This is a genomic window from Rhodococcus sp. 21391, from assembly GCF_016772255.1.
Lineage (GTDB): Bacteria > Actinomycetota > Actinomycetes > Mycobacteriales > Mycobacteriaceae > Rhodococcus_F > Rhodococcus_F opacus.
In genome coordinates, this window is sequence record NZ_CP063781.1 from 1,602,084 (window position 1) to 1,658,689 (window position 56,606).

General features: G+C 68.2%; 55 protein-coding genes and 1 pseudogene (2 of these 56 cut by a window edge). 26 read left to right on the forward strand and 30 right to left on the reverse strand.

Annotation, left to right across the window (positions count from 1 at the left end):
• The 5 genes in view from GO592_RS07540 to iolC are tightly spaced (at most 34 nt apart) and all read right to left on the reverse strand, a layout consistent with a single transcriptional unit that may run on beyond the window.
• Positions 1-428: the 5' portion of a sugar phosphate isomerase/epimerase family protein gene (locus GO592_RS07540; protein WP_005261336.1), read on the reverse strand. Its footprint begins 478 nt before the window's first position; only the first 428 of its 906 coding nucleotides appear in the window; it begins with the start codon at positions 426-428; its stop codon lies off the left edge, out of view.
• Between the two features lie 34 nt (positions 429-462).
• Positions 463-2,421 (reverse strand): 3D-(3,5/4)-trihydroxycyclohexane-1,2-dione acylhydrolase (decyclizing), encoded by a 1,959-nt coding sequence (gene iolD, locus GO592_RS07545; protein ID WP_082324993.1) that lies wholly within the window; start codon positions 2,419-2,421, stop codon positions 463-465.
• On the reverse strand, positions 2,418-3,314 hold the full coding sequence (gene iolB / locus GO592_RS07550; protein ID WP_007299437.1) for a 5-deoxy-glucuronate isomerase: 897 nt from the start codon (positions 3,312-3,314) through the stop codon (positions 2,418-2,420). The genes iolD and iolB overlap by 4 nt, the downstream gene beginning before the upstream one ends.
• Positions 3,315-3,335: 21 nt before the next feature.
• On the reverse strand, positions 3,336-4,235 hold the full coding sequence (locus GO592_RS07555) for a Cgl0159 family (beta/alpha)8-fold protein (RefSeq protein ID WP_007299438.1): 900 nt from the start codon (positions 4,233-4,235) through the stop codon (positions 3,336-3,338).
• Positions 4,228-5,217, reverse strand: a complete 990-nt coding sequence (gene iolC, locus GO592_RS07560; RefSeq protein ID WP_007299439.1) for a 5-dehydro-2-deoxygluconokinase — start codon at positions 5,215-5,217, stop codon at positions 4,228-4,230. Before iolC ends, GO592_RS07555 begins: the two co-directional genes overlap by 8 nt.
• A gap of 202 nt (positions 5,218-5,419) precedes the next feature.
• Here iolC and GO592_RS07565 point away from each other — a divergent pair, with 202 nt between their 5' ends.
• The 5 genes from GO592_RS07565 to GO592_RS07585 all read left to right on the forward strand — a co-directional run bounded on the left by GO592_RS07565 (position 5,420) and on the right by GO592_RS07585 (position 10,758).
• Complete coding sequence (locus GO592_RS07565) at positions 5,420-6,157, forward strand: GntR family transcriptional regulator (protein WP_007299440.1); 738 nt, start codon at positions 5,420-5,422, stop codon at positions 6,155-6,157.
• Between the two features lie 31 nt (positions 6,158-6,188).
• On the forward strand, positions 6,189-7,550 hold the full coding sequence (locus tag GO592_RS07570; RefSeq protein WP_007299441.1) for an MFS transporter: 1,362 nt from the start codon (positions 6,189-6,191) through the stop codon (positions 7,548-7,550).
• Positions 7,551-7,735: 185 nt separating this feature from the next.
• Positions 7,736-8,734: a substrate-binding domain-containing protein gene (locus GO592_RS07575; protein WP_007299442.1), complete on the forward strand. Its 999-nt coding sequence runs from the start codon at positions 7,736-7,738 to the stop codon at positions 8,732-8,734.
• Positions 8,735-8,879: 145 nt separating this feature from the next.
• Entirely contained in the window at positions 8,880-9,938 is a 1,059-nt protein-coding gene (locus GO592_RS07580) for an ABC transporter permease (protein ID WP_007299443.1), read from the forward strand.
• Between the two features lie 4 nt (positions 9,939-9,942).
• Positions 9,943-10,758 carry an ATP-binding cassette domain-containing protein gene (locus GO592_RS07585; protein ID WP_005261327.1) on the forward strand — a complete coding sequence of 272 codons (816 nt, stop codon included), beginning with the start codon at positions 9,943-9,945 and terminating at the stop codon, positions 10,756-10,758.
• A 59-nt stretch (positions 10,759-10,817) separates the two neighbouring features.
• On the opposite strand, the gene GO592_RS07590 is transcribed toward GO592_RS07585, so the two are convergent.
• Both GO592_RS07590 and GO592_RS07595 read right to left on the reverse strand, forming a co-directional pair.
• Positions 10,818-12,218: an MFS transporter gene (locus GO592_RS07590; RefSeq protein ID WP_005562847.1), complete on the reverse strand. Its 1,401-nt coding sequence runs from the start codon at positions 12,216-12,218 to the stop codon at positions 10,818-10,820.
• A 122-nt stretch (positions 12,219-12,340) separates the two neighbouring features.
• Positions 12,341-13,018 carry a TetR family transcriptional regulator gene (locus tag GO592_RS07595; protein WP_005261325.1) on the reverse strand — a complete coding sequence of 226 codons (678 nt, stop codon included), beginning with the start codon at positions 13,016-13,018 and terminating at the stop codon, positions 12,341-12,343.
• A 110-nt stretch (positions 13,019-13,128) separates the two neighbouring features.
• Here GO592_RS07595 and GO592_RS07600 point away from each other — a divergent pair, with 110 nt between their 5' ends.
• Positions 13,129-14,043, forward strand: a complete 915-nt coding sequence (locus tag GO592_RS07600; protein ID WP_005562852.1) for a shikimate dehydrogenase — start codon at positions 13,129-13,131, stop codon at positions 14,041-14,043.
• 92 nt (positions 14,044-14,135) lie between these two features.
• Positions 14,136-14,627, forward strand: a complete 492-nt coding sequence (locus GO592_RS07605) for a metallophosphoesterase family protein (protein WP_007299444.1) — start codon at positions 14,136-14,138, stop codon at positions 14,625-14,627.
• 107 nt (positions 14,628-14,734) lie between these two features.
• On the opposite strand, the gene GO592_RS07610 is transcribed toward GO592_RS07605, so the two are convergent.
• The 6 genes from GO592_RS07610 to pcaH are packed head-to-tail and all read right to left on the reverse strand — an operon-like array spanning position 14,735 to position 20,726.
• On the reverse strand, positions 14,735-15,946 hold the full coding sequence (locus GO592_RS07610; protein WP_007299445.1) for an acetyl-CoA C-acetyltransferase: 1,212 nt from the start codon (positions 15,944-15,946) through the stop codon (positions 14,735-14,737).
• A gap of 36 nt (positions 15,947-15,982) precedes the next feature.
• Entirely contained in the window at positions 15,983-16,780 is a 798-nt protein-coding gene (locus tag GO592_RS07615) for an IclR family transcriptional regulator (RefSeq protein ID WP_005261320.1), read from the reverse strand.
• Positions 16,777-17,979 carry a bifunctional 3-oxoadipate enol-lactonase/4-carboxymuconolactone decarboxylase PcaDC gene (gene pcaDC / locus GO592_RS07620; protein ID WP_005261319.1) on the reverse strand — a complete coding sequence of 401 codons (1,203 nt, stop codon included), beginning with the start codon at positions 17,977-17,979 and terminating at the stop codon, positions 16,777-16,779. Before pcaDC ends, GO592_RS07615 begins: the two co-directional genes overlap by 4 nt.
• Positions 17,976-19,328: a 3-carboxy-cis,cis-muconate cycloisomerase gene (gene pcaB, locus GO592_RS07625; protein WP_007299446.1), complete on the reverse strand. Its 1,353-nt coding sequence runs from the start codon at positions 19,326-19,328 to the stop codon at positions 17,976-17,978. The genes pcaDC and pcaB overlap by 4 nt, the downstream gene beginning before the upstream one ends.
• A gap of 28 nt (positions 19,329-19,356) precedes the next feature.
• Positions 19,357-19,998, reverse strand: a complete 642-nt coding sequence (gene pcaG, locus GO592_RS07630; protein ID WP_005261317.1) for a protocatechuate 3,4-dioxygenase subunit alpha — start codon at positions 19,996-19,998, stop codon at positions 19,357-19,359.
• Positions 19,998-20,726 carry a protocatechuate 3,4-dioxygenase subunit beta gene (pcaH, locus tag GO592_RS07635; RefSeq protein ID WP_007299447.1) on the reverse strand — a complete coding sequence of 243 codons (729 nt, stop codon included), beginning with the start codon at positions 20,724-20,726 and terminating at the stop codon, positions 19,998-20,000. The genes pcaG and pcaH overlap by 1 nt, the downstream gene beginning before the upstream one ends.
• A gap of 152 nt (positions 20,727-20,878) precedes the next feature.
• Between pcaH and GO592_RS07640 the strand changes: the two genes are divergently transcribed.
• On the forward strand, positions 20,879-21,628 hold the full coding sequence (locus GO592_RS07640) for a CoA transferase subunit A (protein ID WP_005248111.1): 750 nt from the start codon (positions 20,879-20,881) through the stop codon (positions 21,626-21,628).
• The gene (locus tag GO592_RS07645) at positions 21,625-22,266 is read left to right on the forward strand and encodes a 3-oxoacid CoA-transferase subunit B (protein WP_005570063.1); all 642 of its coding nucleotides are present in this window, start codon (positions 21,625-21,627) and stop codon (positions 22,264-22,266) included. The genes GO592_RS07640 and GO592_RS07645 overlap by 4 nt, the downstream gene beginning before the upstream one ends.
• Positions 22,267-22,273: 7 nt before the next feature.
• Here GO592_RS07645 and GO592_RS07650 read toward each other — a convergent pair.
• A pseudogene (locus GO592_RS07650) lies at positions 22,274-22,453 on the reverse strand (formate dehydrogenase accessory sulfurtransferase FdhD); the annotation flags it as partial.
• A gap of 21 nt (positions 22,454-22,474) precedes the next feature.
• Between GO592_RS07650 and GO592_RS07655 the strand changes: the two are divergent.
• The 3 genes from GO592_RS07655 to GO592_RS07665 are packed head-to-tail and all read left to right on the forward strand — an operon-like array spanning position 22,475 to position 26,263.
• A complete protein-coding gene (locus GO592_RS07655; protein WP_007299449.1) occupies positions 22,475-23,101 on the forward strand; it encodes a GNAT family N-acetyltransferase in 627 nt (208 codons plus the stop codon).
• Positions 23,102-23,158: 57 nt separating this feature from the next.
• Positions 23,159-24,166, forward strand: a complete 1,008-nt coding sequence (locus GO592_RS07660) for an iron-siderophore ABC transporter substrate-binding protein (protein ID WP_007299450.1) — start codon at positions 23,159-23,161, stop codon at positions 24,164-24,166.
• A gap of 48 nt (positions 24,167-24,214) precedes the next feature.
• On the forward strand, positions 24,215-26,263 hold the full coding sequence (locus GO592_RS07665) for a S9 family peptidase (RefSeq protein ID WP_007299451.1): 2,049 nt from the start codon (positions 24,215-24,217) through the stop codon (positions 26,261-26,263).
• Between the two features lie 30 nt (positions 26,264-26,293).
• Here GO592_RS07665 and GO592_RS07670 read toward each other — a convergent pair whose 3' ends face one another.
• From GO592_RS07670 to GO592_RS07680, 3 genes are all read right to left on the reverse strand, one after another.
• Positions 26,294-26,554, reverse strand: a complete 261-nt coding sequence (locus tag GO592_RS07670; protein ID WP_005567603.1) for a WhiB family transcriptional regulator — start codon at positions 26,552-26,554, stop codon at positions 26,294-26,296.
• Between the two features lie 63 nt (positions 26,555-26,617).
• Positions 26,618-27,169 (reverse strand): HNH endonuclease, encoded by a 552-nt coding sequence (locus GO592_RS07675; protein ID WP_007299452.1) that lies wholly within the window; start codon positions 27,167-27,169, stop codon positions 26,618-26,620.
• A 63-nt stretch (positions 27,170-27,232) separates the two neighbouring features.
• Entirely contained in the window at positions 27,233-27,370 is a 138-nt protein-coding gene (locus GO592_RS07680; protein WP_157234308.1) for a hypothetical protein, read from the reverse strand.
• A gap of 214 nt (positions 27,371-27,584) precedes the next feature.
• On the opposite strand from GO592_RS07680, the gene mihF reads away from it, so the two are divergent.
• Both mihF and GO592_RS07690 read left to right on the forward strand, forming a co-directional pair.
• On the forward strand, positions 27,585-27,896 hold the full coding sequence (mihF, locus tag GO592_RS07685) for an integration host factor, actinobacterial type (RefSeq protein ID WP_005248100.1): 312 nt from the start codon (positions 27,585-27,587) through the stop codon (positions 27,894-27,896).
• A 154-nt stretch (positions 27,897-28,050) separates the two neighbouring features.
• A complete protein-coding gene (locus GO592_RS07690) occupies positions 28,051-28,512 on the forward strand; it encodes an SRPBCC family protein (RefSeq protein WP_039952350.1) in 462 nt (153 codons plus the stop codon).
• 112 nt (positions 28,513-28,624) lie between these two features.
• On the opposite strand, the gene GO592_RS07695 is transcribed toward GO592_RS07690, so the two are convergent.
• The 4 genes from GO592_RS07695 to GO592_RS07710 are packed head-to-tail and all read right to left on the reverse strand — an operon-like array spanning position 28,625 to position 31,872.
• The gene (locus GO592_RS07695; protein ID WP_007299454.1) at positions 28,625-29,902 is read right to left on the reverse strand and encodes a D-amino acid dehydrogenase; all 1,278 of its coding nucleotides are present in this window, start codon (positions 29,900-29,902) and stop codon (positions 28,625-28,627) included.
• Positions 29,899-30,309 carry a RidA family protein gene (locus GO592_RS07700; protein ID WP_007299455.1) on the reverse strand — a complete coding sequence of 137 codons (411 nt, stop codon included), beginning with the start codon at positions 30,307-30,309 and terminating at the stop codon, positions 29,899-29,901. Before GO592_RS07700 ends, GO592_RS07695 begins: the two co-directional genes overlap by 4 nt.
• Positions 30,302-30,451, reverse strand: coding sequence for a hypothetical protein (locus tag GO592_RS07705; RefSeq protein ID WP_005567593.1), 150 nt, complete (start codon positions 30,449-30,451; stop codon positions 30,302-30,304). Before GO592_RS07705 ends, GO592_RS07700 begins: the two co-directional genes overlap by 8 nt.
• On the reverse strand, positions 30,448-31,872 hold the full coding sequence (locus GO592_RS07710; RefSeq protein WP_007299456.1) for a sodium:solute symporter family protein: 1,425 nt from the start codon (positions 31,870-31,872) through the stop codon (positions 30,448-30,450). Before GO592_RS07710 ends, GO592_RS07705 begins: the two co-directional genes overlap by 4 nt.
• Positions 31,873-32,013: 141 nt before the next feature.
• On the opposite strand from GO592_RS07710, the gene GO592_RS07715 reads away from it, so the two are divergent.
• The 11 genes from GO592_RS07715 (at position 32,014) to proB (ending at position 45,869) form a co-directional block, all read left to right on the forward strand.
• Positions 32,014-33,174: a CdaR family transcriptional regulator gene (locus GO592_RS07715; RefSeq protein ID WP_193385496.1), complete on the forward strand. Its 1,161-nt coding sequence runs from the start codon at positions 32,014-32,016 to the stop codon at positions 33,172-33,174.
• Between the two features lie 138 nt (positions 33,175-33,312).
• Entirely contained in the window at positions 33,313-33,465 is a 153-nt protein-coding gene (locus GO592_RS44125; RefSeq protein WP_231137662.1) for a hypothetical protein, read from the forward strand.
• A gap of 55 nt (positions 33,466-33,520) precedes the next feature.
• Entirely contained in the window at positions 33,521-36,229 is a 2,709-nt protein-coding gene (locus GO592_RS07725) for a valine--tRNA ligase (RefSeq protein ID WP_007299458.1), read from the forward strand.
• Complete coding sequence (gene folC, locus GO592_RS07730) at positions 36,226-37,653, forward strand: bifunctional tetrahydrofolate synthase/dihydrofolate synthase (protein ID WP_005261300.1); 1,428 nt, start codon at positions 36,226-36,228, stop codon at positions 37,651-37,653. Before GO592_RS07725 ends, folC begins: the two co-directional genes overlap by 4 nt.
• On the forward strand, positions 37,650-38,060 hold the full coding sequence (locus tag GO592_RS07735) for a DUF4233 domain-containing protein (RefSeq protein WP_005248087.1): 411 nt from the start codon (positions 37,650-37,652) through the stop codon (positions 38,058-38,060). The genes folC and GO592_RS07735 overlap by 4 nt, the downstream gene beginning before the upstream one ends.
• An 18-nt stretch (positions 38,061-38,078) precedes the next feature.
• Positions 38,079-38,498: a nucleoside-diphosphate kinase gene (gene ndk / locus GO592_RS07740; RefSeq protein ID WP_005248085.1), complete on the forward strand. Its 420-nt coding sequence runs from the start codon at positions 38,079-38,081 to the stop codon at positions 38,496-38,498.
• Positions 38,499-38,955: 457 nt separating this feature from the next.
• Positions 38,956-42,345 (forward strand): translation initiation factor IF-2 N-terminal domain-containing protein, encoded by a 3,390-nt coding sequence (locus tag GO592_RS07745; protein WP_007299459.1) that lies wholly within the window; start codon positions 38,956-38,958, stop codon positions 42,343-42,345.
• A 206-nt stretch (positions 42,346-42,551) separates the two neighbouring features.
• Positions 42,552-42,863 (forward strand): 50S ribosomal protein L21, encoded by a 312-nt coding sequence (gene rplU, locus GO592_RS07750; protein ID WP_005248081.1) that lies wholly within the window; start codon positions 42,552-42,554, stop codon positions 42,861-42,863.
• Positions 42,864-42,905: 42 nt separating this feature from the next.
• Positions 42,906-43,169, forward strand: coding sequence for a 50S ribosomal protein L27 (gene rpmA / locus GO592_RS07755; RefSeq protein WP_005248077.1), 264 nt, complete (start codon positions 42,906-42,908; stop codon positions 43,167-43,169).
• A 142-nt stretch (positions 43,170-43,311) separates the two neighbouring features.
• Entirely contained in the window at positions 43,312-44,772 is a 1,461-nt protein-coding gene (gene obgE / locus GO592_RS07760) for a GTPase ObgE (protein ID WP_005572497.1), read from the forward strand.
• Positions 44,769-45,869 carry a glutamate 5-kinase gene (proB, locus tag GO592_RS07765; protein WP_007299460.1) on the forward strand — a complete coding sequence of 367 codons (1,101 nt, stop codon included), beginning with the start codon at positions 44,769-44,771 and terminating at the stop codon, positions 45,867-45,869. Before obgE ends, proB begins: the two co-directional genes overlap by 4 nt.
• Positions 45,870-45,872: 3 nt before the next feature.
• Here the strand turns inward: proB and GO592_RS07770 are convergent, their stop codons facing one another.
• The 9 genes from GO592_RS07770 to GO592_RS07810 all read right to left on the reverse strand — a co-directional run bounded on the left by GO592_RS07770 (position 45,873) and on the right by GO592_RS07810 (position 55,885).
• The gene (locus GO592_RS07770) at positions 45,873-46,700 is read right to left on the reverse strand and encodes an NAD-dependent protein deacetylase (RefSeq protein ID WP_005261296.1); all 828 of its coding nucleotides are present in this window, start codon (positions 46,698-46,700) and stop codon (positions 45,873-45,875) included.
• A gap of 21 nt (positions 46,701-46,721) precedes the next feature.
• A complete protein-coding gene (locus GO592_RS07775) occupies positions 46,722-47,657 on the reverse strand; it encodes a D-isomer specific 2-hydroxyacid dehydrogenase family protein (protein WP_039952346.1) in 936 nt (311 codons plus the stop codon).
• A gap of 10 nt (positions 47,658-47,667) precedes the next feature.
• Entirely contained in the window at positions 47,668-48,066 is a 399-nt protein-coding gene (locus GO592_RS07780) for an ectoine synthase (RefSeq protein ID WP_005248060.1), read from the reverse strand.
• Between the two features lie 19 nt (positions 48,067-48,085).
• Positions 48,086-49,348: a diaminobutyrate--2-oxoglutarate transaminase gene (ectB, locus tag GO592_RS07785; RefSeq protein WP_007299462.1), complete on the reverse strand. Its 1,263-nt coding sequence runs from the start codon at positions 49,346-49,348 to the stop codon at positions 48,086-48,088.
• Positions 49,349-49,375: 27 nt separating this feature from the next.
• A complete protein-coding gene (gene ectA, locus GO592_RS07790; protein ID WP_039952348.1) occupies positions 49,376-49,888 on the reverse strand; it encodes a diaminobutyrate acetyltransferase in 513 nt (170 codons plus the stop codon).
• Positions 49,889-50,039: 151 nt separating this feature from the next.
• Complete coding sequence (locus tag GO592_RS07795; RefSeq protein WP_007299464.1) at positions 50,040-52,139, reverse strand: RecQ family ATP-dependent DNA helicase; 2,100 nt, start codon at positions 52,137-52,139, stop codon at positions 50,040-50,042.
• Between the two features lie 56 nt (positions 52,140-52,195).
• Complete coding sequence (locus GO592_RS07800; RefSeq protein WP_007299465.1) at positions 52,196-53,062, reverse strand: ribokinase; 867 nt, start codon at positions 53,060-53,062, stop codon at positions 52,196-52,198.
• Positions 53,063-53,071: 9 nt separating this feature from the next.
• Positions 53,072-54,541 (reverse strand): MFS transporter, encoded by a 1,470-nt coding sequence (locus GO592_RS07805; RefSeq protein ID WP_007299466.1) that lies wholly within the window; start codon positions 54,539-54,541, stop codon positions 53,072-53,074.
• 243 nt (positions 54,542-54,784) lie between these two features.
• A complete protein-coding gene (locus GO592_RS07810) occupies positions 54,785-55,885 on the reverse strand; it encodes an NADH:flavin oxidoreductase/NADH oxidase (RefSeq protein WP_007299467.1) in 1,101 nt (366 codons plus the stop codon).
• A 114-nt stretch (positions 55,886-55,999) separates the two neighbouring features.
• On the opposite strand from GO592_RS07810, the gene GO592_RS07815 reads away from it, so the two are divergent.
• Positions 56,000-56,606 carry the beginning of a glutamate-5-semialdehyde dehydrogenase gene (locus GO592_RS07815; protein ID WP_005261287.1) on the forward strand. 674 nt of this gene lie beyond the right edge of the window, so the window shows 607 of its 1,281 coding nt (coding positions 1-607); it begins with the start codon at positions 56,000-56,002; its stop codon lies off the right edge, out of view.

Here is a 56,606-nt window from a genome sequence, read left to right on the forward strand (position 1 = left end):
TTCTTGCCCAGCTCGTTCATGCCGCCGGTCTTCTTCTTCCACTGCTCTGCAGTGAGATTGCGGTCCTCGAGCACCTCGCCGCTGCTCGGGTCGCGCCACATCTCCGGGATCACGACCACATGCTTGCCGCCGGCGGCCGCGGTCAGCTTCGCGACGTCCTCGATCTGGGTCCACACGGCATCCCAGGAGTCATCCTGATGCAGGTGCTCGAACACGGTGCCGGCCGACAGCTTCAGATTGTGGGCCGCGAGTTCGTCACGGAGTTGCTGCGGGTCGGTGGGCAGGTAGCCGTACGGCCCCAGCTCGATCCACTCGTAACCGGATGCGGAGACCTCGTCGAGGAACCGACCGTACGGGGTCTGCTGGGGGTCTTCGGGGAACCAGACGCCCCAGGAGTCGGGGGCGGATCCGACGCGAATGACGCTCATCGGGAATTCCTTTCGAGAAAGTGTGTCGGAGGGGTCAGTTGCCGGACGGGCGGAGGAACGGACGCTGGATCTTCTTCCACTGCGCGTACGTCTCGTAGGCGGCCCGGGTGGAGTCGAGCGTGCTGGTCGCGCTGACCGGCACGTCCCACCAGGATTCGCTGTCCGGGGCCGCGATGCGGGGGTCCGTCTCGACGTGGATGACGGTGGTGTTGTCACTGGCCTTCGCCAGCTTGACGGCGTCGGCGAACTCGGAGGCCGTGTTCGCGCGGATCACGTCGGCGCCGAGGCTGGCGGCGTTGGCCGCCAGATCGACGGGCAGGATGTCGCCGTCGAGCCGGCCGGAGTCGCCGCGGTAGCGGTAGTCGGTGCCGAACCGCTGAGAGCCCAGCGACTCCGACAGCGACCCGATGGACGCGAACCCGTGATTCTGCACGAGGACCACGATGACCTTCACGTTCTCCTGCACGGCCGTGACGAGTTCGGTGGCCATCATCAGGTACGAGCCGTCGCCGACCATGATGAACACGTCGCGGTCGGGGCAGGCCATCTTGGCGCCGATGCCGCCGGCAATCTCGTAGCCCATGCACGAGAAGCCGTACTCGACGTGGTAGCCCTTGGGGTCGCGGGTACGCCACAGCTTGTGCAGGTCGCCGGGCATGGAGCCGGCGGCGCACACGACGACGTCCCGCGGATCCGACAGCGTGTTGGCGAGACCGATGACCTGGTTCTGGTTCAAGCCGAGCGAGTCGTCGTCGATCTTGTAGACCGCGTCGACCGTGGACTCCCAGTGGTCCGCGAGTTCGGTTGTACGCGAGCGGTACTCGCCGGAAACCTGGTAGTCGCGCAGCGCCACGGCGAGTGCCTCGAGCGCCTCGCGGGCGTCTGCGACGACGCTGACGCCGCCCTGCTTCACCGAGTCGATCGACGCGACGTTGATGTTGACGAACCGCACGTCGGGGTTGTTGAACGCGGTCCGCGACGCCGTGGTGAAGTCGCTGTAACGGGTGCCGATGCCGATGATCACATCGGCCTCGGTGGCGAGCGCGTTGGCCGCCGTGGTGCCGGTCGAGCCGATCGCGCCGACCGACTGCGGGTGGTCGTAGGGCAGTGAACCCTTGCCGGCCTGACTCTGACCGACCGGAATTCCGGTCGCCTCTGCGAACGAGGCCAGTGTCTCGGTGGCGCCCGAGTAGATCAGGCCACCGCCCGCGACGATCAGCGGCTTCTTCGCCGTCCGGATCACGTCCGCGGCCCGCTCGATCACCGACTTCTCGGGGAGCGGCCGGGCCAGGTGCCACGTGCGCTCCGCGAACAGCGACTCCGGCCAGTCGAACGCCTCGGCCTGCACGTCCTGCGGAATGGCGACGGTGGCCGCACCCGTCTCGACGGGGTCGGTCAGCACGCGCATCGCGCCGAGCAGCGCCGAAGGTAACTGCTCCGGCCGCCACACGCGGTCGAAGTACCGCGACAGCGGTTTGAACGCGTCGTTGACGGTGACGTCACCGCTCGACGGCAGTTCGAGTTCCTGCAGCACCGGTGCGCTCGCGCGGGTGGCGAACGTGTCGGCGGGCAGGAGCAGGACGGGCAGCCGGTTGATGGTGGCGAGCGCCGCGCCGGTCAGCATGTTGGTCGAGCCGGGGCCGACGCTGGCCGACACCGCCCACGTCTGCAGGCGATCCTTCTGGCGTGCGTACGCGACCGCGCTGTGCACCATCGCCTGCTCGTTACGCCCGAGGACGTACGGCAGTTCGGATTCGGTCCCGGCTTCGACCGCGTCGATCTCGGCCTGTAGCAGTGCCTGACCGAGTCCTGCGACGTTGCCGTGGCCGAAGATGCCGAAGCAGCCGGCGAAGAACTTGGTGCGTTCGCCGTCCCGCTCGACGTACTGGTTGGCGAGGAATCGGATGGTCGCCTGAGCCACCGTGAGGTGGACGGTGCCCTCGGCGTTGGGGTTCTTGCTCGCCGACATCGGCGCGGTGGACACCACGGTCATGCTCCTTCGGACGGTGCGTGGAGGGGGAGGCGGGGATCGATGGTCTGGTGTTCCCAGCTGCCGCGCAGCCAGGTGTGGGCCGGGTCGTCGCAGATGTTCCAGGCGCGGTCTTGGCCGGGCCCGGCCATGACGTTCAGGTAGTACATGTGATGTCCGGGGGCGGCGATCGACGGTCCGTGATAGCCGTGCGGCACGAGCACCACATCACCGGAGCGCACCTCCTCGAGCACCTCGATGGGCCGCTCGGGAGTGCCGTACACGCGATGGTAGCCGAATCCGGTTTCGCCGAAATCTACTGCGGTGGAATTGGCTTCGGCGATTTCGAAGTAGTAGATCTCCTCGAGCTGCGACTCGACGTCGCTGTTCTCGTCGTGCTTGTGGCTCGGGTACGACGACCAGTTGCCACCGGGAGTGACGACCTCGCACGCGATGATCGAATCGGCCTCGAAGCGATCGGCGGTGCCGAAGTTGTGCACCTGGCGGCTGCAGTTGCCCGCGCCGCGCAGTTCGACGGAGATGTCGGCTGCCGGGACGTACCGGAACGGGAACTTCTGCCGCGCGCGGGCCCCGCACAGGGCGAATCGTCCACCGGTCGCGCTCGTCACCGTGTAGGCCGAATCCCGGCCCACGTAGGCGAAGTCGCTCGGTCCGTCGAACACGGATCGCCGCCCGGTGAGGGCGAACTCGGTGCCCTCGCTCGACACCGCCGCGGACCCGGCCAGTGGCACGACGATGATTTCGTCGTCACCGGACGCGAGTTCGGCCGAGCCACCGGGGGCCAGGGTGAGCACCCGCAGACTCGATTCGGTCCAGCCCGCCGATTCGGGGGTGACCTCGAGGTCGAACGGCCCGGTGGCCGCGGAACCGACCGGCACGTAGTACTTGCTGTTCATCGTGGGCCTCTCCGGTGTGCGTCAGTGAACGAGGGATACGGCGGTGTCGACCGCGGCGGCGACGTCCTCGTCCCGCGGGTACAGCAGGGTGCGTCCGACGATCAGGCCGCGGACCGACGGCAGCGCGAGGGCCTTGGCCCAGCTCGCGAACGTTTCCTCGGGGGCTGTCTGCGGGTCTCCGCCGAGCAGCAGCGTCGGAAGCGTCGTCGCGTCCATGACGCGTTCCATCTCGTCGACCACCGGAAGCTTCATCCAGGTGTACGCGGACGTGGAGCCCAGGCCCTGGCTGATGTGGATCGACTTGATCACGGCGTCGGCGCTGAGATCGTTCTTGACCTTGCCGTCGACCCGTCGCGACAGGAACGGTTCCACCATGGCCATCAGTCCGGCCTCGGCCAGCGCATCGACCGCCTCGGCACACGCAGTGAGGGTGGAGAGAGTGCCGGGATCATCGAGATCGATGCGGCACAGCATCTTTCCGCCGTTCATGCCGGCCTTCGCGGTGCCGGCCGCGGTGTAGCCGGTCATCCGGTCGTCGAGTTCGAAACTGGCGCCGGCCAGGCCGCCGCGGTTCATCGACGAGATGACCACCTTGTCGTCGAGTGCGCCGAGCAGCACCAGGTCGTCGAGGATGTCGGCGGTGGCGAGCACGCCGTCCACGCCGGGGTTGCGCAGGGCGGTGCGGAGGCGGTCGAGGAGGTCGGTGCGACTGTTCATCGCGGTGGGACGGTCGCCGACCGAGAGTGCACCGCGGGCGGGGTGGTCGGCGGCGACGATCATGAGCCGGCCGTTACCGCGCATCGTGGGCCGGGTGATCCGGGTCGCCCAGGCGCGGTTTATGGCGCCCGGGTCGTTCGCGCGTACGTCGGTGACGTCGGCGTAGGACGTGCAGACTGCGCGGTGAGCGAGAGTTTCAGACATTGACAGCCTCCGAAGTGGTGGAATCGGCGAGCGCCCGGACCTCGTCGGCCGTCGGCATCGCGGTGGAGCATTCGAGGCGGGAGGCGACGATCGCCCCCGCGGCGTTGGCGTAGCGCAGGATCTTCTCGAGCGGCCACCCCGCGAGCAGGCCGTGGCACAGCGTGCCGCCGAAGCTGTCGCCGGCACCGAGCCCGTTGACCACCTGGACGTCGTTCGGGGGCATCGTGATGCTCTGGGTGCGTGTCTTCCCGAGGACACCCTTGGGGCCCTGCTTGACGATGGCCAGTTCGACGCCGAGATCGAGCAGCGCGTCCGCGGCCTTGTGCGCATTTGTCTCGCCGACCGCGATCTCGCACTCCTCACGGTTGCCGACCGCGACGGTGACGTGCTGGAGGGCGCGCTGCACCTGAGCGGTGGCCTCGGCGGGGGAGGACCAGAACATCGGGCGGTAGTCGAGATCGAGGACGGTGTGGGTGCGGCGTCCGCGGGCTTCCCAGGCCGCGAAATGCGCACTGCGGCTGGGCTCTTCGGACAGTCCGGTGACCGTCGACCAGTACAGCTTCGCGTCGCGGACCGCGTCGACGTCGATGTCCGCCGGCGTCACCTGCAGGTCCGGGGCGACGGGTTTGCGGTAGAAGTACAGCGGAAAGTCGTCCGGCGGGAAGATCTCGCAGAACGTGACGGGTGTCGGGTGGTCGGTGTCGATGCCGACGTAACGGTTGTCGACGCCGAGGTCGGTGAGTGCCGTGCGGACGAAGCGCCCGAACGGATCGTTGCCGACGCCCGAGATGAGCGCGCTGCGGCAGCCGAGGCGGGCGGCGGCGACGGTGACGTTGGCCGCGCTTCCGCCGAGGAACTTGCCGAACGTCTCGACGTGTTCGAGTCCGACTCCGGTCTGCAATGGGTAGATGTCCACACCGCAGCGCCCGATGGCGAGGACGTCCAATCCGTTCCGGTTGGTGTGCGTCTGGATGGTGGTCAAGGCTGACTCCCGAATAGGTCGTTGTGGGTGGTCTGCGCAGGGCGCCGAGGTCTGATTGAAACTGTGCTCCACCTCACCGACTCCTGTCAAGACTTTGTCCTGACATTATTACTTGAAGTCAATCTGGTGTTAGTGTTCGCATACACTGCCGGAAAGATCGGCGACGGCGACGTCGCCCCGCGCACGAGGATCGGAGTTGTCCGTGGGTGCACCACTCGCAGTCGAGCTCGACAGGTCGAGCCCGGTTCCGCTGTATTTCCAGCTCGCGCAGACGATCGAGAACGCGATCATCGGCGGGGAACTCGCCCCCGGTGACCGCTTCGAGAACGAACTGGCGCTCGCCAAGCGGCTGAACCTGTCGCGCCCCACCACGCGCCGCGCCATCCAGGAGCTCGTCGACAAGGGGCTGCTCGTCCGCAAACGCGGGGTCGGCACCCAGGTGGTGCAGAGCGCGGTGCACCGGCCGGTCGAACTCACCAGCCTCTTCGACGACCTCGCGCGGGCGGGGCAGAGCCCGACCACCAAACTCCTCGACTACCAGGTGGCCGTGCCGGCCGAAGACGTCGCCGCCGAACTCAACCTGCAGCCCGACGCCGAGGTCGCGTCCATCCGGCGCCTCCGCAGCACCAACGGCGAACCGCTGGCGCTGATGACCAACCACATCCCGGTGGACCTCGCGCCGGATCCCGAGGAACTGGAGGCGCACGGCCTCTACCACGCACTCCGGGCCCGCGGCGTGCACATCCGGCTCGCACGGCAGCGCATCGGCGCGAAAGCGGCGAGCAAGGCGGAGGCGTCGCTGCTCGACGAGAAGACCGGGGCGCCGCTGCTGACGATGAACCGGACCGCGTTCGACGACTCGGGAAGCGCCGTCGAGTTCGGCAGTCACTGCTACCGCGCGTCGCGGTACTACTTCGACACGACCGTTGTCGATCGCTAGAACCGCGCGCGCGACGTCGTTCCCCCGCGGAATGGCCCTGCTGGTGGCAGGTGCCCTGTTCATGGAAATTCTTGACGCCACCATCATCGCGCCCGCCGTCCCGCTGATCGCCGAGTCCTTCGGTGTCGACGCAGTCGACGTCAACATCGCGATCTCCGCCTACCTTGTGACGGTCGCCGTCCTCATTCCCGCGAGCGGGTGGGTGGCCGACCGGTTCGGGACGCGCCGGGTGTTCGTGGCCGCCATCGCCGTGTTCACGCTGGCGTCCATCGGGTGCGCGGCGAGTGTGTCACTGCCGATGCTCGTCGCGATGCGGGTGCTGCAAGGAGTCGGCGGCGCGATGATGGTGCCGGTCGGGCGGCTCGCGGTGCTGCGGTCGAGCACGAAGAGCGACCTCGTCCGCGCGATAGCCCTGCTCACGTGGCCCGCGCTGGCGGCGCCCGTCATCGCGCCCCTGCTCGGCGGTGCGATCGCCACCGTCGGCTCGTGGCGATGGATCTTCGTCATCAACATTCCCATCGGCATTCTCGGAATCCTGCTGTCCCTGAAGCTGGTTCACGGGGCGGGCTCGCGGTCGACGAGCAGGCTGGACTGGCGGGGCCTCCTCGGGGTCGGAACAGGGATCGCGGCAGCCCTGATCGCGCTGGAGAGCATCCGCGTGACGGGCACGGACTGGCGGCGGGTCACGATCGGGGGAGTGGTCGCGGTCGTTCTGCTGGCGGCCTCGGTGCGCCATCTCGCCCGCACACCCCACCCGCTCGTCGACTTCCGCGTGCTGCGCGTCCGGACGCTGCGCACCACCGTCACCGGGGGTTCGCTCTACCGCCTGATCGTCACCGCGGTGCCGTTCCTGCTGCCGCTGCAGTTCCAACTCGGCTTCGGCTGGACCCCGTTCCTCGCGGGTCTGCTCGTCGCGGCGCTGTTCGCCGGCAACATTGCCGTCAAACCCTGTACGACGCCGCTGATGCGGCGCTTCGGGATCAGGCCGATCCTGCTGGTCAATGCCCTGTTGTCCGTCGGCTGCTTCGGGTTGCTCGCCGCCCTGAGCTCGTCGACCCCGATGCCGGTCATCGCGGGGGTCCTGTTCGTGAGCGGAGCCCTGCGTTCGGTCGGATTCACCGCGTACAACAGTCTCGCGTTCTCCGACGTCGATCGTGCCGACCTCACGCACGCGAACACCCTCAACGCCGCCGTGCAGGAACTGGCGGCCGGTCTCGGGATCGCGGTCGCAGCGCTCGCCCTCACCGCGTTCACGCCGTTGGCGACGTCGTCCGAGCACGGGTTCGGGTCCGAATATTCCTGGACCTTCGTCCTTTTGGGGCTGCTGATGTTGTGCACGGTGGTCGACACGCTGCGTCTGCCGCGCGACGCGGGGGCAGCGGTCACGCGCTGAGTGCGCCTGTATCCGTCCATCCCTCTGCTCGATTTCCGGGCCGACTGCGGAACACCCATGTCCGCCTTTGATATGTGGTCCTAATGTCCAGACAAACTATTGACTTTCGGGTGTGGCGCGTATTACATCTAAGGCACACGGCCGAGACGTCACCGGGCCGTTCGTCCCCCCGAGAGGAAAAGTAGATGAACTTCCCCAACCGGCGTCGCGTGGCGGTCTTGGCCTGCGCGAGTGCCCTGGTGATGAGCCTCGCGGCGTGCTCGAGCACCGGAGGCAAGCCGGACAGCAGCGGGTCCGGGATCGGCGCGGGCACCGCCGACACCCCGCGCATCACGATCGCAATGGTCACGCACGCGGCACCGGGCGACACGTTCTGGGACCTGATCCGCACGGGCGCGCAGGACGCCGCCGACAAGGACAACGTGGAACTGAAGTACTCCGCCGATCCGCAGGCCCCCAACCAGGCCAACCTCGTGCAGACGGCAATCGATTCCAGGGTCGACGGACTCGCGCTCACCCTCGCCACCCCCGAGGCGATGGCTCCCGCCGTCAAGAGCGCGCAGGAGGCAGGCATCCCGATCTCCGCGTTCAACGCCGGATACGGAGCCTGGAAGGACATGGGGGCGACCCAGTACTTCGGGCAGGACGAGACCATCGCCGGCCAGGCCGCGGGGAACCGGCTCAACGAGGACGGCGCCAAGCACGTCATCTGCGTCATCCAGCAGCAGGGCCAGATTCAGCTCGAATCCCGTTGCGCCGGCGCCAAGCAGACCTTCCGCGGCACGTTCGAGACACTCAACGTGAACGGGGAGGACATGCCGTCGGTGAACTCGACGATCGCCGCCAAGCTCCAGCAGGACCCGTCCATCGACGGTGTGCTCGCGCTCGGCGCCCCGATCGCCCTGACCGCCGTGCAATCGGTCGGTAACGCGGGCAGTCCGGCCAAGGTCTACACGTTCGACACCAACGCGGCACTCGTCGACGCCATCTCCGACGGCAGCGTGCAGTGGGCCATCGACCAGCAGCCGTACCTCCAGGGCTACCTGGCCATCGATTCGCTGTGGCTATACCTGAACAACGGCAACGTCATCGGCGGCGGCGGGCCCACACTGACCGGGCCGTCGTTCATCGACAAGTCCAACATCGACAAGGTCGCCGAGTACGCCAAGGCCGGCACCCGCTGATCGGCGGCCGATCACATGTCAGGGAACACGATCCGGACCCCGGTGGGTCCATCTCATGCACACACCATCACCGTCACCATCGACCCGGCCGCACGGCCGGCCGGCACTGCACAACGCTGAGATCCACCGGCGCGGAGAGGAAATCATGTCCACACAGCAAGATCTGGACCTTGCCAGTCACAAGGTCGTCCACGACGAGCGGGTGAAAGAACTAAAACGCCTTCAGCGTCTGCTGGTCCGCCCCGAGATCGGTTCCCTGTTCGGCGCGATTGCCATCTTCGTCTTCTTCATGGTCGTCGCACCCCCGTTCCGCAGCCCCGAAGCGTTGGCCACGGTGCTCTACGCCTCGTCGACGATCGGGATCATGGCGTGCGCGGTCGCACTGCTGATGATCGGCGGGGAATTCGACCTCTCCGCCGGCGTCGCCGTCACCACCAGCTCCCTCGCGGCGTCGATGATCGCCTACAACCTGCACCTGAACCTGTGGGCCGGCGCCGCCCTCGCCCTGGTCGTCTCGCTGGCGGTCGGGTTCTTCAACGGGTACCTGGTGATGAAGACGAAGATCCCCAGCTTCCTGATCACGCTGAGCTCGTTCTTGATGCTCACCGGCATCAACCTGGCGGTCACCAAACTCGTCACCGGCCAGGTCGCCACCCCCAGCGTGTCCGACATGCAGGGTTTCGACTCGGCGAAGAAGGTGTTCGCGTCCTCGTTCGAGATCGGCGGGGTGTCGGTGCGGATCACCGTGGTGTGGTGGCTGCTGTTCACCGCGATCGCCACCTGGGTGCTGTTCAAGACCCGGATCGGGAACTGGATCTTCGCCGTCGGCGGCAACCAGGACTCAGCCCGCGCGATCGGCGTCCCGGTCACCAAGGTCAAGATCGGGTTGTTCATGACCGTCGGGTTCGCCGCCTGGTTCGTCGGGATGCACCTGCTGTTCTCGTTCAACACCGTCCAGTCCGGGCAGGGTATCGGCAACGAGTTCCTCTACATCATCGCCGCGGTCATCGGCGGCTGCCTGCTCACCGGCGGGTACGGCACCGCGATCGGCGCCGCGATCGGCGCGTTCATCTTCGGCATGACGAACCAGGGCATCGTCTACGCCGGCTGGAACCCGGACTGGTTCAAGTTCTTCCTCGGCGCGATGCTGCTGTTCGCGGTCATCGCCAACAATGCCTTCCGCAACTACGCCGCCAAGAGGTGACCGCATGAGTACCATCGAACAGATGCCCGTCGATACCGAACCCGGTGGTGGCGACAAGATCCCGCTGATCGAGCTCAAACACGTCGGCAAGCGGTACGGCAACATCATCGCCCTGCAGGACATCAACCTGCGGGTGCGGGCCGGGGAGGTCACCGGTGTCCTCGGCGACAACGGAGCCGGCAAATCCACCCTGATCAAGATCATCGCCGGCCTGCACCAGCAGAGTGAGGGTGAGTTGCTCGTCGACGGCGAGGCCATCACCTTCGGCTCACCGAAGGAAGCGCTCTCCAAGGGCATCGCCACGGTCTACCAGGACCTGGCGGTGGTGTCGCTGATGCCGGTGTGGCGCAACTTCTTCCTCGGCCAGGAACTGCGGAAGGGACCGCTGAGGTCCCTCGACGCGAACGGGATGCGTGCCACCACGATGTCCGAGTTGTCGAAGATGGGCATCGAGTTGCCCGACGTCGACGCCCCCATCGGCTCGCTGTCCGGCGGCCAACGCCAGTGCGTCGCGATCGCCCGGGCGATCTTCTTCGGCGCCCGCGTCCTGATCCTCGACGAGCCCACCGCCGCCCTCGGCGTCAAGCAGTCCGGGATGGTGCTGCGCTACATCTCCGCCGCCAAGGAACAGGGCTTCGGAGTCGTGTTCATCACCCACAACCCGCACCACGCCTACATGGTCGGCGACCACTTCGTCCTCCTCAACCGCGGCCGCCAGAAACTGGACTGCACGTTCGACGAGATCAGCCTCGAAGAACTCACCCAGCAGATGGCCGGCGGCGACGAACTCGAAGCACTCACCCACGAACTGCGGCGTTAGGCACCGACACGACGATGCGCCCGGCACACGTGCCGGGCGCATCGTTCGTTTCGAGTGGATCAGACCTTCGCGTTCGCTTTCGCCTTCGTGAGCGCGACATCCTCCTTGTCGAGGTCGATCAGCGGAGTGCGGGAGTTCTCCTTGGCGGTGGAGGCAGAAGCCGCGGCGATGAGCGCGCAGACGGCGGTGAAGATCGCCACCGGCACCCAGTTCTTCGGGTCGGCGCCGCGCAATGCCTGGGCGATGGTCGGAGCGAATCCGGCGAGAGCGAAACCGAGCTGCGTGCCGATCGCCATACCGGAGTAGCGAACCCGCGACGAGAACATCTCGGCGTAGAACGCCGGCCAGATGGCGTTGGTCCCGGCGTAGACGCCACCCATCAGCAGGATGCCGGCGAGGAAGATCATCGCCACGTTGCCGGTGCCGATCGCGGCGAAGTACAGGAAGATTCCGGCGGCCGAACCGATCGCGCCACCGATGAACACCGGCTTGCGGCCGATCCGGTCGGACAGCATGCCGAGCAGCGGCTGCGAGACGAGGGCCACCGCGTTGGCGGCGATCGCGACCCACAGCATGGTCGTGCGGCTCATCCCGATCTCGGGGGTGGTGGCGTAGGCGAGGCCGAACACGGAGAACACGGTGCTGACGACGGCGATGAACGCGCAGAAGACCACACGGAGAACGTCACGCCAGTGCGTGCGGAAGAGGTCGACGACGGGCAGCGGGGCGGGCGTCTCGTCCAGTGCTTCCTTGTTGGCGATGAAGATCTCGGGCTCTTCGAGCTTGCGACGCACGATGTAGGCGACGACGAGGACGAGGAGGCTGCACCAGAACGGGACGCGCCAGCCCCAGCTGTAGAGGGTCTCGTCGGGCAGCGCCGCGACGGGGATGAACGCGAGGCTCGCGACGATGAAGCCGGCCTGGGTACCGGTGAGCGTCCAGCTGCAGAAGAAGCCGCGACGGTGGGCGGGGGAGTGCTCGAGGGTGAGTGAGCCCGCACCCGACTGTTCGCCGGCCGCGGAGACGCCCTGGCAGATGCGCAGGAGCACCAGCAGCACCGGGCCGACCATTCCGGCCTGCTCGGACGACGGCAGACAGCCGATCAGGAACGTGACGACGCCCATGAGAACCAGGCAGAACATCATCACCTTCTTGCGTCCGGCCCGGTCGCCGAAGTGTCCGACGAACACGGCGCCGATCGGACGCGCGATGTAGGAGATGCCGAAGGTGGCCAGCGACAGCAGCAGCGGATTCTTCGATCCCTCGAAGAACACGTGCGGGAAGACCAGCGCAGCAGCCGAGGCGAAGATGTAGAAGTCGTAGTACTCGAGCAGGCTGCCGAAGAAGGCGGCCTTCGCGGCCTTCTTCGCGTTGGTGGGATCAGCGTTGGGATCGACGGAGGAGCGGCCTTTGCCGTCACCGTTTCGACCGGAGACGCCGGTGCCGTAGTCGATGGTCATCGATACTCCTGGGGAGCGAGGAAAGTGAACACGGGCGGCTCGGAAGAGCAGGTGTTCGTAGGTCGTAGAAGCAAGGTAACCCCGGTCACAGCCTCGAGTCAATAATGGTCGAAATGGTTAGTTCATACTTTCCCGGGCTGCTGCAGGTACGCCAGGACGACGTCGCCGATCATTGCGCGCAGGTGGGGGCGGTTCTCCGCGCCGGTGAGATCCCAGTCGAACAGCGCCTTGAACGTGTACCGATTCGCCACCCGGAAGACGCAGTACGAGCTGATGAGCATGTGGATGTCGAGCGCCGTCGTGTCGGTGCGGAAGATGCCCGCCTCCTGTCCTCGCTGGAGGATCCGCTCGAGCGTGCGAATCGCCGGAGCCTGCGTCTCGGGGAGCCCCTCGGCCTGGACGAGGTTGGCGCCGCGATTCGTGTTCTCGATCGCGACGAGACGGATGAAGTCCGGGTGGGCCTCGTGATGGTCGAACGTCAGCTCGGCGAGCGCGCGGATCGCCTCGGTCGGTTCGAGGTGGTCGACGTCGAGCTGGGACTCCTCGTAGCGGATCTCCTCGTAGGCCCGCTGCAGCACTGCCCGGTACAGCCCCTCCTTGTCGCCGAAGTAGTAGTAGAGCATCCGCTTCGTGGTGGCGGTCTTCGCCGCGATCTCGTCGATGCGGGCCCCGGTCAGGCCCTTGTCGGCGAATTCCGTCATTGCCACCCGCAGGATGTTCTCCCGGGTCTTCTCGGGGTTACGGGTCCGTTTGACCGTTTCCTTCTCGGAGGTCGCGCCCGTCGTCTCGCTTCGTGTCATCGGTGAAACTCCTGCCTGTGCTGTCTTCCGCGCGGTATGGAGGTATGCTACCGTGACATAACTCACTAGATAGTTAATTAGCTCCCAGCCCTCTCCCGGAAGTGATCGCCATGACCTCTCGTGACCTCGATGCCCCCACCGCTCGCCCGTCGTACCTGTGCGGTCTGATCGGCACCGGGATCTCGAAATCGCTGACCCCGCCGCTCCACGAGGCCGAGGGTCGCGTGCAGGGCGTCGGGTACGTCTACCGGATCCTCGACCTCGACACGTTGGGCGTGGGCGTCGAGGGACTGCCGCAGCTCCTCTCGGCCGCCAAGCTCCTCGGGTTCAACGGGCTCAACATCACGCACCCGTGCAAGCAGGCCGTCATTCCGCTGCTCGACGACCTCTCCGACGACGCCCGCAAGCTCGGCGCGGTCAACACGGTCCACATCGACGGCGGGCGCCTGATCGGCCACAACACCGACTGGTCCGGATTCGCGCGCAACATGGACGAGGGTCTCGAAGGCGCGCCCATGAACCGCGTCGTGCAACTCGGGGCCGGTGGGGCCGGCGCGGCCGTCGCCTATGCCGCGCTGACCCGGGGTGTCGGACACTTCACGATCATCGACGCCGACGCCGCGCGCTCGAAGGATCTGCGCGATTCGCTCGCCGAACTGTTCCCGGACCGGGAAATCGCTGCCGGCGACCTCTCCGCCGTTCCCGCCGCCGTCGGTGCGGCCCAGGGCCTCATCCACGCGACGCCGATCGGCATGGCGGCCCACCCCGGCATGGCACTCGACGCCGCGCTGCTGCGCCCCGACCTGTGGGTCGCGGACGTCGTCTACCGTCCCGCCGAAACCGAACTCCTCCGCCGCGCCCGCGAGATCGGCGCCCGGACTCTCAGCGGAATCGGCATGACCATCGGTCAGGCCGTCGACTCCTTCCGGATCTTCACCGGCCTCGAGCCGGACGCCCAGCGGATGCGTGAGCACATGGGTCTGCTGTTGCAGGCAGAGGACGCCGCCGCGCTCGCCGGCGCGTAAAGCACCTGCACCCCATTTCTGCACCCGCACCGCTTTTCGCGAAAACGGGTGCGGATGCAGAGAAAGGGTGCGGATTCGCGCAGACTGTGACCGTGAGGTTATTGCTGCTGGCCGACACCCATGTCCCGAAGCGGGCACGAGACCTGCCCGCCCGGGTGTGGGACGAGGTCGACCGCGCCGACGTGGTGATCCACGCCGGCGACTGGGTCGATCTCCCCACTTTCGAGGCCTTGCAGGCGCGATCGGCGCGGCTCGTGGCGTGCTGGGGCAACAACGACGGCGACGAACTGCGCGCCCTGATGCCCGAGCGGGCGGACGTGAGCCTGGCCGGGGTGCGCATCACCGTCGTGCACGAGACCGGGGCCTCCGCCGGCAGGGAGAAACGGATGTCGGCCGCCTACCCGGACACCGACGTCCTGATCTTCGGGCACAGCCACATTCCCTGGGACACCACCACGGAAACCGGACTGCGACTGCTGAACCCGGGATCACCGACGGATCGGCGACGGCAGCCGCACTGCACGTACATGACCGCCACCGTCCGCGACGGTGAACTCGTCGACGTCGAATTACACCGGCTGTGAGAGCCCGACTGCTCCGTGGCAGCCGTGGACGTCCATCCTCGGCCCCGAATGGGCATCGGCGGGCAGGCACGAGCCTGCCCGCCGATGCGTGCATTCGAGGCGCTGGATCAGACCCGCTCGAACACCGCGGCCAGTCCCTGGCCGCCGCCGATGCACATGGTCTCGAGCCCGTAGCGGGATTCGCGACGGTCCATCTCCCGCAGGAGGGTGGCGAGAATGCGGCCGCCGGTGGCGCCGACGGGGTGTCCGAGGGAGATGCCGGATCCGTTGGGGTTGAGGCGTCCGTCGGTGGGGGCGAGGTCCCAGCTGCGCAGGACGGCGAGGGTCTGTGCGGCGAAGGCCTCGTTCAGTTCGATGACCCCCATGTCGGACAGCGACAGTCCGAGCTGACCGAGGGCCTTCTCCGTAGCGGGCACCGGGCCGATGCCCATGGTGCGCGGCGGGACGCCGGCCACGGCCCAGGACGCCATGCGGGCGAGGGGCTTCAGTCCGAGTTCCTTCGCCTTTTCGGCGGTCGTCACGATGCACACGGCGGCACCGTCGTTCTGCCCGCTGGCGTTGCCTGCGGTGACGGTGGAGGCGGAGTCGATTTTGGAGCGGATGGCGCGGAGCTTCGACAGCGACTCCACCGTGGTGTCGGCGCGGGGGTGCTCGTCCTTGTCGACGACGAGCGGGTCCGACTTGCGTTGCGGCACCGTCACTCCGACGATCTCCTCGGCGAAGCGTCCCGATTCCTGTGCGGCGACGGCACGCTGGTGCGACTGCACGGCGAGCGCGTCCTGGTCCTCACGGCTGATGTCGAACTCGGCGCGCAGGTTCTCGGCGGTCTCGATCATGCCGCCGGGCACGGGGAAGTTCGCACCGCCGGCGGTGACCCGGGCGCGGGCGAGCCGGTCCGCGAGTTGCACCCCTTCGCCCTTGACGCCCCAGCGGATGTTCGGGTTGGTGTAGAACTCGGCCTGGCTCATGGATTCGGCGCCACCGGCGAGGACGAGGTCGTTGCCGCCGGACGCCACCTGAAGCACTGCGGTGATGACGGCTTGCAGACCGGATCCGCAGCGGCGATCCACCTGCATGCCGGGGACGTCGATGCCGAGTCCGGCGTCGAGGGCCGCGATCCGGCCGATGGCCGGGGCTTCCCCGCCCGGGGACGCCTGGCCCAGGATGACGTCGTCGATCTGGCTGCCCTCGATGCCGGTGCGTTCGACGAGCGCCGTGATGACGGTGGCCGCGAGGCTCTGGGGGGTGATGTCCTTGAACACTCCGCCGAAGCGCCCGACCGGCGTTCGCAGGGGCTCGCAGATGACGACGTCACGCATGGAAAGACCTTTCATGAAGTTTCCTCGGGCACTGCGTCAGCGATTGACGGTGGCGAGGTCCTGTTCGATGTCGGTTGCGGTGACCCGCAGCGACGGGATGAGATCGGAATGCAGATCCTCGAGGCTGTATCGCGCGGCCGGAGTGGAGATGTTCACCGCGGCGACGGTCAGCCCGGAGGCGTTGCGGATCGGGGCGGCCATCGACCGCAGGCCTGCCTCGAGTTCCTGGTCGAGAACGCAGATACCGTCCGCGCGGACCGCGAGAATCGCAGCCTTCAGGTCGTCGCGGGCCGTGATCGTGCGTTCGGTGAGCCGCTGGATGTCGAGCTTCTCGAGGTAGGCGTCGAGTTCGTCGTCGGGCAGTCCCGCCAGCAGGACCCGGCCCATCGAGGTGGCGTACGCGGGGAGCCGGGTACCGATGGTGATGCCCACCGTCATGATCCGGCTGACGGGCACCCGGGCGACGTAGACGATGTCGGCACCGTCGAGGATCGACACCGACGACGACTCGTGGACCTTGTGGCTCAGCCTCTCGAGGTGCGGCTGCGCGACCTCCGGCAGCGACAGGCTCGACAGGTAGCTGTATCCGAGTTCGAGGACCCGCGGGGTGAGCCAGAACGCGGAACCGTCCGTGGCCACGTAGCCGAGCTCGACGAGGGTGAGCAGAAATCGGCGTGCGGTGGCGCGGGTCAGGTCGGTGGCGCGGGCGACGTCACTGAGCGTGCGCCGCTGATTCCGGTTGTCGAAGCAGCGGATCACGGCGAGGCCCCGGGCCAGCGACTGCACGTAGTCGGGGGACGGGAGGATCTTCTCCGTCGGTTCGGTAGCGGTCATGTCTGCGAATTCTCCTCCGTGGCCCCGGTGTCGGTGGAGGACAGGTCGGCGAGGGCCTGTTTGCCGAGCGCGAACCCGAGATTGCTGTTGGGCACTCCGGCGTAGACGGCGGTGTGCAGGAGCACCTCACCGATGGTGTCGGCGTCGACACCCGCGCGGAGGGCGGCGCGGATGTGCATGTCGAGTTCGTGCTCGTTTCCGACCGCGGTGAGGACGGCGATCGTGAGCAGCCGCCGCAACTCGTGGTCCAGTCCGGGGCGCGACCAGATGTCGCCCCACGCGGTGCGGGTGATGAAGTCCTGGAACGGTGCCGTGAAGTCGGTGGTTCCCGCCACGGAGCGATCCACGTGCGCGTCGCCGAGAACCGAGCGGCGCACCGTCATTCCCTGTGCGTGCGCGGCGCGACGTCCGCGCGCGTACCCGCCGCCGGCGATGTGTTCGCGCAGCAGCGCCGTGACGGCGCCTGCCTGCTCGAGGTTCGCGACGTGGGCGGCGGGGGAGAGTACCTCGAACCGGGCACCGGTGATGCCGTCCGCGAGGATCTGCATGACCGACGGCGGGGTGGACGGATCCTCCTCACCCGCGATCACCAGCGTCGGCGCGCTGATGCGGGACAGGTCGGCGGTGAAATCCCAGTCCGCGAGGGCGTCGCAGCACGCGGCGTATCCCTCGGGGGACGTCGACGCGATCATCTCGCGGTAGTGCCGGACGAATTCCGGATCACGCTTGGCGAGCCCCTCGCTGAACCACCGGGCGACAACGGCGTCCGCGAGCGACTCCGGACCGTCGGTGCGCGATGCCGCGGCCCGCTCGGTCCAAGCCTGCGGTTCACCGAATTTCGCGGCGGTGCACAGCAGCGACAGGGACAGCACCCGGCGCGGAGTGTGCGCGCCGAGCCACTGGGCGATCGCACCGCCCATGGACAGTCCGACGAAGTGGGCGGCGTCCACGCCGAGCGAGTCGAGCAGGGCGAGAACGTCCTCGGACAGGTCGCGGACGGAGTACGGGCCGTCCGGTGCCGGTGACTCGCCGTGGCCGCGTTGATCGACGGCGACCACCCGGCATTCGTCGGACAGCGCCGCGATCTGCGGGTCCCACATGGACCGGTTGGAACCGAGCGATCCGAGCAGGACCACGACGGGGGCGTCCGCCGCGCCGTTTCGGGGTCCGGAGATTTCGTGTGCGAGTGCGACTGTCATCGCGTTCCTTCCCGGCCGCGGGCCACTGTCTCCAGTGCGCGGTCGACGATGTCGTGGGCGTGGCCGAGGTATCCGGCGGGGTCGAGCAGGGCGCGGATCTCGTCCGCCTGCAGGTATTCGAGGAGCCCCGGATCCTCGTCGAGAGGGCTTCCGGTCTCGCACGCGGCGGTCACGAGGTCGCGCGCGTTGTCGGTGCGGGCGGACAGGGCGCCGGTGACTCGTTCCGCGAGGAGCAGGCCGCCGGTGATGTCGAGGTTGCGGGCCATCGCATCGGGGTGGACGTTCAGTCCGCCGAGCGAGTCGGCGATGCGCGCGACGGCTCCGCCGGTGAGGCGCAGCAGGTCCGTGAGCGTTTCCCACTCGGCGTGCCAGGCACCCGCGGCGCGCTGCTGCTCGTGATCCATCGAGCCGAGGATCGTCGCGACGAGTCCCGGGGTGCGGCGGGCCGCGGCGCGGGCCGCGATCGCGGCGACCGGATTGCGCTTGTGCGGCATGGCCGACGAACCGCCGGGTGACCCTTCGCTGACCTCGCCGACCTCGGTGGACGACAGGAACACGATGTCGGTGGCGATCTTGGACACCGCGCCCGCGGCCGTTCCGAGCGCCGACGCGAGCAGTGCGATGCGGGTGCGATCGGTGTGCCAGGGCACGTCCTGACGTGCCAGCCCGAGTTCGTCGGCGAGCACGTCGGCGACGTCGAGGCCGTGCGGGTGGAGTGCAGCGGACGTGCCGGCCGCACCTCCCAGTTGCACGGGGAGGCCGTCCAGTGCGTCGAACAGCGCGCGAGACGCCCTGTGCAACGCCGTCATCCACCCGGCGGCGAGCACGCCGAACGTGGTGGGGAGGGCCTGCTGGCCGAGTGTGCGGCCGGCGATCGGGGTGTCGCGCTGGGCCCGTGCGAGCGCCTCGGCGCACAGCACCGCCTCGTCGAGGGACGCCAGGACGTGCGCCCCCGACCGGCGGCACAGCAGCATCAGGGCGGTGTCGAGAATGTCCTGACTCGTGGCGCCCTTGTGCACATGGCTTCCGGGCACTCCGAGATCGGCGGCAGAGACCTCGCCGCGGAGCAGTTTCACCAGCGGGATCACGGGATTACCCCCCGCTGCGGCCGCCTCGCCGAGGGCGCCCACATCCACGGATCCCTCGGCGACGACGCGCGCGAACACCGACGAAATGGCGTCGGCGGACGCGGCGGGGATGACGTCGCATTTCGCTTCCGCCCGGGCCAGTGCGGCCTCGACCTCGACCATCGCGGTGACCCACGCCCAGTCCGAGAGCAGTGCCGACAACTCGCCGGCACCGAACGTCGGATCGAACAGGGCACCCCGGGAAGGCTCCGGAGAGTTCACGCGCGACACCTTTCTGGGTTGTGAACGGTTACAGGGCGAAGAACGGCGTTTCCCGTCCTTCTGTGTTCTGCACGTGGATCGTCAGGTGGTATCCGCGATCCGTCTTCTCCGCGATCAGCTTGGGGCGATCTGCTTCCGGGACGGCGGAGAGCACGGGGTCCGATGCGTGCGCGTCCGTGTCCTCGGGGAAGTAGAGCCGCGTGTACAGCCGCTCGAGCATGCCGCGGGCGAACAGTCCGACGTTGATGTGCGGAGCCTCGACGGCGCCGTCCTCGGCGGGAAGTGCGCCCGGCTTGACCGTGTGCACCACGATCGTGCCGCTCTCGTCGGCGAACACGCGTGCCAGGCTGCGGAATCCGGCGGGGGTCGCCTCGGCGGCACCGCGGGGATCGGTCGGGCTGTTGAACCGGCCGGCCGCATCCGCCTGCCAGGTTTCGATCATCGCGTCGCCGATGGGCTGTCCGGCGCCGTCGATGACGTTGAAGGACACGTCGATTCGTCCCGGCGCATCCTCGGGGACGGCCTCGCCGCTGTTCTCCCACGTGGGGAACAGGCCGATGTGGACGTACGGGCCGACGGTCTGGGACGGGGTGACGCCGAACGGCACCTCGTCCTGGCTCTTGGCGAAGACCGGGTAGCGGGGGGCGTCGGGGTTCTGGGTGTCGATCATCAGTGGCCCTCCGTCTTGTTGAACGGCGTGTCCTCGAACGGGGTGGCGTCCTGACCGCGCAGGACGATGTCGAACTTGAATCCGACGGCCCAGTTGTCGCGGGTGTGGTCGTAGTCGAACGTGCTGATCATCCGCTCGCGGGCGGCTTCGGGTACGGAGTTGTAGATCGGGTCCTGGAAGAAGAACGGATCGTCCGGGAAGTACATCTGCGTGACCAGCCGCTGGGTGAACGCCTGACCGAACAGGGAGAAGTGGATGTGCGCGGGCCGCCACGCGTTGTGGTGGTTGCCCCACGGGTAGGCGCCGGGCTTGATGGTCGTGAACTCGTAGTGGCCGTGCTTGTCGGTCAGGCAGCGGGCGACACCGTTGAAGTGGGGGTCGAGCGGGGCCGGCCAGGAGTCCATCTTGTGGCGGTAGCGGCCTCCGGCGTTGGCCTGCCACACCTCGATGAGGGTGTCGGGGATGGGTTTGCCCGCACTGTCGAGGACGCGGCCGTGGACGATGATGCGCTGTCCCTGGGCCTCGCCGCCGTTGGCGTGGGTCATGTCGTTCTCGCCCTTGGCGATGTCGGCGTCGCCGAAGACCGGACCGGTGATCTCGCCGAGTCGCTGCGGGACCAGGATCAGATCGTTCTTGGGGCTGCGCAGCCGAGTCGTCTTGTACTCGGGGAACAGCAGCGGGGCATTCGCTTCGTGCCCGGCGTGGTGGTGGGCTGGCAGATGCAGCATGGAAAAAGATCCTCACGTTCTCGATGTGAACAGTCGGCCGCTATTCGCACATAGTAGTCGCGTTCTGTGATGGGGCCAACAGGCAGGGCGTAATTTGTTCGCAATGTGGATGGGTGTTCACTACTCGAACATTTTGCGGTAGCCTGGGTCACATGGTCAACAAAGTCTTCGCAACGGCGGCCGAGGCCGTTGCCGATGTCCCCGACGGAGCGTCCCTCGCGGTGGGCGGCTTCGGCCTCGTCGGTATCCCCTCGGTCCTCATCGACGCCCTCCTCGCACAAGGTGCCACCGACCTCGAGACGGTCAGCAACAACTGCGGCACCGACGGTTTCGGTCTGGGTCTGCTCCTCGAGCAGCACCGGATCCGGCGCACGATCAGCTCGTACGTCGGCGCCAACAAGGAATTCGCGCGGCAGTACCTCAGCGGGGAGCTCGAGGTCGAGCTCACTCCGCAGGGCACGCTTGCCGAGCGCATGCGCGCCGGGGGAGCGGGCATCCCCGCCTTCTACACCCCCGCCGGTGTCGGGACGCAGGTCGCCGACGGCGGTCTGCCGATCCGCTACGACGGCCAGGGCGGCATCGCGGTGGCGAGCAAGCCCAAGGAGACCCGCGAGTTCGACGGGGAGGCCTTCGTCCTCGAACGCGCCATCCGAACCGACTTCGCGCTGGTCCACGCGTGGAAGGGTGACCGCCTCGGCAACCTCGTGTACCGGGAGACGGCCCGAAACTTCAACCCGGACGCCGCCGGCGCCGGTCGCATCACCATCGCGCAGGTCGAGTACCTCGTCGAGCCCGGCGAGATCGACCCCGCCGAGGTGCACACCCCCGGCATCTTCGTCCAGCGTGTGGTCGAGGTCGGCAAGCAAGAAACGGGAATCGAGAACAGGACGGTGCGGGCATGAGCTGGACGCGTGACGAGATGGCGGCCCGGGTCGCGGCCGAGCTGGAGGATGGGCAGTATGTGAACCTCGGCATCGGAATGCCCACCCTGATCCCCGGTCACATCCCGGCCGGCAAGGACGTCATCCTGCACTCGGAGAACGGCATCCTCGGCGTCGGGCCGTACCCGACCGACGACGAGGTCGATCCCGAACTGATCAACGCGGGCAAGGAGACCATCACCGTGGTCCCCGGCGGCGCGTTCTTCTCCTCCTCCGACTCCTTCTCGATGATCCGCGGCGGCAGCGTGGACGTGGCCGTTCTCGGCGCCATGCAGGTCAGCAGCCACGGCGACCTGTCCAACTGGATGGTCCCGGGCGCCATGGTCAAGGGCATGGGCGGCGCGATGGACCTCGTCCACGGCGCGGGCAAGGTCATCGTGATGATGGATCACGTCACCAAGAAGGGTGAGCACAAGATCCTCGAGGAGTGCACGCTGCCGTACACCGGCAAGCGCTGCGTGCAGAAGATCGTCACCGATCTCGCCGTCATCGACGTCACCCCCGATGGCCTGCGGCTCGTCGAGACCGCTCCCGGCCACAGCGTCGAGGACGTCCAGGCGGCCACCGGCGCGAAGCTCCTCGTCGACGCCACCGTCTAGGGCCCGCTCAGGCCCCGGTCTTCACGCGCTGGGCTCCGGCATAGACGTTCATCGACTCCCCGCGGAGGAAGCCGACGAGCGTCGTGCCGGATTCCAGTGCCAGGTCGACGGCCGGCGAGGACGGCGCCGACACCGCGCCGAGCATCGGTGTCCCCGCCATCACGGACTTCTGCACCAATTCGAAGGAGTGTGCCCGTACCCTCTGGGCATGGGTGTGAGCGTGCGTGCTGCGACCGGATCCGACATCCCGGAACTGTCGCGCGTCCTGGCCGACGCGTTCTTCGACGACCCCGTGATGGTGTGGATGTGGCCGGATCCCGACCGCCGGCGGCGCGGCCTGCCGAGACTGTTCGCGGTGGAGATCCGCCATCACCATCTCGCCGGGGGCGGAGCCGAATTGGCCGAGGGCGACGACGGCGTGGTTCGTGGGGCCGCCATGTGGGATCCGCCCGGTGGCTGGAAGCAGTCCACGTTGTCGTCGCTCCGCAGCCTGCCGGGGCTGGTCCGCGCGTTCGGCTCCCGGCTGGGCGTCGGGGCCGCGGTGAGCGGAACCGTCGAGGACGCACACCCGGTCGATCCCGTGCACTGGTATCTGGCGACGATCGGAACGTCGAGCGCGGGACGGGGCGGCGGCTACGGGAAGGCGCTGTTGCGGTCGCGGCTGGACCGTTGTGACGCCGAGGGGCTCCCGGCGTATCTGGAGTCCAGCAAGGAAGACAACATCTCCTACTACCAGCGATTCGGCTTCGACGTCACCGGCGAGATCCGGATCCCGGACGGCGGGCCCACGGTGTGGGCGATGTGGCGGGAACCCGTCCGCGACCCCTTAGGCTAAGCTCGGCAAGCCTTACCTAAGTGGATCGTAGTACCTGGTAGACGAGAGGGTCGCCGCATGAACATGGGTCAACAGAGGATCGGCCTGAGCCGACGCGGATTCCTCGTGGGCACCGGGGGAGCGCTGCTCGCGTTCGCCGCGGCCTGCAGCAGCTCGGACGGCGACGGCTCCGGCAGCGAGCCGTCGGGCCCCGTCATCGCCCACAAGTACGGCGAAACCCAGGTGCCGACCGACCCGCAGCGCATCGTCAGTGTGGGCTACAACGACCAGGACACGATCCTCGCGCTCGGCGGCACGCTGGCCGGCACGTTCGACTGGTACGGCGACTACCCCTACGGCGTGTGGCCGTGGGCGCAGGACCTCCTCGGTGACGCGCAGCCCGAGATCGTGGGCACAGCGTCCACCAACATCGACTTCGAGAAGGTCGCGGCCGTCGCCCCGGACCTGGTGGTCGGCACCTACTCCGGCCTCACCCAGGCCCAGTACGACAAGCTGAGCGCCATCGCGCCGACGGTGGCGCAGCCCGCGGACTTCGCCGACTACGGTGTTCCGTGGCAGGACCAGACGAGGATCCTCGGCGACGCGCTCGGCAAGAAGGACAAGGCGGCCGAGCTCGTATCCTCCGTCGAGACGCAATTCGACGACGTCCGGGCCGCCAACCCGGCGTTCGCGGGAAAGACCGTCCTCGTCGGCGCGCTCAAGGGTCCGGGGCAGTTCGGTGTGTACGGCCCGGAGGACCCGAAGGTCCGCTTCTTCACCGAACTCGGCTTCGTGAACCCCCCTGTGACGGAGCAGATCACCGGCAACTTCGCCGAGATCAGCACGGAGCAGCTGTCGCTCGCGAACGTCGACCTCCTCGTCTGGTACGCGGGCGGCGGCTACGGCGACAAGCTGCGCGCGGAACTCGACAAGACGCCGATCTATCAGGAACTCGAGGTGGTGAAGGCCGGACGCACGATCACGCTCGAGGACGCCGCCGCCGAGGCGATGGCGTGGAGCACCGTATTGAGCCTGCCGTACGCATTGAACGAGATCCCGCCGCGGGTCGTGCCCCTGCTCGCCTGAGACGCGGATGTCCGACGGTGTGGGCCCGGTTCGTGATACCAACGACTCGTGACCGCGATTCCTGAACTCCACGCCGGAACTCCTTTCGACGACCTCGACGACTACCTCGCGCTCGGCCGCATCGGAAGCCTCGCGCTGTCCGCGGACGGGCGAAGGCTCGTCGTGGCGCAGTCGACGCTCGGCGAGAAGGCGACGAAGTACGTCACCGCCCTGTGGGAGATCGATCCCACCGGCGAGTTCGCGGCGCACCGGCTCACCCGTGGCCGCAGCGGGGAGTCCAACCCGACGTTCACCAGCGACGGCGATCTCCTCTTCACGTCCTCCCGTCCGACGCAGGACGAGGACGACCTTCCCGACGACCTGTGGCGACTGCCCGCGCGGGGCGGCGAGGCGGTGGTCGTCGCGCGCCGAGGCGGCGGCATCACCGGGGTGCGCGCCGCACGGTGCGCGCCGCGTTTCGTCGTGACCACCGGGGTTCTGGGGAGATCCGGCGAGTCCGCCGACGACGAGCGGGTGCGCACCGAGCGCAAGGAGAAGAAGGTCTCGGCGATCCTGCACACGGGCTACCCGATCCGCTACTGGGACCACGATCTCGGTCCCGACGTGCCCCACCTCCTGTCCGCCCCACTGGACGCGCTCGCGGAGAACGGGCAGGAGCCGGAGCTGACCGACCTCACCCCGATGCCGGGTCCGGCACTGCGGGAGGCCAACTACGCGCTGAGCGACGACGGCGCGTTCGTCGTGACGTCGTGGACGGTTCCCGGTCCGCTCGCGTCGATCCGGAACATCCTGGTACGCGTCGACACCGAGACGGGGGCGCGCACGGTCCTCGTCGACGACGCCGACGCCGATCTGTCGGACCCGGTGATCTCCCCGGACGGACGGCACGTCGTATTCACGCGGGAATCGCATGCGACCCCCGACTCCGCGCCCCGATTCACGCTGCACCGCTACAGCTTCGACAGTGGCACCGTCACCGAGGTGGCGCCCGGGTGGGATCGGTGGGCCACGTCCGTGGTCTGGCTGTCCGACGGTTCTGGGCTCCTCGTCACCGCCGACGACCGTGGGCGCGCACCGATCTTCCTGCTCCGTGACGGCGCGGACCCCACTCGGGTGACGACCGACGACTGCGCGTACACCGACCTGCAGGTGGCCCCCGACGGGTCGACGGTGTTCGCGCTGCGGGCGTCGTACGCGGCGCCGCCGCACCCGGTGCGCATCGACATCACCACCGGTGCCGTGTCGCTGCTGAAGGCGCCCGCCGACCTCCCCGAACTGCCGGGCGCGCTCACGGAGGTCGAGACGGTCGCCGCCGACGGCGCGGCGCTGCGCGCGTGGCTCGCGGTGCCGACCGGCGCCTCCGCCCACGCGCCGGTGCCTCTCGCGCTGTGGGTGCACGGCGGCCCCCTGGGTTCGTGGAACACCTGGTCGTGGCGATGGAACCCGTGGCTCCTGGTCGCGCGGGGATACGCCGTGCTGCTCCCGGATCCGGCGTTGTCCACCGGCTACGGGCAGGAGTTCGTCGAGCGGGGCTGGGGTAAGTGGGGCAAGGCCCCGTTCACCGATCTCATGGCAATCACCGACGCCGCGGTGGCCCTGCCGGAGATCGACGAGAAGCGCACCGCGGCGATGGGCGGATCGTTCGGCGGTTACATGGCCAACTGGATCGCCGGACACACCGACCGGTTCAAGGCGATCGTCACCCACGCCAGCCTCTGGGCGCTGGACCAGTTCGGCCCCACCACCGACGCCGCCTGGTACTGGCAGCGGGAGATGACGCCCGAGATGGCGGTGGAGAATTCGCCGCACCTGTACGTCGCGGACATCGTGACTCCGATGCTGGTCATTCACGGCGACAAGGACTTTCGCGTACCGATCGGCGAGGGGTTGCGGCTGTGGTTCGAGCTGCTGTCCGAGTCGGGGTTGCCCGCGGACGACGACGGTCGCACCGAACACCGCTTCCTCTACTTCCCGGACGAGAACCACTGGATCCTCACCCCGCAGAACGCGAAGGTCTGGTACCAGGTGGTGCTGTCGTTCCTCTCCGAGCACGTGCGGGGCGAGGACGTCGCGCTGCCCGAGATCCTGGGCCGGTAGCCGGCGGACCGGGGCCGCGCCGAGGCGGATTCACGTCCGCTTCTCGCGACCCCGATCGAATTCCTTGCCACCCCACACGCCGGTCTGACCGGTGGCCCTGGCGAACAGCTCACAGCGCATCCGCAGTGGGCAGTGATGACAGACGTCGCGCGCGTACGCGAAATCCTCCGTCGGGAACGGGAACCACCGGTCCGGCTCGGGGTCGGCGCGGCACGCGGCGTCAACCCAGCCCGTGGGGTCGTCGGAGGCAGGCAGCAGGGTGGACAGGGTCGTGTCCAGGACGTCGGTCATCGGGAAATCTCCCCTTCCCGGGAGAAGGTCGGTCGGGTGGCGGCGGGTGCGGGGATCTCGCGGCTAGACCGCCGCGAGATCCCTCCAGATCTGCCGCTGCGCCTTTTCGATGTGCCGGGGCGCCTTCGGCTCCCAGAGGAGCGGCATTCCCGCCTCCTCCGGTGTGCGATCGGCCTTTCGCTGGTTGCAGGGGACGCAGCAGGCCACGAGGTTGGCCCACGTGTTCGGGCCGCCGCGGCTCCTCGGCAGCACGTGGTCGATGGTCGTCGCGACCGGCTCGGCGCAGTAGCCGCAACGATTGCGGTCGCGGCGGAACACGCCCGCGAACGTCGCGCGGCTGCTGTCGGTCACCAGCACAGAGTGCGGGACGTAGACGTAGCGCAGCAGTCGAATGGTCTGCGGCAGGCTGATCTCGACGTGTTGCGAGCGAATCGGGAACGGAGGCTCTCGATATGCGACCGTCTCGGCCGCACCGACGCTGATCAGCACGACGGCGCGCTCCGCGGGGATCTCGCAGAGGGCCTCGTACGTGACATTGAGGACCAGCACATTTGCGCGCGACCAACTGCGGGCGTCGAGGGTGCTGCCGGGCGGATTGCGGGAGAAGTGCCTCACGGGAGATCTCGGTTCTGTCGTCGGTTCGCGGCGGTGGGGGCACGCCGGGCGACTGCGGTCGAGTCAGGCGTGTCGGGTGGAGCGGTGGGTCTTCGGGGCGGGCATGATCCCGCGTTCGCCTTGCCGGCCGGCGGGGAAGGAGGAGGCGCCCATGCGTGACGGCTGCAACCGGGCTGCGTGGGCTGCGGGCAGTGCGCGCATCGCTACGTCCTTCCTGAACTCGACGTGTGAACCGATCGGAACACGTCGAGCATGACACAGGGCGCAGCCCGCGTCCTGGCATTTTTCGCGCAATCGGACCCGTGAGCCGGGGCGTGTCGAATCGGACAGGATGCGCGACACGTCCGATGGATGCGGTGAAGTAGCGGTTCTCTCGCTACGGTGTTCGATACGTACCCCGAATGAAGGAGACATCGTGGCACTTCCCCAGCTCACTGACGAACAGCGGGCAGCAGCTCTCGAGAAGGCCGCCGCCGCTCGTAAGGCACGCGCAGAGCTCAAGGACAAGCTCAAGTCCGGTGACATCACCCTCAAGCAGGTCCTTTCCAAGGCCGATGTCGACGACATCATCGGAAAGACGAAGGTCAGCGCCATTCTGGAAGCCCTGCCGAAGATCGGCAAGGTGAAGGCCCAGGAGATCATGGCCAACCTGGAGATCGCTCCGACGCGCCGCCTCCGTGGCCTCGGCGACCGTCAGCGCGACGCGCTGCTGGCGCACTTCAGCTGACACGTTCCCCGGGCGCCCGCCCCCTCGCCTTCCGGCGACGGGCGGGCGCCCGGACGCGTCTTTCCTGCCCCCACCCCCAGCTAGTGCAACCTGAAGGTTGCGCAATTGGGCACCGATGTGCAACCGTGAGGTAGCACATCAGCGAGAGGTGAGGATGATCATGAGCATTCCGGACGCATCCCAGGACAGGATCGAGCGCGAGATCCAGATCGACGCCCCCATCGAGCGGGTGTTCCGGCTGGTGAGTGAACCCGGCTGGTTTATCGGCGACGGCGAACCCGGCAAGACGACCACCACACGCGAAGGCGACGTCTTCGTCGTGGACTTTCCCCCGTACGGGCGCTTCCCGATACTTCCCGTCAAGTCCGACGCACCGCACTACGTCTCGTTCCGTGGGGGAGACGATCCCGCGCAGCCGCTCGTGGAGGGCACGTCCACCCTGGTCGAGTTCTTCCTGTCGGAGCGGGACGGCGGCACGCTCCTCCGCGTCGTCGAGACCGGATTCGCCGCCCTGTACCCGAATGCCGAGCGCCGCGCGGCCGCCTACGAAGGCAATATCGAGGGCTGGGAAATGCAACTGGCGTTCGCCAAGCGTCACGCCGAACGCGGCGAATAGAGCATCTGTCGTGTCGACCTCGCTGACCGCAGTCGGGGGTTGCGGTCAGCGAGGTCGGTGCGCCGCCGTTTCCGGAGGCACGCTCGGATAGTCGTCGGGTCAGTGCACTTCGTTACGCGCCTGGTCCGCTCGGATGCCGGCGCGACGAAATCGGGGAGTACGGACTCGGGTCGATGTCCGGTCGCCGTTCGTCCACGAGATCCGCGAGGATGCGGGCCGAGCCGACCGCCATGGTCCAGCCGACGTGACCGTGACCGGTGTTGAAGTACAGGTTGTCGTGACGCCCCAGCCCGATCATCGGCGGGCCGTCGGGCGTCATCGGGCGAAGGCCCGTCCGGTATCTGGCCGTGTCCCAGTCCACCGCGCCGGGGAACAGTTCGTTCCCCGCGTCCACGATGCCCGCGTAGTCGGCGGGCGAGTGACTGCGGTCGTACCCGACGAATTCCGCGGTGGCCGACATTCTCAGCTCGTCACCGAACCGCGACCAGGCGACGAGTGTCTTCTCGTCGATGCCGCCCACCACCGGCGCGCGTTCGGGGTCCTTGACGGTCGCAGTCAGCGTGTATCCCTTGGCCGGGTAGACGGGCAGTCGCAGACCGACACTCCTCGCGACGAGAGCACTCGCGGCCCCGGCGGCGAGGACGAAGGCATCCGCGCGGATGTGGCCCCGATCGGTGTCGGCCGACGTGATGGCCGCACCGTCGGACTCGAGGGCCACGACGGACGTGCCCAGGTGGAACCGGACCCCCAGCCGACCGCATTCCTCGGCGAGCCCCACCGAGAATCGGTGCGGGTCGCCGGTGCCGTCGGTGCGGTCGTGGATCGCCCCGGCGAACGTGGCCGTCCCGTGCCGGAGGGCGGGCTCCGCGGCCGCGATCTCCTCGGGTCCCAGCACGTCCTGCAGCTGTCCGTGGTCGCGGAGCAGCTGCGAGTTCACCCGCGCTTGCTCGAGTTCCGCTTCCTCCCGGTACAGGTACAGCACGCCGTTCCGTGTCTGGCAGTACTCCAGGTTCTCGCGGGCGGTGAGTTCGTCCATCAGCTGCTGGCTGTACCGGGCCAGGCGGAGCTTCGCGAGAGTGTTCGACCGCGCCCGGGAGGCCGTGCACTCGCGGAGGAATCGCACACCCCACCGGGCGAGTTCGGCGTCCGCCCGGGGACGGACGCGGATCGAGGTCGACGCGCCGAGCAACGATCGGACCAGCATGGTGGGAGCCGACGGCGACGCCCACGCGTAGGAGTGACCAGGGGCGATCAGTCCGGCGGTGCTCGCGCTGGTGTCGGACGCGACCTCACTGCGCCGGTCGTACACATGAACCTCGTGTCCGCGTTCGGCGAGAGCGTGGGCGGTCGCGACTCCCACGACCCCTGCTCCGAGTACTGCCACCTTCATTCCGCTTCCTTTCCTTCGGTCGAACCCCGGCCCGTGACGGCGACGGCCTGTATCTCCACGAGCAGCTGCGGGTCCAGCAGGGCCGCGACCACGGTGGCCCTGGCCGGGCGGTGCTCGGCGGCGAACCAGCGCCTCCATTCCTCGTTGAAGCCCGGGGCGTCGTCGGCGTTCGCGAGATACACCGTGGCCGAGGCGATGTCGTGCAGGGTGGCGCCTGCCGCGGCGAGGACCCTGTCGAGTCGTGTGAGGGAGTGACGGGTCTGCTCCACCACGTCGGTGCCGACGACGTTGCCGGTGTCGTCGAACGAGACCTGGCCGGAGACGAACACGAGGTCGCCGACCCTGCGCGCCGACGGGTACGGGCTGGTGCCGGTGGTCACCCCGGGCACGTCCACGATGTCACCCATGGTCGGGCTCACCCGCTGTGGTGTCGCCGCGGTCGCCGCGCAGCACTTCCTTGACGTAGAAGCGCCAGCCGAGAAATCCGACCCAGAGGGTGACGGTGACGACGGCGGTGGGCACCCCGTAATAGAGGAGGGTGGGAATCATGCGAATTCTCCTTCGGTGACGCGGACGGCAGGCTGCTGCCGGCGCGGATAGCGGGACGAGGTGGCCATGGCGACCGTGACGAAGACGAGCAGGTTGGCGACGACGCCGGGCACCAGCCCGTCCAGTCCGAACGGAGCGTCGAGGCCCCACTGCCACACCGCGGTGACGATCGCGCCCGCCGTGATCGCCGACAGTGCCGCCGGAGCGGACCGCACGCCGAACAGCACGGCGCCGAACAACGGGACGATGACCGTCGGAGCCCACAGGGTGTAGCTGTAGAGAAGGGCGTCGACGATGGACGGGACGCTGAGGGCGAAGATGGTCGCTCCGGCACCGACGACGACGCTGGTGGCCCGCTCGACGGTGAGCCGCCTCGACGGTGGCAGCTCGGTGGGGCTGAGCGGCTGGTAGATGTCCTTGGTCAGGACGACGGCGGTGGAATTGAGGTAGGAACTGGCCGTCGACATCACGACCGCCATCAGCGCCGCCACCACCAATCCGAGAACGCCGACCGGCATCAGATTCATCACCACGGTCGGAAGCGCCTGATCGCTTTCGATGTCCGGGTACAGGACGAGTGCGATCAACCCGAGAGACGCCGAGGTGAAGAAGAAGAAGAACGAGAAGAACCCGGCCAGTGCGTAGCCCTTACGGGCGTGCCGCGAGTCGGGGGTGGAGAACGTCCGCTGCGCGTACGGCGGGACCAGCGTCTCGCCGAGCAGTAGTGCCGCGAAGAGCGTGAGGAACTGTGCGGGGGAGTAGTCGCCCATGAACGAAAGATGCTCGGCGGGAACGCTGTCCAGGAGAGCCGACGGTCCGCCGACGGCGTCGAGCCCGATGAGGAGCGCCACCGGCAGGAGCACTCCGAGGAAGACGAACTGCAGCAGGTCGGTCTGGATCACCGCCCACGCCCCACCGAACGAGGAGTAGAGAATGACCACTCCCATCCCGATGATCACCGCGGGCACGGTGGGCACGTCGAGGGTGGCGTTGACGACGGTGCCGATGGCCAGGGCCTGGGCGCCGAGGATGCCGGCGCACAGGACGACGGACAGTACGCCGGTGACCAGTCTCGCAGGCCGGCCGTAGTGGGTCTCCATGATGTCGCCGAGGGTGTGGGCGCCGATGTAGTTCTTGAGTCTGGGCGCGACGAAGTAGCCGACGAGCACCGTCTGAACGCCGAACGCGCAGAAGGCGAACATGTACACGTATCCGTCACGCATGGCGGCGCCGGCGACGCCGAGCGATGCTCCGCCGCCGAGGAAGGCTGCGGCCAGGCTGCCGAAGAAGACCGGCCAGATGATCCGGTTGCCTGCCACGGCGAAATCGTCCGGCGACTTGACGCGTCGCATGGTCTGGACGCCGATCAGGACGAGTAGCACAAAGTAGGCACCGAGAAGTATCCAGTCGAGGATTGCCATGTGAACTCCTAGTTGGGATGAACCCATCGTAGGAACGTCATGTGACCGTAGTCACTAGGCGAGTTGCCCTTGATCTACACTGAGATCGATACCCAATTGTGCGATGTGCACAACTCCCACAAGCGTTCGGAAGGGCAGTCGATGCTGAGTGAGGCTCTGGCGCAACAGATCGCGAACGAGATCACCGACGTCATCGGGTTCAACGTGCTCATCACGGATGCGGCCGGAACGGTGGTCGGCAGCGGGGACGAACGTCGCATCGGCCAGTTCCACGAGGCATCGATCGAGGTGATCCGTGCACGGCGCATGATCGCGCACTCGGCAGCGGACGTCCGCGACCTCGTCGGCAGTCTGCCCGGCGTCACCATTCCGCTCGTCATCGACGGTGACGTGGTGGGCACCATCGGGCTGTCCGGTTCACCCGAGCAGGTCGAACAGTTCGGGCTGGTGGTCAAGCGGCAGACCGAAATCCTGATGCAGGAGGCCTCGCGGATCGGTACCCGGCTGACCTACGAGCGGGCAGCGGAAGAATTGCTCCGCGACATCTGTGACTGGCATCGCTCCACGTTCACCGAGGCCCAGATCTCCCGGCGGGCAACGGGTCTGGGATACGACCTGCGCCGTCCCCGGGTCATGGTGCTGATCAGCTACGACAGTCACACCGACGACGCCGCCGTGGAGGGACGGCCCGTGTCCCTCGAGGTCCTGCGCGCCGTGCAGGACACCTTCGACTCCGCGACCGATCTGGTCGCACCGCTCGCCCGACAGGTCATCGCGGTCACCACCGTGGTGACCGCACCGATCCCGGCTGCGGATTCGGCTTTGACGGACCGGTGCCGGAAGTATGTGTCCCAGATCCGGGAACGAGGATGGGACACCCGCGTGGGGATCGGCTCGATCGCGCACGGGGTCGAGCACCTCAATCTGTCGTCCCAGGACGCGTACGACGCGCTCCGGCTCGGCGCGGTTCTCGACCCACGCGGCCAGGTCTACCACATCGACCGGTTCCGCCTCCATCAGGCCGTCTCGGTGATACCTGCGGAGACCCGTGACAGGCTGTCACGGGCCGTGCTCGGCGCGTTGGCCACCGACAACGACTGGCCGCAGTTGCAGGAGACGCTGATCGCCTGGGGGGAGTGCGGGTTCAACTCCAGCCGGGCGGCGAAGCGGCTGCACGTCCACCGCAATACCCTCGCCAACCGGCTCGACAAGATCGCCCGGCTCCTCGGTCGCCCGCTGGACGAACCGGGTCTGGGCATGACGCTCTACCTCGCCTGTGTGGTGGCGCGGCGGGCCGGCTGAGCCTTCAGCCGGCGTGTGGGTGAACACCACCGGCGCGCCGATCGCCGTGTCGCCGCCGATCGGCGGCATTCTCGATGCATACTCGACACTCTCGAGTGGTTGCTGCACTGGATGCGGCAGACGAACCGGAGGAATCCCTTGAACGACCACCACGTGCAGCTCTTCTCCGAGCTGCACACCACCGCAGGATCCCAGGCAGGCGGCGAGGACGCAGGCGAGGCGCTGCGCCCCGTCGACCCGGAGCATCGCACCGCCACCGAGGTGCACCGCGCGCTGTTCAGCGACCAGTAGCGAGGCGGACGGTAGCCCCGTCGTCGGTCGTCCGTGCGTTCATTAGACTCGACGGGTGACCAGTGCAGCTCCAGAAAATCCCCAGAACCGTGCCGATGCCCTCCCGAAGAGCTGGGACCCCAGTTCCGTCGAGGACGATCTGTATCAGGGCTGGGTAGACGCCGGTTACTTCCGCGCGGACCCTCACAGCGACAAGCCGGGCTACTCCATCGTCCTGCCGCCGCCCAATGTGACCGGCAGCCTGCACATGGGTCACGCGCTCGACCACACGTTGATGGACGCGCTGAGCCGCCGCAAGCGGATGCAGGGCTACGAGGTGCTGTGGCTGCCCGGCATGGACCACGCGGGCATCGCGACGCAGACCGTGGTCGAGAAGCAGCTCGCCGTCGACGGCAAGACGAAGGAAGACTTCGGCCGCGAGCTGTTCATCGACAAGGTGTGGGACTGGAAGCGCGAGTCCGGTGGCACCATCGGCGGCCAGATGCGCCGCATCGGTGACAGCGTCGACTGGAGCCGCGACCGGTTCACCATGGACGACGGGCTGTCCCGCGCCGTCCAGACCATCTTCAAGCGCATGTACGACGACGGCCTGATCTACCGGGCCGAGCGTCTCGTCAACTGGTCGCCCGTGCTGCAGACGGCGATCTCCGACATCGAGGTGAAGTTCGAGGACGTCGAGGGCGAACTGGTCTCGCTGCGGTACGGCTCCCTGAACGACGACGAGCCGCACGTCGTGGTCGCGACCACCCGTGTCGAGACGATGCTCGGCGACACCGCCGTGGCCGTCCACCCCGACGACGAGCGCTACAAGCACCTGATCGGAACGACGCTCGAGCACCCCTTCACCGGGCGCGACATCCCGATCATCGCGGACGAGTACGTCGATCCCGGTTTCGGCACCGGCGCCGTCAAGATCACGCCTGCGCACGACCCCAACGACTTCGAGATGGGCCTGCGGCACAACCTGCCGATGCCGACCATCATGGACAAGACCGGCAAGATCGCCGACACGGGAACGCAATTCGACGGTCTCGACCGCTTCGAGGCACGGGTCAAGGTGCGTGAGGCGCTCGCCGAGCAGGGTCGCGTGGTCGCGGAGAAGCGGCCCTACCTGCACAGTGTCGGACATTCCGAGCGCACCGGTGAGTCCATCGAGCCGCGCCTGTCGTTGCAGTGGTGGGTGAAGGTCGAGTCCCTCGCGAAGGCCGCCGGCGACGCGGTGCGCAACGGTGACACGGTCATTCACCCGGCCAGTCAGGAACCGCGATGGTTCGCCTGGGTCGACGACATGCACGACTGGTGCATCTCGCGTCAGCTGTGGTGGGGTCACCGGATCCCGATCTGGTACGGCCCCGACGGCGAGGTCGCATGCTTCGGACCGGACGAGACCGCGCCCGAGGGCTGGGTGCAGGATCCCGACGTCCTCGACACCTGGTTCTCCTCCGGGTTGTGGCCGTTCTCGACCATGGGCTGGCCCGAGAAGACGCCCGAGCTCGAGAAGTTCTATCCCACAAGTGTTCTCGTCACCGGTTACGACATCCTGTTCTTCTGGGTGGCGCGGATGATGATGTTCGGCACGTATGTGTCGGAGGACGACGCCATCACTGGGCGGGGCGAGCGAAGCGACGGGGTGTTCAGCGAAGGCAAGTCCGGACCGCAGATGCCGTTCCAGGACGTGTTCCTGCACGGCCTCGTCCGCGACCAGTTCGGCAAGAAGATGTCGAAGTCGCGGGGCAACGGCATCGACCCGCTCGACTGGGTCGACCGCTTCGGCGCCGATGCGCTCCGCTTCACGCTGGCCCGCGGCGCCAACCCCGGCAGCGACCTGTCCGTCGGCGAGGACCACGCGCAATCGTCGCGGAACTTTGCGACCAAACTGTTCAACGCGACCAAGTTCGCCCTCATGAACGGGGCCGCGCCGGCACCACTGCCCGGACGCGGCGAACTGACCGACGCCGACCGGTGGATCCTCGACCGCCTCGAGCAGGTGCGCGGGGAGGTCGACGCCGCATTCGACCGGTACGAGTTCAGCAAGGCGTGCGAGGCACTGTTCCACTTCGCGTGGGACGAGGTCTGCGACTGGTACCTCGAGCTGGCCAAGGTGCAGTTCGCCGAGAACGACACGGTCGCGGCGAACACGAGGGCCGTGCTCGGCAACGTCCTCGACGCCTTGTTGCGCCTGCTCCACCCGGTGATCCCGTTCGTCACGGAGACCCTGTGGAAGGCGCTCACCGAGAACGAATCCGTCGTCGTGGCGGATTGGCCGCAGTCGAGCGAGACCGCCGCGGATGCGGTTGCGGCGCAGCGTGTCGAGGACATGCAGCGACTGGTGACCGAGGTGCGCCGATTCCGCAGCGACCAGGGGCTCAAGCCCTCGCAGCGGGTGCCCGCGCGGATCAGCGGCATTGCCGAGGCCGATCTGGACACGCAGCTCGCCGCGGTCACGTCGCTGGCGCGTCTGACGGACCCGGAGGACGGTTTCGCGGTGTCCGCGTCGGTGGAGGTGCGCTTGAGCAAGGCGACCGTCACCGTCGATCTCGACACGTCGGGCAACGTCGACCTGGGCGCCGAGAAGGCGCGGCTGGAGAAAGATCTCGCGGCCGCGCAGAAGGAACTCGCCGGAACCACCGCGAAGCTGTCCAACGAGGCGTTCCTGGCCAAGGCCCCCGACGCCGTCAAGGAGAAGATCCGTACGCGTCAGCAGATCGCGACGGAAGAAATCGAACGCATCACCAAGCGATTGAAGGAGCTGGAAGGCGCGTGACCTCGCCCGACTTCACGCCGGAGGAAGTCAGTCCTGTCGACCTCGCGGAGCTGACACTGGTCGAGGCGGAACTCGACAAGCGGTGGCCCGAGACGAAGATCGAGCCGTCCCTCACCCGGATCGCGGCCCTGATGGACGTGCTCGGTTCGCCGCAGCACGGCTATCCCGCCATCCACGTCACCGGCACCAACGGTAAGACGTCGGTGACGCGGATGATCGACGCGCTGCTCACGGCGCTGCACCGGCGCACCGGCCGCACCACCAGCCCGCACCTGCAGCTCGCCACCGAGCGCATCAGCATCGACGGGCGCCCGGTGTCGCCCCGCCGGTACGTCGACACGTACCGGGAGATCGAACCGTACGTGCAGATGATCGACCAGCAGTCGCAGGCGGCCGGCGGCCCGGCGATGAGCAAATTCGAGGTGCTCACCGCGATGGCGTACGCCGCGTTCGCGGAGGCACCCGTCGACGTCGCCGTCGTCGAGGTGGGTCTCGGCGGGCGTTGGGACGCAACCAATGTCATCGACGGCGAGATCGCGGTGATCACCCCGATCAGCCTCGATCACGCCGAGTATCTCGGCGACGACCTGGCCGGGATCGCCGAGGAGAAGGCCGGCATCATCAAGAAGGGGCGCGAGGACGCGCTCGTGCCCCGCGACGCCGTCGCGATCCTCGCCGAGCAGACGCCGGAAGTGATGGAGGTGCTGCTCCGCCGGGCCGTCGAGGTGGATGCCGCGGTCGCGCGGGAGGGCTCCGAGTTCACGGTGCTGGCCCGGCAGATCGCGGTCGGCGGCCAGCAGCTCGAACTCCAGGGCCTCGGCGGGGTCTACACCGACATCTTCCTGCCCCTGCACGGGGAGCACCAGGCGCGTAACGCGTCGCTCGCGCTCGCGGCCGTGGAGGCGTTCTTCGGTGCGGGCCCGGAACGGCAGCTTGACCAGGAGGCCATCCGGGAGGCGTTCGCCTCGGTCGTCAATCCGGGCAGGCTCGAACGGGTGCGCAGCGCCCCGACCGTCTTCCTCGACGCCGCGCACAACCCGGACGGGGCTCGTGCGCTCGCCGCCGCCCTGACTGCCGAGTTCGACTTCCGCAAGCTGGTCGGCGTCGTCAGCGTGATGGGGGACAAGGACGTCGACGGCATCCTGTCGGCGCTGGAACCGGTGTTCGACGAGCTCGTCGTGACGAACAACGGTTCGGCGCGAGCCATGGACGTCGACGATCTCGCCAATCTCGCGGTCGCCAAGTTCGGCGACGAACGCGTCGTCGTGGCGCCCACACTCGCGGACGCGCTGGAAACGGCCATCGGACTGGCCGAGGAGGTCGCCGAGCCGGGTGAAGCAGTATCGGGAGCGGGCGTCGTGGTCACCGGATCCGTGGTGACCGCCGGTGCGGCCCGCACCCTCTTCGGAAAGGACCCAGCGTGAGCGAGCCAGACTCGAGTGCTTCGGAACCGGAGTTCGGGCCGCCGACCAAGGACCCGTGGAAGGGATTCCGCGGTGTGGTCGCGGGATCTCTGATTCTGGAAGCGATCGTGGTGCTTCTCGCCCTGCCGGTCGTCGCGACGGTCGGCGGCGGACTGACCTGGTGGTCCGGAACGTACCTCGTGGGGCTGGCGGTGCTCATGATCCTCGGGGCGGGCCTGCAGGGCCGCCCCTGGGCGATGAAGTACAACCTGTTGTTGCAGGTGGGGCTCCTGCTCGGGTTCTTCGTCCACGTGTCGATCGGCTCGGTCGGAGTGGTCTTCGCCATCCTGTGGGGATACCTTCTCTACTTCCGCCGGAATGTCCGCCAGCGAATGGAGCGGGGCCTGCTGCCGGGGCAGCGGGGCTGACCATTTAGGCTATGCGCCGTGACTGAGCGCACCCTTGTACTGATCAAGCCCGATGCCGTTGCCCGCGGATATGTAGGAGAAATCCTCGGTCGTATCGAGCGGAAAGGTCTGACGATCTCCGCGCTCGACCTGCGCACCGCTCCCGGCGACATCGCAGCCGCCCACTACGCCGAGCACGAAGGCCGCCCGTTCTACCCGGGCCTGCTGGAATTCATCACGGGCGGCCCGCTCGTCGCGGCAGTGCTCGAAGGTCCGCGGGCGATCGCGGCGTTCCGTCAGCTCGCCGGCGGCACCGACCCCGTCGAGAAGGCCGTTCCGGGCACGATTCGCGGTGACTTCGGGCTCGAAGCCCAGGAGAACCTGGTGCACGGCTCCGACTCGGTCGAGTCGGCCGAGCGCGAGATCGCCCTCTGGTTCCCGCACCTCGCCGCCAACTGATCTACCTCTCCACCCACCCCTCGACCCACCGGCCTGCCCTCCGGGCCGGCGGCGCCCTCGCGTGCGGAACATGTTCCAGACCGATACGTGCGCCGCTGGCACGGACTGCGGCACACGTGTGGGATACTGAAGGTGGTCGGACCGCAATTTGTGCACCACGTGGCTTCGACCGGATGACACCACGGCTCGATGCCCTTCATCGCTGCCCCTGCGTCAACAGGAAATACCTGGGCGTTTCGGCACGCTGGATGATCAGGCGCTCGCGCCGCGGACGACGGCCATCCGCAAGGCACCACATGGGTGTGCAGTGAAAACGGACACTGCACGCGCTGTGTGGAGCGAGACCAGACAATCTCGCGCTCACATCTGGGGCGCGAGTACACATACTGCGCCCTCGCGTGGCCGCGTGACACCCCCAGACACGGGAGTGGACGCGCCCGGGGGCTGAGGAGACTACGTGGCCGATCAAGCGCCGCCCACAAATTCAGAGCCGAACGACTCGGCCACCGCCGGGAGCGCGGTTCCCGCTCTTCCGGAGAAGATTCGCGTTCACGCCCTCGCGAAGTTGCTGGGCGTGACGAGCAAGCAGGTTCTCGCCGAGGCTGCGGCCCTCGGAACCGAACTGCGCAGCGCGCAGTCGAGCCTGCAACGCGACGTCGCCGAGCGTGTGCACGCAGCTTTCACCGCTGCGCAGAACGCTCCCACCGAGCCACCCGCAGCGGCCGAACCGGCCGCGGAAACCCCGGCCGCCGAACCGGTCGCGGAGACCCCGGCCGCCGAACCGGCCGTCGAGGTCGCGCCGGAACCGGTCGCGGCTGCCGACGTCGAGGAAGCGGCGGTCGAGCAGACTCCCGCTCCGGCGGTTCCCGCCGAGGAAACTCCCGCCCAGGAACCCGTCGCGGAGGAGGCCGCGGTTTCCGAGCGCGACCTCGGACGTGACCTGTTCACCACCGCGTCCTACCAGGTCGAGGCGCCCGCCGCCGAGCCCGCCGTGGAGACCCCGCCCGCCGTCTCGCAGGTCCCGCTCTTCCTGCAGCCCGACCTCGCGGCGGTCGAGACCCCGCCGCGTCGCCGCCGCAGTCGCCGGGACGCCGGGACCCCGGAACCCACCACCGAGCAGCCGCCCGTCGTCGAATCGCACGACGAGGTGCCCGAGACCGCGAAGGCCACGGACACCGGAACCGCCGAGACCGAGACGGACGAGTCCGACGTCGACGGCGACCAGCCGCGTCGTCGTCGCCGCGGCCGTCGCGGCCGTGGTCGCGGACGGGGCGAACAGCAGAACGAGCAGGACACCGACACCGACACCGACACCGAGGGTCCCGAGGCCGAGGAATCCGCGCGCGAGGAGAAGGTCGCCGAGACACCGGCTCGGGAGCTCGAAGAGAAGCCGAAGAAGGAATCCGAGGAGAAGCCCGCTGAGGCCGAGCAGGCCGAGGCGGAGTCCGGTGACGAAGAGGCCGGTGAGGGCGACTCCGACGGGTCGAGCCGTCGCCGCCGTCGCCGTCGTCGTCGCAAGTCCGGTGGCGAGGGGTCGGGAGAGGCCACGTCCGAGGACGATCCGCCGAACACCGTCGTCCACGAGCGTGAACCTCGCAACAAGAGCCGCTCGAAGGACGAGGTCCAGGGCATCACCGGTTCGACGCGGCTCGAGGCGAAGCGTCAGCGTCGCCGTGACGGCCGGGATGCCGGCCGCCGGCGTCCGCCGATCCTCACGGAATCGGAGTTCCTGGCCCGCCGCGAGGCCGTCGACCGCGTGATGGTGGTGCGCGACCGCATCGCCACCGGGCAACCGCACGCGACGACGCAGGTCGCCGTGCTCGAGGACGGCGTCCTCGTCGAACACTTCGTGACCACGTCGGCGTCGGCATCGATGGTCGGCAACGTGTACCTCGGACGCGTCCAGAACGTGCTGCCCAGCATGGAAGCCGCGTTCATCGACATCGGCCGCGGCCGCAACGGCGTGCTGTACGCGGGTGAGGTCAACTGGGAGGCCGCCGGGCTCGGCGGCAACTCCCGCAAGATCGAGCAGGCTCTCAAGCCGGGCGATCAGGTGCTGGTTCAGGTCAGCAAGGACCCGGTCGGGCACAAGGGTGCGCGGCTGACCACGCAGATCAGTCTCGCGGGCCGCTTCCTGGTGTACGTGCCGGGCGGCACGTCCACCGGCATCAGCCGCAAACTGCCCGACACGGAGCGCAAGCGCCTCAAGGACATCCTGCGCGACATCGTGCCCTCGGACGCCGGAGTCATCATCCGGACCGCGTCAGAGGGTGTGAGCGAGGAGGAACTCGCTCGCGACGTGAAGCGTCTGCAGGACCAGTGGGCCGGTATCGAAGCGCAGGCCGCGAAGGCGGAATCCGGCAAGTCCGGTAACCCGCAGGCCCTGTACGAGGAGCCCGACCTTCTTGTGAAGGTCATCCGCGACCTGTTCAACGAGGACTTCTCCAAGCTCGTCATCGAGGGCGAGAAGGCTTGGTCGACGGTCGAGTCGTACATCAAGTCCGTGGCCCCCGATCTCATGCCGAGGCTCGAGCAGCACACGTCGGACAACGGTGTCGACGTCTTCGTGGCGCACCGCATCGACGAGCAGCTGGCGAAGGCGCTCGACCGCAAGGTCTGGTTGCCGTCCGGCGGCACGCTCGTGATCGACCGCACCGAGGCCATGACCGTGGTCGATGTCAACACCGGCAAGTTCACCGGTGCCGGCGGAAACCTCGAGGAGACGGTCACCCGGAACAACCTCGAGGCGGCCGAGGAGATCGTGCGGCAGATGCGCCTGCGCGACATCGGCGGCATGATCGTCGTCGACTTCATCGACATGGTGCTCGAATCGAACCGCGACCTCGTGCTGCGACGGCTGACGGAAGCCCTGGGCCGGGATCGCACCCGCCACCAGGTGTCCGAGGTCACGTCGCTCGGTCTGGTCCAGATGACGCGGAAGAAGTTGGGCACCGGACTGGTCGAGGCGTTCTCGACGACGTGTGAGCACTGCCACGGCCGGGGCATCCTCGTCCACGCCGAGCCGATCGAGGTGAAGACCTCCGAGGACAACGGTGCGCGCGGCGGGTCGTCCCGCGGCGGCGACTCCGGTGGCTCCCGCAAGAAGCGGGGACGCGACAAGTCGTCCGGCGGGGAGACGTCGCAGCCTCCCGTGCACGAGGAGACCCCGACGGTGGACGCCACCGTCAAGCGGGCCCACCCGGTCGCTCTCGCGATGGCACACCACCATCACGAGGAGGAGGCCGCGCACGCACACAGCGGGCACGAGGCGGAATCCGCCGCGCAGCCCGCGGCGGCGGTTCCCGAGCCCGAGCAGCCGGTCGCCGTGGAGGCGGAGACGCCGGCGGCTGACCTGCCCGGCATCGAAGAAGCGGTGGCCGAGGCCCCGGCAGCGGTCGCCGCGGAAGCCGTCGTGGCACCCGAGGCGGAGGAAGTCGTCGTCGAGGAAGCTGTCGTCGAGGAAGCCGTGGCCGAAGAGCCGGTCGTCGAACCTGCGCCGGCCGAAGCGGCTCCGGTCGCCGAGACCCCGGAACCCGTCGTGGAGCGCGAGCCCGAGCCCCAACCGGAGCCGGTGTCCCCGCCGCGGCGCAGGAGTCGTCGGGTGTCGAGGGCAGCGGCCGCGCCGGTGTCCGAAACCCCGAGCGCCGGGACCGTGTTCGTGATCCCGACATCGGAGACCGGCGCGGAGCACGCACCGGAGCCGGAACCGGCCATGTCGGCTTCGGCCGTGAGCCGACCGCCCGCGTCCTCGCCCGACGGCGCGGATGCGCAGGCAGCGCCGCGCAGGCCGCGGCGCCGCCGGGCGGCGGCACGTCCCGCCGGCCCGCCGGTGGACGCCGACAACTGACGAGGGAGCGCGGGAAGGCAATCGACGCCGGTTTGTACGGAACGGTTGCCTTCCTGTAACCTTGACCAGTCGCTACTCGGCGATGAAGGTCAGCTGTGCCCTTACCTGTGAAGGCTGCGCGATCTCGACCGAGCTAGCCGTCACACCAGACCAGTCGCGCACACTGTGGCGCGAGCAAGTTCGAAGAAGCAAGGGGTAGCCCTCCGATGGCAACGTACGCGATCGTCAAGACCGGCGGAAAGCAGTACAAGGTCGCTGTTGGTGACCTCGTCAAGGTCGAGAAGATCGAGGGTGAGCCCGGCACTGCTGTCTCGCTTGCTCCCGTTCTCGTCGTCGACGGATCCGATCTGACGACCGACGCCGACAAGCTGGCCAAGATCTCGGTCACGGGTGAGGTCGTCGAGCACACCAAGGGCCCGAAGATCCGGATCCACAAGTTCAAGAACAAGACCGGCTACCACAAGCGTCAGGGCCACAGGCAGAAGCTGACGGTCCTCAAGGTCACCGGCATCAAGTAGCTAGAGCTTCAGAGCTGATTTCACCCGAGGAGGGTCAAGAACATGGCACATAAGAAGGGTGCATCCAGCTCCCGTAACGGTCGCGATTCAAATGCTCAGCGACTCGGCGTGAAGCGTTTCGGCGGCCAGTCCGTCAGCGCCGGCGAGATCCTGGTGCGTCAGCGCGGAACCCACTTCCACCCCGGCGTCAACGTCGGTCGTGGCGGCGACGACACGCTCTTCGCGCTCTCTGCCGGTGCCGTCGAGTTCGGCACCAAGCGTGGACGCAAGACCGTGAACATCGTTCCGGCGGCGGCAGAGGCCTAGTCCTGCCGCGAGTATGCATCGTCCCGTGAGGGACGTTTCAAGCTCCCAATAGGGGCGGACCTGGGTCGTGATACCCGGTCCGCCCCTATTGTTTTTTTCAGAGTGAGATCAACACAATTGGCTGAGGAAGGATCCGGCAGTCATGTCCCGATTCATTGACCGCGTCGTGCTGCACGTCAGCGCCGGAAAAGGCGGCAATGGCTGCGCCTCCGTACACCGGGAGAAGTTCAAACCACTCGGTGGCCCGGACGGCGGCAACGGCGGGCGTGGCGGTGACGTCGTGCTCGAGGTGGACGGCAACGTCCACACCCTCCTCGACTTCCATTTCCACCCCCACGCGAAGGCCACCAACGGCAAGCAGGGGATGGGGAGCAACCGTGACGGCGCCCAGGGCGACGACCTGATCCTGAAGGTCCCCGACGGCACCGTCGTCCTCGACGAGGACGGGCGTATTCTCGCCGACCTCATCGGTGTCGGCACCCGCTTCGAGGCCGCCCAGGGTGGTCGCGGCGGACTCGGCAACGCGGCCCTGTCGTCGAAGGCGCGCAAGGCGCCGGGCTTCGCGCTCCTCGGTGAGGACGGTGTCGAGCGGGAACTGGTCCTCGAACTGAAGTCCGTGGCCGATGTCGGGCTGGTCGGGTTCCCGTCGGCGGGTAAGTCCTCGCTCGTGTCCGTGCTGTCGGCGGCGAAGCCGAAGATCGCCGACTACCCGTTCACGACGCTCGTGCCGAACCTCGGTGTGGTGTCGAGCGGCGACACCACGTTCACGGTGGCCGACGTGCCCGGGTTGATCCCCGGCGCGAGCGACGGCCGCGGGCTCGGACTGGACTTCCTGCGCCACCTCGAGCGGTGCGCCGTGCTGGCCCACGTCGTCGACTGCGCGACGCTCGACCCGGGCCGCGACCCGATCTCCGACATCGACGCACTCGAGGCGGAACTCGCCGCGTACAAGGGCGCGCTGTCCGGCGACGCCGGGCTCGGTGACCTCGCGGACCGGCCCCGCATCGTGATCCTGAACAAGGCGGACGTGCCGGAGGCGGCCGAGCTGGCCGAGATGGTCACCCCCGATCTCGAGGCCCGCGGGTGGCCTGTCTTCACGATCTCGGCCGTCAGCCGAGAGGGATTGCGCCCGTTGACGTTCGCGCTGGCGAAGCTGGTTGCGGACTACCGTGAGGCGCACCCGAAGGCCGAGCCGAAGCGTCAGGTGATCCGCCCGGTGATCGCGAACGAGAACAGCTTCAGCGTCGTCGCCGACCCCGAGATCCCAGGTGGGTTCATCGTCCGCGGCACGCGGCCGGAGCGCTGGGTGCGGCAGACGCAGTTCGACAACGACGAGGCCGTGGGCTACCTCGCCGACCGCCTCGCGCGACTCGGCGTGGAGACCGAGCTCGTCAAGCAGGGTGCGGAGCCGGGAGCGTCCGTCACGATCGGCAACGTGAGCTTCGACTGGGAGCCCCAGACACCGGCCGGCGTCGATCTCACTCGCACCGGCCGCGGTACCGACCCGCGTCTGGATCAGGTCGAGCGCATCGGCGCGACCGAACGCAAGCACGCATCAAGGGTCCGTCGCGGTCTCGAAGGCCTCGACCCCGAAGACCAGTGAGCGCCACCCGGCGCACGATCGCGTCGGCGGGCAGCATTGTCGTGAAGATCGGATCGTCCGCGCTGACCAGCCTGGTCGGCGGGCTCGACGTCCGTCGCCTCGACGAGCTGGCCGATGCGATCGAGGCACGGATGCGTGCCGGTTCCGACGTGGTCGTCGTGTCGTCCGGGGCAGTGGGCGCGGGTCTGGCTCCGTTGGGGCTGACCAAGCGGCCGCGGGACCTGGCGACGAAGCAGGCCGCCGCGAGCGTCGGCCAGCTGGCGCTGGCCCACGCCTGGGGCACGTCGTTCGCCCGGTACGGGCGCACCGTCGGGCAGGTGCTGCTCACCGCGGAGGACATCGCCCGCCGCGCGCAGCACCGCAACGCGCAACGCACTCTCGACCGCCTCCGCGCGCTGCACGCGGTCGCGATCGTCAACGAGAACGACACCGTCGCGACGGCGGAGCTGCGCTTCGGCGACAACGACCGGCTCGCGGCGCTGGTCGCGCACCTGGTCGGCGCCGAGGCGCTGGTCCTGCTGTCGGACGTCGACGGGCTGTACGACGGCGACCCCCGCAAGGGCAATGCGACGCTGATTCCCGAGGTGAACAGCCCGGAGGATCTCGACGGTGTGGTCGCAGGTTCGGGCGGCGCTCTCGGCACCGGCGGGATGGCGTCCAAGCTGTCGGCAGCGCGCCTCGCGGCCGATGCCGGCGTGCCTGTGCTGCTCGCCGCCGCCTCGGACGCCGGGGCAGCGCTACGGGACGCCGGGGTGGGGACGGCATTCGCGGCCCGGCCGTCCCGGTTGTCGGCGCGCAAGTTCTGGGTGCGCCACGCCGCGGACGAGCAGGGGATCCTGCACATCGACGAGGGCGCTGTGCGTGCCGTCGTCACCAAACGGCGGTCGTTGCTGCCCGCGGGGATCAGCGCGGTGTCGGGGCGGTTCTACGGCGGCGACGTCGTGTCGCTCCTCGGCCCCGACGAACGTCCCGTGGCCAGGGGTGTCGTGGCGTACGACTCCGCCGAGATCAGCGACATCCTGGGCAAGTCGACCCAGGAACTGCCCGCGGAGATGCAGCGCCCCGTCGTCCACGCGGACGATCTGGTGCCGCTCTGACGGTCACGCGGGCAGCGCGGAGGACGCGTCGAGCAGTGCGGTGAGTGCCTCCGAGCAACCGGCGTGGAGGGTGAGGGTGGCGAACTCGTCGCCGCGTGTCGTCCCTCTGTTGACGATGACGATGGGGATTCCGCGCTTGGCGGCGTGCCGGACGAACCGCAGTCCCGACATGACGGTGAGCGACGAGCCGGCCACCAGGAGCGCCTCGGCCTCGTCGACCACGTCGTAGGCGGCGGCGACCCTCGGTTTCGGGACGGATTCGCCGAAGTACACGATGTCGGGTTTGAGAAGTCCGCCACACGCCTCGCAGTCGACCATCCGGAAATGCTCGGTGCTGGTGATCACCGCGTCGGCGTCCGGTGCGATCTCCACTCCCTGTGCGGCAGCGACGGTTTCGGCGAAACCGGGGTTCGCACGCTCGAGCCGGTCGGCGAGCGTGGCCCGCGAGATCAGGGCGTCGCACGCCAGGCACCGGACTTGGGCGTACGTGCCGTGCAGGTCGATCACCCGGCGACTGCCGGCCTTGGTGTGCAGCAGGTCGACGTTCTGGGTGATGACGGCACGCGCGACACCGGCCCGTTCGAGCCCCGCCAGCGCGCGGTGGCCCGTGTTGGGCCGGGCGGCGTCCATGTGCCGCCAGCCGAGGTGGTTGCGCGCCCAGTAGTGGCGGCGGAAGTCGGGGTCCCCGGTGAACTGCTGGTACGTCATGGGATTGCGCGGCGGCGACTCCGGACCCCGGTAGTCGGGAATTCCGGAGTCGGTCGAGATGCCGGCGCCGGTGATCACACACAGGCGCCGACCACCGAGTACGTCGATCAGTCGGGCGAACACGCACTCCAGGGTAGCGCCGGCTCAGTACCCGACGACAGGATCGATCAGAGCGGTGAGATTCTCACCTGCGACGAAGCGGGCGACGTTCAGTGCCACGTGCTCGGCGAACGCCGGGGGCCGGACCGCAGGCGGGTTGGAATCGTGGGGGGTGATGATCACGTTGGGCAGATCCCACAGCGGGTGGCCGTCGGGAAGCGGCTCGGGATCGGTGACGTCGAGTCCCGCACCGCCGATCGTTTTGTCCCGCAGCGCTTTCACCAGTGCGTTGGTGTGGACGAGCGAGCCGCGCGCGACGTTGATCACCCACGCGGTCGGCTTCATCTGCGCGAACTCCGCCGCCCCGACCAGATGGTGCGTGGCGTCGGTGGCGGGAGCCCCGAGCACGAAGTGGTCCGCGCGGGCCCACACCTCGCCGAGACGGGTGGTGGGGAGCGTCTCGATCGCGCCCGGCACCGGGCTTCCGGAGCGATTCACCGCGATGACGTCGGCCCCGACACCCGCGAGCATCGGGATCAGTGCCCGGCCGATTCCGCCGGCACCCACGATGGCGACCGTGGTGCCCCGTAGGGTGCCGATCTTCGAGAAGAACTCCTGCTGACGCCAGGTCTTCGCCTCGAGGTGCTCCGGAAGTGCCCGCACCCCGGCCAGCAGCAGCGTCAGAGCGTGCTCGGCGACGGTGGCGGCGAACGCGCCCGCCGCCGACGTCCACAGCACGGTGGTGTCAGGTCTGATCACCTTCGCGGCGAACCACTCCTCGACACCCGCGGAGTTCAACTGCACCCAGCGGATGTTCTCGGGAAGCGGGTCCGGGAACCCGATCGGACTCGCGGTCCAGACCAGGGCGTCCGCGGACTCGAGGGGTGCCACACGGGCGCCGCCCCGGCGCACCGCATCCTCGAGGAGCGGGTCCGGGGCGGGTCCGATGGCTATAGCTGGAACAGCAGCGTCGTCGGCCATGGGGTCGAACTTACGCGGGAACCTCGATCAACGGGTAGACACCGTTTTCGTCGTGGACCTCACGCCCGGTGACGGGCGGGTTGAACACGCACAGCATGCGCATTTCGGTGTCGGGCTCGACACGGTGACGCTCGTGACCGTTGAGCAGGTACATCGAACCGGGGCCGAGTTCGTAGACCTTGTCGTTGTCGAGGTCGATCAACTTGCCGGTTCCCTCGACGAGCCAGACGGCCTCGACGTGGTTGGCGTAGTGGAACTCGTTGACCGAGCCCGCTTTGATCGTGGTCTCGTGGAACGAGAAGCCCACTTTGTCGCCGCCGAGGATGATGCGCTTGCTGCGCCAGTTTCCGTCCTCGCTGGTGATGTCGCGCTCGGTGTCGGTGATTTCTGCGGTGGTGCGAACGATCATGTGAGTCTCAGTCCTCTCTCTAGCTGCAAACCTTGCCGGTGGCGTCGGCGAGAATCGCGAGTCCGTGGTCCAGTTCCTCGTCGGTGATGGTGAGCGCCGGCAGGAGCTTGACCACCTCGTCCGACGGTCCGGAGGTCTCCGCGAGCAGGCCCTCGTCGAAGGCGAGCTTGCAGACCTTGCCCGCGTTCTCCGGCTCGTCGAACACGAGGCCCTGGACGAGGCCGCGACCGCGGGTGGAGATGGAGCCCTCGAACTGGTTCGCCAGATCGGCGAATGCCTGGTGGATCTTCTCGCCCTTTTTCAGCGTCGACTGGTGAAGGGTGTCGTCTGACCAGTAGTGGTCCAGCGCCACCTTCGACGTGACGAACGCCGGGTTGTTGCCGCGGAACGTGCCGTTGTGCTCGCCCGGTCCCCACACGTCGAGCTCACGCTTGAACAGCGTCAGCGCCATCGGCAGGCCGTAGCCACCGATCGACTTCGACAGGCAGACGATGTCCGGGGTGATGCCGGCGATCTCGAAGGAGAAGAACGGCCCGGTGCGTCCGCAGCCCATCTGGACGTCGTCGACGATCAGCAGGATGTCGCGCTCGGCGCACAGGTCCGCGAGGGCGCGCAGCCACTCGGGACGAGCGACGTTGACGCCGCCCTCACCCTGCACGGTCTCGACGATCACGGCGGCCGGACGGTTCAGGCCACTGCCCGAGTCGTCGAGCACGCGGGAGAACCAGTGGAAGTCCTCGGTGACTCCGTCGAAGTAGTTGTCGAACGGCATCGGGGTGGCGTGCACCAGCGGGATTCCGGCGCCGGCGCGCTTCATCGAGTTACCGGTCACCGACAGGGCGCCGAGCGTCATGCCGTGGAAAGCGTTGGTGAAGTTGATGATCGACGAACGACCCGTCACCTTGCGCGCCAGTTTCAGTGCGGCCTCGACCGTGTTGGTTCCGGTGGGTCCGGGGAACTGGACCTTGTAGTCGAGACCGCGGGGTTTCAGGATTTTGTCCTGGAACGTCTGGAGCAGGTCGCGTTTGGCCACGGTCGACATGTCGAGACCGTGCGTGATGCCGTCGCTGACGATGTAGTCGACGAGCGCCGACTTCAGGACCGGGTTGTTGTGGCCGTAGTTCAGCGAACCGGCACCGGCGAAGAAGTCGAGGTAGTCGCGGCCGTTCTCGTCACGGATCCACGATCCGGACGCCGACTCGAAGACGGCGGGCCAGCCGCGGCTGTAGCTGCGAACCTCGGATTCGAGGTTGTCGAAAATGTTCGTATCGAAGTTAGTCATGTTGCTGCATTCCTCCGGGGCATGCTCTTAGCCGATCGTGTACAGATCTTCGGCTTCGTGTCCATCGGGAAAATCGTTTGGGGAGAACAGTTCTTGCTTGTTGATCGCCGTATCTCGGCGACGCGCCAATGCTGTGAACAGCGCGATCGAGGCCTCGTTGTCGGGGCTGATCGTCGTTTCGAGATGGGTAATCCCTTCGGGTGCAAGTCGGTCGAGTAGCGCGCTCAGCATGCGACCTGCAATTCCCTTGCCGCGCTGGTCTGCGTCTACGGCTACTTGCCAGACGAACAGCGTCGCTGGGGATTCGGGGCGGATGAACCCTGATACGAAACCCACGACGCGCTCGTCGACGACTGCGACGACCGACGAGCGGCTGAAATCTCTACACCACAACAGGTATGCGTAGCTCGAATTGAGATCGAGCACTTCCGTGTTCCTGGCGATCTCCCAGAGCCGGACTCCGTCAGTGATCTCTGGACTTCTGAACAACACCGCGTCCGGCGCGGTGGTCGGGATGGCACTCTTCTCAACAGGCGTCATTGGAAATTCGAACCTAACAACCATCCCCTTCGATTTCACGTGCCTCGCGAAATTGGACAGTTCAGGTGGCGGAGCCTTGCAGGTGAGACGTGCAAAGTGATGCTCATCACATTATGTAACTTTTGGGTGAACCGCAAGCGACACACTTCGCCTATTTGAGACTCGCGAGCGCGAAGGGGAGGACCGACGAGGCACCCGCCGCGCGCAGCGTCCTGGCGGCCATCGTGAGGGTCCAGCCGGTGTCCGTGAGGGTGTCGACGAGTAGCACCGGACCGGCGCCGTCGGGAAGGCCGGGGACCTCCCAGGCGTCGACGAGCCCGGCCACCCGGTAGGCGGAGTTGGCCGCGGACACCGGCGGATGCTCCGGGCGCAGCCGCAGAACCCCCAGGTCGGTGAGGCGTCCGACGGTGGCGAGTTGCCCCGCGATCGACGCCGACAGGAGAGGATGGGTGGCGGATTCGACGGCCATGACAGCGGTGGGCCGCTCGGTCCAGTCCCAGGAGGCCAGCACCTGGATGCAGGCCTTCAGGACGGCGTCGGGGGCGGGCCCGTCCGGTTCGTCGAGCAGGGAACGCAGCCGCTGACCCCAGCCCAGGTCGGACAGCCGGCCCAGGACGCGCCCCGGTTCGGGGCCATCCGTTATCTTCCCGGACAGCGTCACGCCGAGCTTCGCGAGGCCCGTGGGCCACTGTTTACGGGGCGCCAGGTCCACGCCTGGGCGCTCGAGGCGCGTTCTGGTCTGTTGCACCGCCTCGGCGTCCACGGTCGCGTCGTGGCGCACTCCGGTGCAGTTGTCGCACCGCCCGCACTCCGAGGCGCCCGCCGCCAGACCCGGATCGTCGAGCTGCTCGCGCAGGAACGCCATCCGGCACGTGGTGATCCGCTGGTAGTCGATCATCGCCTGCTGCTCGGACTCGCGCGCGCGTTCGAGGCGTTCGTACCGGTCGGCGTCGTACGTCCAGGGCTCCCCGGTGCCCACCCAGCCGCCGCGCACCCGGCGTACGGCACCGTCCACGTCGAGGACCTTCAGGACCATCTCGAGCCGGGTGCGGCCCAGCTCCACCAGCGGCTCGAGCGCCTGCGTGGACTGCGGCCGCTCGGTGTCGAGGACCTCGATCACCCGCCGCACCACGTGCTCCCGGGGGAACGCCACCGAGGCGAAATAACTCCAGATCTGCCTGTCCTCGGATCCGGGCAGCAGGATGACCTCGGCGCGGTCGGTGGACCGTCCGGCACGCCCGACCTGCTGGTAGTAGGAGATGGGGGACGACGGCGCACCGAGGTGCACGACGAACCCCAGGTCGGGCTTGTCGAATCCCATGCCGAGCGCGGACGTCGCCACGAGGGCCTTGACCCGGTTGCCGAGCAGGTCCTGCTCGAGGGTCTCGCGCTCGGCGGCGTCGGTTTGCCCGGTGTATGCGGCGACCGTGTGGCCCTGCTCGGACAGCAGGCTCGCCAGATCCCGGGCCGCCGACACGGTGAGTGCGTAGATGATGCCCGAGCCGGGCAGGCTGTCGAGCTTCTGGGCGAGCCACGCGGCCCGGGCGGTGGCCTCCGGAATCTGCACGACCGACAGGTGCAGCGACTCGCGTTCGAGGCCGCCGCGGAGGACGAGGGTTTCGGCGCCACCCACCCCGAGCTGCGTGGAGACATCGGAGACGACGCGGTCGTTCGCCGTGGCCGTGGTGGCCAGGACGGGGATTCCCTCGCCCAGTTCGGCGATCAGCGTGCGGATCCGCCGATAGTCGGGACGGAAGTCGTGACCCCAGTCCGACACGCAGTGCGCCTCGTCGACCACGACGAGGCCCGCGTCGGCGGCGAGGGAGGGGAGCACCTGGTCGCGGAAGTCGGGATTGTTGAGACGCTCGGGGCTGACCAGCAACACGTCGAGTTCGTTGTCCGCGACCCGGGCGTGGATGTCGTCCCACTCGGTGACGTTGCCGGAATTGATGGTGGCGGCGCGCACGCCCGCCCGCTCGGCGGAGGCCACCTGGTTCCGCATGAGGGCCAGGAGCGGCGACACGATGACCGTGGGGCCGTGCCCGTGCGCCCGCAGGAGCTTCGCCGCGATGAAGTAGACCGCCGACTTGCCCCAGCCCGTCCGTTGGACGACCAGCGCCCGTCTGCGGCCCACCACGAGCGCCTCGATCGCCGTCCACTGGTCGTCGCGGAGGGTGGCGTGCTCGCCTGCCAGCTCGCGGAGCAGCCGTTCGGCCTCGTCACGGAGTGCGGGTTCGGTGGCGGTCGTCATGCCCCCATGGTGCCCGACACGGGTGACACGGAGGATCCGGGCGGCGGCAGGAGCGCTCAGCCGGGCAGTGCCGCCTCGATCTCGGCCAGGGTCGGTGACGACGTGGACGCGCCTCGGCGGGTGGTGGCGAGCGCGCCCGCCGTGCATGCGAACGGGACGGCGGCCGCGGGCCCGCGGCGCCACGAGACGGCCAGGGCGCCGGCGAACGCGTCGCCCGCCCCGGTCGTGTCGACCACCTCGACCTCGGGGGAGTCGGCGTGGATCGCGGTGCCGTCGCTGCCCGCGTAGTCCGCGCCGGACGACCCCCGCGTGGTCACGACGTGGGCGACGGCGCCGATGACCTCGGCGCCGAGTTGCCCGGCCTCGGTCTGATTGACGAGGAGTACGTCGACCAGCTCGACGAGTTCGGGCGGAAGTGTCTGCGCCGGTGAGGGATTCAACATCACGACGGTACCGTGTGCCGCGGCGTGCGCCGCCGCGGCCAGCACGGTGCCCAGGGGTATCTCGAGTTGGCAGAGCAGGACGTCGGCGTCCGCGACGGCCGCGAGTTCGGCCGTCGTCAGGTCCACCACGGTGCTGTTGGCGCCCGCAACCACGACGATGCTGTTCTCACCGGCGGCGTCGACGGTGATCGCCGCGATCCCGCTCGGCCCGTCCACTTCGCGCAGGTACCGCGTGTCGACCTCGGCGTCCACCAGGGCCTGCCGCAGGTCGAGAGCGAACACGTCGGAGCCGACGGCGCCGATGAACGTCACGGCGCCACCGGCCTGCGCCGCGGCGATCGCCTGATTGGCGCCCTTGCCACCGGGGGTGGCGGCAAAGGCGCTGCCCAGGATCGTCTCTCCCGGCGCGGGCAACCGCTCGGCCGCCGTCAGCAGGTCCATGTTGATGCTGCCGACCACGGCGACCCTGGGAGCGGACATATCCCGAGACTAACCCGCGTCGGCGGCTGCCGTCTCCTGTGCGGGTGTCGCGGACGCGTCACCCTTGGTGCGGCGGAGACGCTTCAGGATGCGGCGGGCCTCGGCGTCCGTGGCCACGGCGGGCGGCGAACCCTCCAGCGGCTTCCGGGCGGTCTCGGAGATGAGCAGAACCGCGATACCGCCGATGACGGCCGCGACCATCATGTAAATCGGCGCGACGAGGTCACTGCCCGTCGCGTCCTGCAGCGCCGTGAGGACGAGGGGGGTGGTGCCACCGAAGATCGACACCGCGAGGTTGTATCCGATCGCCAGCCCGCCGTAGCGGATTCCGGTGGGGAACAGCGCGGGAAGGACCGACGGGAAGACGCCGACGAACAGCAGCAGCAGCCCGCCGAGCATCGCGAGGCCGACGAAGACGGTGAAGTAGTGCCCGACACCGATCAGCAGGTACGCGGGCAGCGACAGCGCGAAGAATCCGACGAAACCGGCCAGCAGCAACGGTTTACGACCCACCCGGTCGGACAGCTTTCCGACGAAGCTGATGCACACCATCATGATGAGCATCACGATGATCATGAGGACGAGGCCGTGCGACTCGTCGTAGCCGAGCGTGTTCGACAGGTACGTCGGCATGTAGCTGAGCAGGCCGTAGTGCGCGATGTTGTACGTGGCGACCAGGATGACGCACAGCACCAGCGGACGCCAGTTCTCCACCAGGGTCTCGCGCAGTTTACGTCCCGTGGATTCGTCTGCGAGCGAACGCTCTTCGGCCTGCTCCATCTGCTGGAATGCAGGCGTCTCCTCGAGCCGCAGCCGCAGGTAGAGGCCGATCAGGCCGAGCGGACCGGCGAGCAGGAACGGAATTCGCCACGCCCAGTCCACGAGCGCGTCGGCGCTGACCACGGTGCTGATGATGGTGACCAGGCCCGCGGCCGCGACATACCCCGCGAGGGTTCCGAATTCGAGGAAGCTCGAGAAGAACCCGCGGCGCTTGTCCGGCGCGTACTCGGCGACGAACGTGCTGGCACCGCCGTACTCGCCGCCCGTCGAGAATCCCTGCACGAGCCGGAACAGCACCAGCAGAATCGGCGCCGCGAGCCCGATGGATCCGTAACTCGGGATCAGGCCGATGGCGAACGTGCTGCCCGCCATCAGGATGATCGTGGTGGCGAGCACCTTCTTGCGGCCGATCCGGTCACCGAGCGGACCGAAGAACAGCCCACCGAGGGGACGGACGATGAACGCCGCGGCGAAGATCGCGAACGTCGACAGCAACTGTGCGGTACCGCTGGCCTCGGGAAAGAACACCTTGCCGATGGTGGTCGCGAGGTAGGCGTACACGCCGAAGTCGAACCACTCCATGGCGTTACCGAGCATGGTGGCCTTGACGGCTCGTTTGACGGAGGCCTCGTCGGTGACCGTCACATCAGGTGATTCGGCCACCTCGGCCGACGTGATCGAGTGATCTGGTGCATTCATGTCGTGCGCTCCCCAGCGCAGTTATCACCCGCGCGGGGCACGTACCTGATGCACGCATCTTTTCGTCGCCCGCACGGCGATTGCTGGTCGGGTTCGGCAACCCACGGCCCTTCGGCGCGATGCGGCCCCCGCCGATCGGCTCTGGCTCGTGGCTCGGTCCCGCCCCACCGTCCGGGGTGCGGGACTACCAGCTGTAAGAGCGATTACCGTAGCAAAGGATGTGCGGGCTTGTCGGCCCGAGCCTCAGTACGCCCGTGCGTACTGCGCCGGAATCTGCGGCGTCACCTGGGCATTCAATACCAGTGCGGCTTTTCGCGGCCAGTACGGGTCGCGCAGCAGTTCGCGCCCGAGGAACACGGCGACGGCTTCTCCCGACTCCACGATCCGCTCGGCCTGCTCCGGCTCGGTGATGAGCCCGACGGCGGCGGCCGGGACCGTGGTCTCGTTCTGGATGCGGCGGGCGAACGGGACCTGGTAGCCGGGCCCGATCGGGATCCGGGCGGACGCGACGCCACCGCTGGAGACGTCGACGAGGTCGACGCCGAGGTCGACGAGGGCCTGCACGAGGGAAACGGTCTGATCCGGCGTCCAGCTGTCCGCGTCGAGGCCGGGCTCCTCGGACAGCCAGTCGGTGGCCGAGACCCGGACGAAGACGGGCAACTCGGCCGGCCACACCCCGCGTACCGCGTCGACGACCTCGAGCAGGAGGCGAATGCGGCCCGCGAAACTGCCGCCGTACTCGTCGGTGCGGTGATTGCTGACCGGTGAGAGGAACTGGTGCAGCAGATAGCCGTGTGCCGCATGGATTTCCACCACCTTGAAACCGGCCCGCGACGCCCGCTCGGCGGCGGCGGCGAAATCGGCGACCACCTTCCGGATGTCGGCGGTCGTCGCCGCGGCCGGCGGGGTGTGGTCGCCGAAACCGATCGCGCTCGGCGCCACCGTCTGCCAGGACAGCCGATCGTCGCCGTCGAGGCTCCCGCCCCCGCGCCACGGGACGTGCGCGGAGCCCTTGCGCCCGGCGTGACCGAGCTGGATGCCCGGGACCGCGCCGAAGTACTCGAGCTGTGCGTTGATCTCCGCGAAGGCCTCGGTCTGGGTGTCGTTCCAGATGCCGAGGTCGGCGGGACTGATGCGGCCCTCCGGGCTGACGGCCGTCGCCTCGGTGAGGATCAGGCCGGCACCGCCGATGGCGCGCGTCACGAGGTGCGTCCGGTGCCAGTCGTTGGGAACTCCCACGTCGCGGCCCGTCACGTCGGCCGAGTACTGGCACATCGGTGCCATCCACACCCGATTGGGGACGGTGACTCCGCGGAAGGTGATGGGTTCGAACAACACGCTCACTACAGCACTCCTGCCTCTGATGGTCTCGACCAGTCGCAACCTGCGCGGGGGACCAAATCATTCCCGGTCGTTCCCGCTCCGCGGTGTACAGGCCCCGGTATATAGGCTGTCTTCATGACTGCAGTGACTTCCACCTCGTCGGCCGGTGCCACGGTGGATACCCGTGAAGCCGTCCACGCAGCGGCCCGTCGCGCCCGCACCGCGTCGCGGGTCCTCGCGCTGCTCACCACCGCGCAGAAGGATGCGGCGCTCCATGCGGCGGCCGACGCCGTGCTCGCCGCCTCCGCCGACATCCTCGCCGCCAACGCGGCCGACATCGAGACGGCCCGGGCGTCGGGCACCGAGGACTCCCTGCTCGACCGCCTGCGGCTGACCCCGGAGCGGATCGAGGGGATCGCGTCCGGACTGCGCCAGGTGGCCGGTCTGCCCGACCCGGTCGGTGAAGTGGTGCGCGGCTCGACGCTCCCCAACGGTCTCGAACTTCGTCAGCTGCGGGTCCCGCTCGGCGTGGTGGGCATGGTGTACGAGGCCCGCCCCAACGTCACCGTCGACGCGTTCGGGCTGGCACTGAAGTCCGGCAACGCGGCCCTGCTGCGCGGCTCCTCGTCCGCGGCGAAGTCGAACGCGGCGCTGGTGGTGGCGTTGCGGGCCTCGCTGGCGGCGCAGCAGCTGCCGGAGGACGCGGTGCAGTTGCTGCCGAGCGACGACCGCTCCAGCGTGA

Excerpts from the sequence above, each read along its gene's own strand:
- iolD (WP_082324993.1), bottom strand. The coding sequence starts at position 2,421 with ATGACCGTGGTGTCCACCGCGCCGATGTCGGCGAGCAAGAACCCCAAC.
- iolB (WP_007299437.1), bottom strand. The coding sequence starts at position 3,314 with ATGAACAGCAAGTACTACGTGCCGGTCGGTTCCGCGGCCACCGGGCCG.
- GO592_RS07555 (WP_007299438.1), bottom strand. The coding sequence starts at position 4,235 with ATGTCTGAAACTCTCGCTCACCGCGCAGTCTGCACGTCCTACGCCGAC.
- GO592_RS07570 (WP_007299441.1), top strand. The coding sequence starts at position 6,189 with ATGGCCCTGCTGGTGGCAGGTGCCCTGTTCATGGAAATTCTTGACGCC.
- GO592_RS07575 (WP_007299442.1), top strand. The coding sequence starts at position 7,736 with ATGAACTTCCCCAACCGGCGTCGCGTGGCGGTCTTGGCCTGCGCGAGT.
- GO592_RS07580 (WP_007299443.1), top strand. The coding sequence starts at position 8,880 with ATGTCCACACAGCAAGATCTGGACCTTGCCAGTCACAAGGTCGTCCAC.
- GO592_RS07585 (WP_005261327.1), top strand. The coding sequence starts at position 9,943 with ATGAGTACCATCGAACAGATGCCCGTCGATACCGAACCCGGTGGTGGC.
- GO592_RS07590 (WP_005562847.1), bottom strand. The coding sequence starts at position 12,218 with ATGACCATCGACTACGGCACCGGCGTCTCCGGTCGAAACGGTGACGGC.
- GO592_RS07595 (WP_005261325.1), bottom strand. The coding sequence starts at position 13,018 with ATGACACGAAGCGAGACGACGGGCGCGACCTCCGAGAAGGAAACGGTC.
- GO592_RS07600 (WP_005562852.1), top strand. The coding sequence starts at position 13,129 with ATGACCTCTCGTGACCTCGATGCCCCCACCGCTCGCCCGTCGTACCTG.
- GO592_RS07610 (WP_007299445.1), bottom strand. The coding sequence starts at position 15,946 with ATGCGTGACGTCGTCATCTGCGAGCCCCTGCGAACGCCGGTCGGGCGC.
- GO592_RS07615 (WP_005261320.1), bottom strand. The coding sequence starts at position 16,780 with ATGACCGCTACCGAACCGACGGAGAAGATCCTCCCGTCCCCCGACTAC.
- pcaDC (WP_005261319.1), bottom strand. The coding sequence starts at position 17,979 with ATGACAGTCGCACTCGCACACGAAATCTCCGGACCCCGAAACGGCGCG.
- pcaG (WP_005261317.1), bottom strand. The coding sequence starts at position 19,998 with ATGATCGACACCCAGAACCCCGACGCCCCCCGCTACCCGGTCTTCGCC.
- pcaH (WP_007299447.1), bottom strand. The coding sequence starts at position 20,726 with ATGCTGCATCTGCCAGCCCACCACCACGCCGGGCACGAAGCGAATGCC.
- GO592_RS07640 (WP_005248111.1), top strand. The coding sequence starts at position 20,879 with ATGGTCAACAAAGTCTTCGCAACGGCGGCCGAGGCCGTTGCCGATGTC.
- GO592_RS07645 (WP_005570063.1), top strand. The coding sequence starts at position 21,625 with ATGAGCTGGACGCGTGACGAGATGGCGGCCCGGGTCGCGGCCGAGCTG.
- GO592_RS07655 (WP_007299449.1), top strand. The coding sequence starts at position 22,475 with ATGGGTGTGAGCGTGCGTGCTGCGACCGGATCCGACATCCCGGAACTG.
- GO592_RS07660 (WP_007299450.1), top strand. The coding sequence starts at position 23,159 with ATGAACATGGGTCAACAGAGGATCGGCCTGAGCCGACGCGGATTCCTC.
- GO592_RS07670 (WP_005567603.1), bottom strand. The coding sequence starts at position 26,554 with ATGACCGACGTCCTGGACACGACCCTGTCCACCCTGCTGCCTGCCTCC.
- GO592_RS07680 (WP_157234308.1), bottom strand. The coding sequence starts at position 27,370 with ATGCGCGCACTGCCCGCAGCCCACGCAGCCCGGTTGCAGCCGTCACGC.
- GO592_RS07690 (WP_039952350.1), top strand. The coding sequence starts at position 28,051 with ATGATCATGAGCATTCCGGACGCATCCCAGGACAGGATCGAGCGCGAG.
- GO592_RS07695 (WP_007299454.1), bottom strand. The coding sequence starts at position 29,902 with ATGAAGGTGGCAGTACTCGGAGCAGGGGTCGTGGGAGTCGCGACCGCC.
- GO592_RS07700 (WP_007299455.1), bottom strand. The coding sequence starts at position 30,309 with ATGGGTGACATCGTGGACGTGCCCGGGGTGACCACCGGCACCAGCCCG.
- GO592_RS07705 (WP_005567593.1), bottom strand. The coding sequence starts at position 30,451 with ATGATTCCCACCCTCCTCTATTACGGGGTGCCCACCGCCGTCGTCACC.
- GO592_RS07710 (WP_007299456.1), bottom strand. The coding sequence starts at position 31,872 with ATGGCAATCCTCGACTGGATACTTCTCGGTGCCTACTTTGTGCTACTC.
- GO592_RS07715 (WP_193385496.1), top strand. The coding sequence starts at position 32,014 with ATGCTGAGTGAGGCTCTGGCGCAACAGATCGCGAACGAGATCACCGAC.
- rplU (WP_005248081.1), top strand. The coding sequence starts at position 42,552 with ATGGCAACGTACGCGATCGTCAAGACCGGCGGAAAGCAGTACAAGGTC.
- rpmA (WP_005248077.1), top strand. The coding sequence starts at position 42,906 with ATGGCACATAAGAAGGGTGCATCCAGCTCCCGTAACGGTCGCGATTCA.
- obgE (WP_005572497.1), top strand. The coding sequence starts at position 43,312 with ATGTCCCGATTCATTGACCGCGTCGTGCTGCACGTCAGCGCCGGAAAA.
- GO592_RS07775 (WP_039952346.1), bottom strand. The coding sequence starts at position 47,657 with ATGGCCGACGACGCTGCTGTTCCAGCTATAGCCATCGGACCCGCCCCG.
- GO592_RS07780 (WP_005248060.1), bottom strand. The coding sequence starts at position 48,066 with ATGATCGTTCGCACCACCGCAGAAATCACCGACACCGAGCGCGACATC.
- ectB (WP_007299462.1), bottom strand. The coding sequence starts at position 49,348 with ATGACTAACTTCGATACGAACATTTTCGACAACCTCGAATCCGAGGTT.
- ectA (WP_039952348.1), bottom strand. The coding sequence starts at position 49,888 with ATGACGCCTGTTGAGAAGAGTGCCATCCCGACCACCGCGCCGGACGCG.
- GO592_RS07795 (WP_007299464.1), bottom strand. The coding sequence starts at position 52,139 with ATGACGACCGCCACCGAACCCGCACTCCGTGACGAGGCCGAACGGCTG.
- GO592_RS07800 (WP_007299465.1), bottom strand. The coding sequence starts at position 53,062 with ATGTCCGCTCCCAGGGTCGCCGTGGTCGGCAGCATCAACATGGACCTG.
- GO592_RS07805 (WP_007299466.1), bottom strand. The coding sequence starts at position 54,541 with ATGAATGCACCAGATCACTCGATCACGTCGGCCGAGGTGGCCGAATCA.